This is a genomic window from Streptomyces sp. 71268 (genome assembly GCF_029392895.1).
Lineage (GTDB): Bacteria > Actinomycetota > Actinomycetes > Streptomycetales > Streptomycetaceae > Streptomyces.
This window is the reverse complement of record NZ_CP114200.1, coordinates 4,543,178-4,600,654: the sequence shown is the minus strand read 5'-3', so window position 1 is coordinate 4,600,654 and position 57,477 is coordinate 4,543,178. Positions and strand designations below refer to the sequence as shown.

The following is a 57,477-nucleotide window of genomic DNA, read 5'->3' as shown; positions in this document are numbered from 1 at the left end:
TGCCGAGGAACTCGGCGGGCGCGAAGTTGTCCAACTCGGCCACGGACCAGGGACGTTCGTCGTCGGTCGGCTCGGTGCGCCAGAGGTCGGCGGCCCGGGCCAGCTCCCGCGCCCCGATGGCGGGGCGGCTGACGGCGCCGACGCCGGTGATGGCGACCGGTGCCGAGGTGGACACGTTCACGCTGCTCCCTCCCGTGGGGACACGGGGCGCCCGGGCCTGGCGGCCCGCCCGTGGGTCTCGGTCGTGGTGGTCGCGGCGGGGTCCGTCGCGCCCGGTTCCAGGGCCGCGATGGCCACGGAGATGTTGTTGCCGCCGAACGCGTACGCGTTGACGAGGACCGCGCTGCCGGCGCTGGCCTGCGGCGCGTCCCGGACCACCCGCAGCTCGCAGGCCGGGTCCAGCTCGCGCAGGGTGCCGACCGGCGGCACCGCGCCGTCCCGCAGCACCAGGGCGGCGGTCAGGCAGGAGAAGGCGCCGGCGGCGCCGCCGCTGTGGCCGAGCGAGGCCTTGATGGCCGTCACCGGTACGTCGGGCGTGCGCGGCCCGAGCAGGGCGGCTGTGGTGCGGCTCTCCACCGCGTCGTTGGCGGGCGTTCCGGTGCCGTGGCAGAGCACTGCGCCGATGTCGCCCTGGCCGAGCCCGGAGCGGTGCAGCGCCTCGCGTACCGCGCGCAGCGCCTGGGTGCCCTCGGGGTCGGGCGCGGTCTCGTGGAAGGCGTCGCAGCTCCACCCGGAGTCGAGCACCCGGGCGTAGGGGCTGGCGCCCCGGCCGCGCGCGTGAGCGGCCGACTCCAGGACGAGGAAGGCGGCGCCCTCCCCGTACACGGTGCCGGCCCGGTCGGTGTCGAAGGGGCGGCAGGGGCCGGGCTCGGCGGCGCCCAGGCGTAGGAACGCGCCGACGGCGGGCCGCGAGACGGCCTCGGTGCCGCCGACGAGGACCACCTCGGCCTCGCCGGCGCGGATCATCTCGGCGCCCATGGCCACCGCGTAGGCGCCGGCCGCGCAGGCGGTGGAGACGGTCAGGCCCGGGCCGTGCAGCGCGAGCCGCTCGGCGAGCAGGCCCTGGGTGTCGTACGGGTACCACTGGAGGCCGGTCAGCTCGCGACGGCCGTCGCGCTCGGCCTCGCGCAGGTCGCTGTCGCCGTTGCCGGTGCCCACGACCATGCCGACGCCGTCGAGGACCGCGGGCCCGGCGTCCGCGAGGCCGGCGTCGCGCAGCGCGTCGCCGGCGGCGGCCAGCGCGAAGCCGCTGGCCCGGCCCGGCTCGTCGCCGGGGTGCGGGGCCGGGCGCGGGGCGTCGGTGACCGGGTAGGTGTGGGTGCCGTCGACGGCGGTGCCGGGCGCGACGAGCGGGCGCACCGGGACCTCTCCGCGCAGCAGCCGCTCCCAGTACTCCCCCGGGTCGTTGCCCAGCGGCGAGACGACCCCGAGTCCGGTGATGACGACGTCGGTGGTCATCAGGAGGCCCAGGTCAGTTCGTCGGAGGGGCGCATGACGGCGATGGCGTAGTCCACCTTGGAGACCAGCTCGTCGTCCACGTAGCTCTCGCCGCTCATGATCACGTTGTCGCCGACGAACTGGTCGATGCGCACCTCGTGGCGGAGCGTGTCCCCCGGGTAGACGGGGCGGCGGAACTCCATGCCCCGGGCGGCGGCCAGGATCAGCCCGCCGTTGCGCTCGCGCGCCTGGGACCTCACGTGCCGCATCCACAGGAGCGCGCCGCCCTGGCCCCAGGACTCCATGAGGAGCGCGGGCGGGTAGGCGAAGGCGCGGGTGGGTGCCCCGGGGGCGATGCCCGCGTAGCACGGCTCGCTGCCGGTCACGGTCTTCGCGGTGGTGATCCGGTCCGGGGGTGCGATGTCGAGCACCTTGTCCACGAGCAGGATCGGGTGGGCGTGCGGTATCAGTTCGCGCAGCTCGGCGTAGTCGATCATGAAGTCCCCGTACGTTGGGTGGCCTGGCGGCCGGTGGACCGGTGGTGGCCGGTCAGGCGGCGCCCGATCCGGTCGGTTCCTCGGTGGGAAGCACGCGGAACGCCATCTTGACGAGTGCCGCCTTGGCCTCCCCGTTGGTGCAGTGCGCGACGACGCGCACGGTGTCGTTACCGGCGTCGTCGTGGCCCGGCTGGCACACGCAGCGCACCTGGAGGGTGTCGCCGGGGCGCAGGGCGGTGGTGAACCGCACCGAGGAGATCTCGGCCGGCTCGACGAAGGTCCGCTCGCCCCGGTGGGCGCGCACCAGGCGCAGCACCGCGTCGAAGACGGACTCGATGATGAAGGCGCCCGGGTAGACGGTGAACTCGGGGTAGTGGCCCTCCAGGTACGGGTCGTCCTCGCGCACGGTCTTGCGGACGACGACCTCCGTCTCGGAGACCACCGCGATCTCGTCCACCGGGTCGATGGGCGTGGCCCGCAGCCTGCCGGTGACCGGCGTGAAGGCCGGCCCGGCGGGGGCGGCGGTGCCGCCCCCGGCCCGCTGGGTGACGGTCACAGCGACACTCCGCCGTCGACCTCGATGACCTCGCCGGTGATGTACCTCGCCCGGTCGGAGACCAGGAAGGACACCAGGTAGGCGACCTCGTCGGCGCCGCCGTAGCGCTTCATCGGGATGGTCTTGAGGGCCTCGGCGCGGATCTTCTCCGGCAGCGCCTCGGTCATGTCGGTCTCGATGAAGCCGGGCGCGACCACGTTGACCCGGATGCCGTACCCGGCGACCTCCTTGGCCAGCGAGGCGCTCATGCCCTGGATGCCGGCCTTGGAGGCGGAGTAGTTGGACTGGGTGGCGTGGCCGTAGACGCCGGAGATGGAGGACATGTTGACGATGACGCCCTCCTTGCGCTTCATGAAGTCGAAGACGACCGAGCGGCAGAAGTTGAACGTGCCGTTCAGGTTGGTGTCGATGACGGCCTGCCAGTCCTCGTGCGGCATGAGGACCATCGGGTTGTCCTTGACGATGCCGGCCGAGTTGACGAGAACGCTGACCGGGCCGAGCGCCGCCTTGGCGTCCTTGATGAACGCCTGCACCGCGGCGTAGTCGGCCACGTCGCAGGGCGCGTGGTAGACCTGCGCACCCTGTTCGCGGATGAGCTTCTCGGTCTCGGCGGCGGCGTCGTTCCCGCTGCGGTAGCAGAACGCGACGTCGTAGCCGTCGGTCGCCAACTGGACGGCGCAGGCGCGGCCGATGCCGCGCGAGCCGCCCGTGACGATCGCCATGGGGCGCTGGATGTCGGTCTCGGTCACTGTTCTCGTCCTCTCGTCCGTGCGATCGGGGCGAAGCGGCGTCAGCCGCAGCCGCCCGCGGTGTCGTGGTCCATGGAGCCGTACCGCTGGATCAGGTCGGCGGGGATGTCGGCCAGCGGGTCGGGGCCCCAGTCGGCGTCGACCAGCGGGTAGTTCTCGGTCTGGGTCTCAGTGGCTACTGCGGTCATCGTTCAGCTCTCCTTCACGCGGCCTTGCTCGCGGCGGTGGCCAGCGCCTCTTCCAGCGTGGTCACGAAGTCGTCCAGCCGGTCCAGGCCCCAGAAGCGGTGCCGGCCGACCTTGAAGTACGGGACGCCGAAGACGTCGTCCTCGTACACGCGCATCAGGGCCTGCACGCCGGCCTCGCGGATGTGCGCCTCCTCGGGCGCGTTCACCAGGGCCTCGGCGTCCAGCCCGGCCTCGACGCACACCCGGCGCAGCGTGTCGCGGTCGCAGATGTCCTCGCCCCGCTCCCAGCGGGCGGCCATCGCGGCGGTGTAGTACTCGCGGTGCACGCCCAGCTCCTTGGCCTTGATCCAGGCCAGGTGCGGCAGCTCCCACCACTCGTCGCCCTTGTCGATCGGCCACTTCATCGGGTAGCCGTACTTCTGCGACAGGCGCTTGGTGTCGTTGAGGATGTACAGGTGCTTGGCCTTGCTCATGGCCACGTAGTGGAACTCGCCGCCCTGCTCCTCAAGCGCCTTGCTGCTGATCGCGTCGGGCTCGAAGAACGGGATGTACTCGATGAGGTCCTGGGCGTTCGGGACGCGCTCCTCCAACTGGCGCACCGCCATCCAGCTGAACGGCGAGCGCAGCGAGAAGTACAGGCGCGGCGGCTTCCTCACGCGGCACCCCCGAGCAGCGTCGCCTGGGTGGCCTCGTCCAGCACGGCGACCGTGCCGGCCTGCTCGCCCCGGCTGATGGCGTACCCGTGCATGATCGTGCCGGTGGCGGCGCGCTCCAGGGTGTCGCCCCGGCGCACGTAGCAGTCCATGCGCGCGGTGTACATGGTGTCCTTGAGGATGTCCTCGACCTTGAAGACGGTGTGCACCGTCTCCTCCATGTAGATGTCCGAGAGCATCTGCACCCGGGCCCGGGAGACCACCGGAATCCAGCCGCGCTCGTCGAGCAGCTTGCCGACGGCCAGCCCGCGGTCGGCCAGGAAGCGGTCCACGACCTCCTCCATCGTGCGGATGTACGCGGAGTGCTGGAGCCGGTCGGAGAAGTGGCAGTAGTAGTACGGCGCGCGCCAGTCCCACAGGTAGGCGCCGGAGCCCTCGGGGGCCAGCACGTCGGCGACGGTGCTCCCGGCGGGGATCTCCAGCGTGGCCTTGGCCGAGTTGGTCAGCGCGGCCACGTCCGGCACCACGTACGGCTCCAGGATGGCCGGCACCGGCTCGGAGCCCGAGCCGTCCTTGACGGCGACCAGGGCGACCTGGACCTTGCCCTTGAGGACGGTGACGGTCTCGCCCTCGCGCTCGACCGTGAGCGACACGTTGAACGGCGCGCCCTGGCCCGGCTTCGGCTTGCCGGAGACGACGGTGGCGTACACCTGCTCCTCGGCCTCCAGGGCCACCGGAAGCTGCACGGAGGAGTCGACGATCTCCAGGCCGAGGCCGTAGCGGTGGTAGATGTCGCGGGCGCCCACGCCGCGGTCGCGGAAGTACTGCAGCACCCCCTCCTCGACCAGGTACATGAAGTGCTTGAACCCGATCCAGGTGCGGATGTTGGCGCCCTCGTAGCGGGGCTGGCCGACGTAGCTGGTCGGCTGCCCGTCGAGCAGTTCAGTCACGGTTGTTCCTCCTTCGGATGAGTCGGCGGCGGACCGGGGGTCGCGGAGGAAGTCGGCGACCTCCGCGGTCATCTCCTCGGCCCGGTCGATGTGGCAGAAGTGGCCGTAGCCGGGTCGGCTGCGCAGCGTCGCGGCGGGCACGGCGTCGGCCAGGGCCCGCGCGCGCATCGGCGTCAGCCCCTCGTCGCCGGGCCCGACGTAAATCAGCGTGGGCACCGTGACGCGGGACAGGTCGAGGTGGCCGGACTCCTCGAACGCCTCGTAGAAGACGGGGAACGCGCTGGGCACGGCCCGCTCCAGGAGCTTGCCCTCCATCAGGGCCAGCACCTCGCGGTCCATCCGGGCGGCGCGCGGGCCGAGCGAGACCCGTAGCCCCTCCACCAGCACCCGGCGCAGCGCGGCCACCGAGCGCGTCCGCAACTGGTCGCTGAGCGGGAAGCCGGCCGGCCGGTAGAACGGCGCGACCAGCACCACGGCGTCCAGCTCGGCCCGCGGGTCACCATCGCCGGCCTGTTGGGGCAGGTCGGCGAGGTGGGCCAGGATGGCGTTGGCGCCGAAGGAGTGGCCGAGCAGCGCGCGCGGGCGCTCGGGCAGCAGCGCCAGGGCGCGCCGCAGCCAGTCGGCCGGGCCGCCCTCGGCGGTCCACGCGTAGTCGGTACCGCCGCACCAGGGCAGGTGCAGCGAGTACGGGGTGTACCCGGGCAGCGCGCCGAGCACGGTGCGCCAGCTCTTCCAGCCGTCCTCCATGCCGTGCGCGGCGACGATCGGCGGACCGCTCCCGGGGCCCCGCCACACCTGCACGGGTCCCTCGGTCGCGACCAGCGTCCAGCCGTCCACCACGGTCATGCCGCGGCCCCCGCTTCCCGCCGGGCCCCGGCACGGGTCACGTCCACGGTCAGCCAGGCGTCGTCCGCGTCACCGCAGCGCACGGTGGTGGCGCCGGTGTCGGAGTCGCCGGCGAGCCTCGCGGCCGCCGCGGCCAGGTGGACCACGCCCGCCGCGCCGTACAGCTCGCCCACGACCGGCTGGCCGCCGGCCGGGCCCGGGTCGCTGGTGTGGCGGGTGACCGGGCCGACGGTGATCCCGGTGTCGGTGGGCCAGGCGCCGGGCCGGCCGAGCAGCACGCAGCCCGCGCCGGCGACCAGTTCGCCCGGGTCGCCGGGGCGCAGCGCGGCCAGCGCGCGGGCCACCGGGTCGGCGGGCTCGACGCCGACGACGACGGCGCGCTCGGCGCGCCCGGCGAGCAGCAGCAGCCGGGCCAGCCGCACGGCGTCCAGGCCGGCCGTCGCGCCGGAGCACACGGCCAGGTTGGGTCCGTTGAAGCCGTACCTGATGGCGATCGAGGACGCGATGACGTTGCTGGACGCGTTGGGGGCGTCCAGCGGGCTGACGACGGAGCCGCCGCGCGAGCGCATGTCGTCCAGGACCGTGCTCACCGTCTCGACGTTGCCGAGGTTGGAGGCGACGACGACGGCGGTGCCCGGCGCGTACGGCAGCGGTTCGGCCAGCTTGCCCGGGGGCAGCCCGAGCGCGCGGTGCGTGGCGCACAGCGCGAGCCGCGTGGACGGCTCCTTGCCGAGCAGGCCCTTGCGGCCCAGCACGTCCTTGGCGTCCTCGGGCGCGCAGGCCGGCTCGGCCGGCGAGCCGGGCAGTTCGGCCTCGGTCAGCCCTGGCACGTGCACGGCCCAGCCGGCGACGGACAGCGGCTGGTCGGCCGCGCGGGCCTGGCTACGCATCGTGTTCCGGGTCTCAGGCATCGACGGCCTCCACGATCGTTACGGCGTTGACGCCGCCGAAGCCGAACGCGTTGATCTGCGCGATCCGTGGCCGGGCGGCCAGCGGCTCCCCGATCACCAGGGCCAGCTTCTCGGCCTCCGGGATCGCGGTGCGCAGCCCGGTGACGGGCGGCACGGTGCCCTGCCGCATGGCCTGGCAGGCGACGAGCACGCTCATCAGGGCCGCGCCGCCCGAGGTGTGTCCGATGGCGCCCTTGATGGCGGTGACGGCGGGCGCGTCGGCCGGCGCGACGTCGGCGAAGAGTTCGGTGAGCGCGGTGGCCTCGGTCGGGTCGTTCAGCGCGGTCGAGGTGCCGTGCGCCACGACCAGGTCCACGTCGCCGGGTGAGATGCCGGCGCGGCTGTGGGCCTCGCGCATCGTGGCGAGGACGCCGCCCGGGTCGGGCGCCGTCTCGTGGAACGCGTCGCAGCCGATGCCCACGCCCCGCACGAGACCGAACGCCCGCTTGTCCGAGGGCAGTTCGAGGACGACGGCGGCGGCGCCCTCGCCGAGCAGCACGCCGTCCCGGTCGGTGTCGAAGGGGCGTACGGTCTCGGCCGTGGTGGTGCCCACCCGGCCGATCATGGTGAGCATCGACTCGGTGAGGGTGTCGCAGCCGGCGGCCACGACCGCGTCGGCCTCGCCGAGTTCGAGCAGGTCGGCGGCGAGCGCGAGGGCGTAGCCGGAGGCGGCGCACGCGTTGGCGAGCGTGTGCACCTCGGTCACGCCGGGGGCGACCGACCGCACGGCCTCGTTGAAGTGCGTCTGGGCCAGCCGCAGCGCGGCGTCGTCGCCGTGCCACTGCTCCACGGCGCGCAACTCGCGCAGCCCGGTACCGACGATGACCGCGACCCGACTGGTGTCCGGGTCCACGCCCGCCTCGGCGAGCGCCCCGGCGACGGCCTGGGCCAGCCAGCGCCCGGAGAGCCGCACGTCCTCACCGACGCCGTACGGGGCGCCCACGGTGACGGCGGCGCCCCCCGCGACGCCGCTCGCGCCGACGGCCTCGGCGACCGCGTCACGGTAGGCGCGCTCGGTGGCGTCGTCGATGCCGTACGCGTGGGTGACGTTCAGCTTGGCCGGGTCACCGGCGCGCAGCAGGGAGGCCCCGCTGCGGCCGGCGAGCAGCGCGTCGAACGTGGCGTCGAGATCGCCGTGGCAGCTCACCATGGAGCTACCCGTGATCGCCACCGGCACGACTCCACCCCCTGACGACGGCCGCCCCGGCCGCGCCCTCGGCGGACCGCGTGGTGATCAGCGACAGTTCGCCGTCCCGCGCGGGCTCCGCCCGGTGCCGGGCGAGCAGCGCGGCGAGCTGGAAGGCGCCGGAGGCGCTGAACGCCTCGCCGGTGGCCTCCTTGACCCGCAGCCGCTGGGCGCCCTCGCCGAGAATCGCGCCGATGGCGCGCTCCTCGGCGTCGTCGAGCAGCGTCATCCCGTTGGCGGCGGTGGCCACCGTGGTGATGTCGGCCGCGGTGACGCCGGCGCGCTCCAGGGCGCGGCTGATGCACAGGCCGAGGCCGCGGCTGAACTCGCCGTCGGGGCCCGGCGGGTCGAAGACCCCGACCTCGACGGAGAGCACCTCGGCGTCCGGGGTGCGCCCGGCGGCCCGTACGGACTCCGCGTTCTCGACCACGAAGACGGCCGCGCCCTCACCGGGTGCCGCGTCGCCGCCGTAGACGGACTGCGCGTAGTGCACGGCCCACGACTCCTGCGGGCTGAACTCCTCGACCGCGCCGGCCAACAGCGCGTCGGCGTAACCGCAGTTGATGAGGTTGCGGGTGTAGCGCAGCACGTTCAGCATGGCCATCGGGCCACCGGCGATGGTGGCGTTGGGGCCCTGCAGGCCGAACTTGATGCCCGACTGGCCGGCCGCGCAGTTCATCACCGCGTTCGGGAACAGCAGCGGGTTGACCAGGTAGGGCCGGTCCTGGACGAAGGTGTCCTTGCTGTAGTCGCTGGTCGACTTGGCGCTGCCGGCGGTGGTGCCGAGCGTGATGCCGATGCGGGCCCGGTTGTCGTCGTCGATCTCCAGGTCGCTGTCGGCCAGCGCCTCCTTGCAGGCGACCATGCCCAGCGAGGTGGAGCGGTCGAAGAACGAGGTGCCCTTGCGGCCGAGGTGGTCGCGGACCTTGAAGTCCACCAGCGCGTGCGCGTCGTTACGCGGCAGCTCCTCCTCGAACATCTCGCTGACGTCCACCGGGGCGGCCGGCGCGGCGAGCGCGGCGGCCAGCGCCTCGGGGCCGATGCCGGCGCCGGAGAGCACGCCGAAGCCGGTGATGGCCAGCGCGGTGGACCGGGTCCCGGGCTCGGCGGGCGCCGTGGTGGGTGCGGTCGCTGTGCTCACTCGGGCCTCCCCAGCATCACGATGGCGTTGTTTCCACCGAACGCGAAGCCGTTGACCTGCGCGATCCGCACGTCCGCGGCGCGTGCCTTGTTCGGCACGGGGTCGATCTTGGGCATGTCCGGGTCCGGGGTGTTGAAGTTGATGGTGGGCGGCAGGAACGAGCCCGCGATGCCGAGCACCGACGCGATCGCCCCGAGCCCGGAGGCCGCGCCCATGGTGTGGCCGAGCATCGACTTGGTGGAGCTGATCGGCGGCGGGTTCTCCCCGAAGACGTCCACGACGGCGCTGGCCTCGACGAAGTCGTTGGCCGGCGTGCCGGTGCCGTGGGCGCAGATGTAGTCGACCTCTTCGGCCTTGACGCCCGCGTTGGCGTGCGCGATGCGCATGCACTCGGCGATGCTGTCCCGGTTCGGGGCGACCATGTGGTTGGCGTCGCAGTTGAGCCCGTAGCCGAGCACCTCGGCGTGGATGTGCGCGCCGCGCGCCTGGGCCGACTCCAGCGACTCCAGGAACATCGCCGCGCCGCCCTCGCCGGTGATGATGCCGGAGCGGTTGGCGTCGAAGGGCGAGCACGCCTTCTCGGTGAGCGCGCCGAGCCGGTAGAACCCGGCGTGCGACCAGCGGCCGACCGAGTCCGCGCCACCGGCGATCATGTAGTCCGCCTCGCCGGTGCGGATCAGGTCGTACGCGTAACCGAGCGCGTAGTTGCTGGCCGAACAGGCGGTGGACAGGGTCACGGCGTCGCCGGTCAGGCGCAGTTCGCGGTTGACCGCCTGGGACAGCCGGGCGCTGGAGACCTGGCGGATCAGACCCGCGTCCAGGCCGCCCATGCCGGCGGTCAGCGAGTCCTCGGTGAGCTTCTCCAGCACCTGCGACTCCCCGCCGGTGGTGCCCATGCTCGATCCGGCGCGAGAGGCGGCCAGTTCGTCTTCGTCGATCCCGGCGTCCGCGACCGCGAGGCGGGCCGCGGACGCCGCGAAGAGGCTGGTACGGCCCCACTCGTCGACAGACAGCCGCCGGACCATGTCCTCTGGCCGGAAGGCGTGGACTTCGCCGGCCATGATGTAGGGGAAGCCGGTGGGGTCGAAGCAGGCGATCGGCGAGACGCCGTTGACGCCTTCGCGCAGCCCCTCGCTGTACGCGGACGCCCCGATCCCGATGCTCGACACGGGCCCCAGGCCGGTGATGACTACCCGTCGGAGTGACATGAGGCTCAGCCCTGCCAACCAGCGTGCTCGGCGAGCACGTTGTAGACCTCGGTGAGGTTGATCATCTTGGGCAGCTCCGACTGCGGGATCTCCACCTTGTACTTCTTCTCCAGGCGGGCGAGGATCTCGATCGCGCGCAGCGAGTCGGCCTCGTGCTCCTCGATGAAGTGGCTGGTCTCCGAGATCTCCTCGGGCTCAAGCTCCAGCACCTCCGCGACGATCTCGCGGATCTCGTCGAGCTGCTCCTGCTTGGTGGCGGTCGACATTTATGAACACCTTTCTCGGGCTTCTGAGGGGAATTCAGAACGTCGATCTCTCGCGTTCCGACACTTCGATATTAGGCAGCGTGAAGGCGCCTGAGCCACCATCGATGGGTGTTCACAGATAGCCCAACAGCGCTTTTTCCAAGACCCACTTGGGGCCCGTTGTGTGCCACGCCACAAAGGCCGATCGACAATGAATAAGTCGTTACTCGCGAATAACAGAACCGCGATATCTGTTGCGGTTCAGTGACATCTCCGGGGCCGCCGCCGCATTTCGTCGGCCCCGGCATTGCCTCGCTTTGTGGCGGATGAGGCGTACGGGCTCCCCGACGGGATCCCCCGCACGTACGGGAGCGCGCCCCGACCGGCTTCCCGAACACACCGGCGCCGGCCCGGCCGGTGCTCGCCGTCGTGACGGCGGCCTCCGGCCGGACCGGCGCTGGGGTTGGGATTGGGGTGGGAGTTGGGTGATCGGGGTAGTGCGGGAGTTGGTCCATCGGGGGCGGCTCCGGGCGGGGCCGCCTTCGGTCCGCGGGTTACGCGTCGGCCGTGGCGGCGACCGGCTGCTCCTGCGGCGGGGCCAGCACCGAGCTGGGGCGCATGGCGGTCATCACGGACTCCACGCGCAGCACCTCGCGCCCGTCGTCTGTGGTGGTCGCGCCCTCGAAGAACCAGGTACCGGCGAAGGCGCGGCTGATGCGCACCTCGTGCCGCAGCACGTCACCGGGCAGTACCCGCCCGACGACCTCGATGCCGCTCATCCCGCCGAACAGCGCGACCTGGCCGTCGGTCGCCTCGGGGTCCTGGTCCCAGGCGGCGAGCAGCGCCGCGCTCTGGCACCAGGACTCGATGAGCAGCGCCACCGGGTAGGCGTAGCCGGCGTCGGGCGTCTCGTCGGGCAGCTCCTGGTACCAGGGCTCGTTGACCGAGACGGCCTTGCGGGTCACGATCCGCTCGCCGGGGGTCACCTCGTCCACCCGGTCCACCAGCAGGATCGGGAAGCGGTGCGGGATCAGGGTCTTCAGTCGGTGCGGGCCGATGGGCCCGGACTCGGTGGCGGTCACTCGAACCACACTCCGTCGAATCTCGTCCCGGCGCGCGGCCAGGTGCGTGGGCGGTGCGGCGCTGCGCGCCGTCGATCAGGCGGTACGGGCGGGGCGTCGGCCCGCGCGTCAGGCGGTACGGGCCCGGCATCGGTCCGTACCTCAGGCGGTACGGGCCCGGCGTCGGTCCGTACGTCAGGCGGCGTCGCGGTAGCGCAGCCGCAGCGTGGACGCCTTGTCGCGGTCGGTGCGGCAGCGCACCCGCACGTCGCGCTCGCCGTCGTCGCCGCGCTTGACGGTGCACTCCACGGTCAGCACGTCACCGGGGAAGACGGGAGCCGCGAAGCGCACCGAGCGCACCTCAACCAGCTCCGTGCGCGCCCCGTCGGTGCGCTCGGCGTGCAGCCGCACCGCGTGGTCGACCGCGTCCAGCGTGAACACCCCCGGCAGCAGCGGGAAGTGCGGGTAGTGGCCGGCGAACACGGGCGCCGACGGGTCAACGGTGGTTCGGGTGTGGATGGTGCCGGCGTCGAGGCTGACCACCTCGGCGCCGGGCAACAGGTCTACCGCGCTCATTTCAGTTCGCCAGCTTCCGCACGATCAGGTCATGGACATCGGACGGCCGATCGACGTCGGCCCTTTCGCGTTCGCGTTCGCGTTTCGCTTCCGCGTCAACGTCGGCATTCGCCAGTCGCGTTCGCGTCGTCGTTCGCGTTCCGCGTTCGCGCTTGTTCGCGTTGTCGTTCGCGTCGTTTCGCGTTGTCGTTCGTGTTCTCGTTCGCGCCCCCGGCCACGGGGCGGCACATCGGTGCGGGCGACCGTCTTCCCGGCGCCCGAGGCCGTGTCCGCGCCACATTTCCCACCGGCCCCCACCGGCTTCCCCCGGGCCTGCCTCGGGCCCCGCGCCGCCTCCGGAGAACTCGCGCCGAGAGACCCGCCGTACGGTCAGCCCCCGCTTTTCCGTTCGGCGCCCCACCACAAACGCTACGCGACGCCGAACCGAGGTCCGTACCGCTCATGGGTGTTTGGAAAAGCCGAATTCCCCCACCGGGCACCGACGTACGGGTATACGCGGCGCGCCGGCGCACGAGGACGCGATGACAGGAGGACGGAAGGGCCTGGAAGGGCGGAAGGACGGGGAGGGCGGGGGGCCCGGAGGCGGCGGTGGGGGCTAGAGGGCGAGCGTGCCGCGCAGCACGGTGCCGTCGGGGCCCGCCGTCGCCTTGACGCGCAGCAGCCGCGTGGAGTCGTCGTAGACCATGCGCAGTTCCATCGCGCGGAACGCGTCGAGCCGGGCCCGGCCGTCGGCGGTGCGCAGCGGCGGCACGCGCCACTGGGGCGCCGCCACCGAGCGCAGCCAGGAGGTGAGCGGGCCGAGCACGCTCTGCTCGCGCAGGTAGACGTTGCGCGGGTGCTCGATCTGGTTGGCCGTCGCGTACTCGGCCGGGAAGCGGCAGCGGTAGTAGGGCTCCGCGTTGTTCCAGGTGCCCTGCATCAGCCGGTTGCAGCGCGCGCAGCGGACCATGCCGCGCAGCGCGTACTCGCGGGCCGCCGCGGCCGCCGCGTCCCGCTCGGGCCGGGCACGGCGGGCCTCGAAGCGCGCCCGCACCCGCTCGAAGACGTCGGTGGCCAGCACCGGCGTACACAGGGCCGTGCCCTTGCCGCCGCTGCCGGCGGCCGCGTGGCCGGCGTAGCGCGGGTTGACCAGGATCGCGCGGACCGCGCTCTTGGACCAGGCCGCGGCGCCCTCGCCGGTACGCGGGCCGTGCGAGCCGGGGCTCGGCACCTCGTCGGCGGTCAGGCCCTCGGCGATGATCTGCAGGCCACGGTCGTCCAGGTACTCGTCGAAGATGCGCCGGACGATCGGCGCGGTGCGCTCGTCGGGCACCAGGCGCAGCCCGGTCCCCTCCGGGCCGGCGACGGCGCGGTAGCCGTACGGCGGGCGCCCCCAGATGCGCGGCTTGCCGCCCCGTCCGGGCGCGTCGGTGGCGTGGGTCCCAGCGGAACCGGCGACGGCCCGCTGGGCCCGCTGGGACGATATTCGGTCATGGACCGGCGACGACAAATGCATGAAACTCCCCCGTAGTCATGTACGTCGTGTGATCGTGCGGAGCGCGGCGGACGCGCGCCGCTCGGACAGTGGCGTTCGAACGGTGACTCGTGGCGCGCGGTGCCCCTCCCGCTCCCGTGGGCCGCGTCGTTGCGGCACGGCGCCGGGTGGTGGGCGGTACGAGCGCGATGGGCCTGACCAGGGCCCGCGGCGGGATGGACCGGCCTTCCGGAGAGGCCAGATCGGCGTCTGTCCCGCGACGCCCTCACGCTAGGTCGGGCGCGCGGCGTGACACAACGCGGAGTCCACAAGATGCCAGCGGCGAAAGACGATTTCGGCAGGCCGCAATTCGCGGTGGCAAGTTGTTGTCTCCGGCCCGGAGATGCGGTACAAGCCGCCCCACAAAAACGGCGCAGGATGCTCCGGAATACCGGTACACGGTGCACCGTATAACCGGTACAGCATGCTCCACATCACTGGTACAGAATGCCCCGGAGGGCTGCCGCGCGGTGCGCGACAGCCCTCCGGTCCGCTCTTCGCGCGGCCCGCTACAACAGCCCCATCCGCAGGGTGTACACGCCTGCCTGAAAGCGCGAGGTGGCGCCGAGCGCGCGCATGATTTCGGCGACCCGGCGCCGGTAGGTGCGTACGGAAACCGACAATTCCCGGGCGGCGGCCTCGTCGGTGTATCCCTCGTAGAGAAAGCGCAGGATCTGGGCCCCGGAGCCGCCGCGCAGATACTCGCTTATCTGCTCGTATTCGGTGAGCGGGATAGCGCGCCGCCAGGTGCCCATAAACATGTCGTGCAGCGCCTTCACCACGACGGGAGCGCGCACCAGCGACGCCTGGTTGTCGCCCGCCTCGGGGTCGGAGCGCACCAGCGCGACCCGGTTGTCGATGATGACGAGCCCGCGCTGCGACTCCCCCGCGAGCCGCACCTGGACCGTCTCGGCCGCGTCGTCGACACGCTCGATCTCCCCGAGCCGGTGCGCGACGGCGACCTCCGGCGAGCAGATGAGCCGCACCCGCACCGCGCCGGCCCAGCGCCCCGCCAGCCTCTCCAGCACCCCGGTCAACACCTTGACGGCGGTGGAGTTGGACGGCACGAGGACGGACACGGTGTGCTCGGCGCCGGCCACCAGGCGATCGAGCGCCCGCACCGCGGTCTCGGTGTCCTCGGTGGTCACCAGGAGCGACTGGTCGAGCGTCCTGACCTGGTGCCGGGTCACCACCGTCTCGATGAGCGCGCGCACCTGGTCGAGCGCGTCGTCGACATCGTCGGCCACCTGCGACCGCGCCGGCGGCGTTTCCGGCGACGGCGGCCGGCCCGGTGGATCGGGAACCGCAGCGATCGACCTCGAAGTCGACATTTTCACCCCGTTGAACAACCGTGAATCCTCATTGTGTCGAGCGCGAACTCTCGACGTGAGGTAGACCTCGGGGTAAATTAATGGTCAATTCGCGATTTCACGGCAGCCGATACCGACCGGTAAGCCAACCACCGGACGCCGCCCGCACGTTGATGAAATCGTGCGACCGCCCCCGTGGTAACCGCACAATAGGTCACTAAACCTACACGGCTACAACTTGCGACGTCAACAAAAACCATCCATTACGAGATTCAACAATAGCCGTCTGAAATATCCATCCGGCTGCCAGCGACTCCCCAGTCGACCGGGGTACGCATGACCGTCCATCGCTGACCGGCCTCGAACAACGCCCCGTAACCGATTGCTCACGCGGATTCCGCATTACCCGCGCGCCTCTCGCCACCGCGCGCGAACTCCCGCCCCGCACCCGCCTTCCGGTTACCGAAGCGCCCGCGATTCGCCCACACCCACGCACCCGACGAGCCGGCCGGGCCCCGGCCCCCGGTCTCCGGCCTCTCGTTCGTCACCGCCGGCCCGTCCGCCCGGCTGCCCGCCGGCCCGCACCGTCCGCACGCCGCCGACCCGCACCGTCCGCCGGCTCCCGCGCCCGGTCGCGCGCCGCCCACCGACGACCCCGCGCGCACGCGCCCGGGCGCGCGTACGGGCCCACCTCGCTCCGGGTGTTTCGCCAACGCCCTGGCGCTGCCACGATATGGGCCATCACACGGCGCGTTCGCCGCGCGCCCCACGGTTCGGCGGAGGCGACTCCCGAAGCCGGCCCCAGCGGCCCTCTCCGGGGGGTGCGCAGGGCGGATGAGTGCCCCGGCCCGAGGGAGGGGCACGCGCCCGAGGGGCGGGGCGGCGGAACGCGGCGGGGCCTCAGAGGTACGACACGGGTGGGCAGGGCGGGGAGGAATGCGTGGCCGAGGTGTTCCTACGACGATTGACCAGATGGCAGGCCGAGCAGCAGCGGGAGGCCATCGCTGACCTGTACGTCACGGCGTACCGCGAGCCGCCGGGCGCGGCCCCACCGCCCGGGCCGGTCGCCGGCGCCGGCGCGGTCGCCCAGGCGACGCCGGCCGGGGCGCCAAGGGCCGGCGCGAGCCGCCCCGACGCCGGGGGTCCGGGCCCAGGACCCACCGGCGGCGGCCTGGCCGAAACCGGTCGGCCCGGCGGCGCGTGGAGCCGCGAGGCGGCCGAGCGGGCGCGGGCCGGCGTGGAGCGGCACGGTCGGCGGGCCTTCCTCGACCGCTTCTCCGAGCACGTGGGCCAGCCCGAGTTCGAGATGATCATCGCCAGCACACCCACACTGGTCGGCTTCGCCTACGGCTTCCAGGCCGACCGCACCCGCGTGTGGCACCCCGGGTTCCAGGCGGGCATCCCGCCCGAGATCGACGAACTCACCTACTCGCGCCCGGTGTTCAGCCTCGCCGAGCTGTGCGTGCTGCCGGCGCACCGCCGCCAGGGGATCGCCACCCGCCTCCTCGATCAGCTCCTGGCCCGTGCGACGGGCCCGCTGGCGACGGCGACGTTGGACGCGACCAACCCGCCCGCACAGCACGCGTTCGCCTCCTGGGGCTGGACGCGCACGGGCGCCCTGCTGCCGGCCGCCCCGCTCCCGGACGCGGCGCGGGAGCCCGAGCGCGAGGCGTGGAGCCGCCGGCTGGGCCGCTGACGCGGGCCACGCCACACCACACGGCGGCCCGGTCCTCGCGACGGGGCCGCCCCGCGCGCCGGTGCCCGACGGGCGCCCGCCCCCGAGGCACCGCACCCGCACCGGTCGCGCGGTCACCCGGTCACGCGGTCACCCGTTCGCGCGCCCGCGCCCGCGACCTACTTCCCGCTCCGCCCCGGCTCCGGCAGCTTCAGCACCTCCGTCAGGGCGGAGATGCTGTGGTCGCCGTGGCCGGCCTCGACCGCCCGCCTGAGCAGGTCGTGGAAGGGCTCGTGCCAGGTCACGTCGAGGTTGGCCTCAGCGCCGAGTTCCGCGTCGTGCGCCGCCCCGGCCAGGAACAGGTTCACCGAGGACGCGGGCTCGCCGTACTCGCCACGGTCGATCTCGTCGGCGAAGACCGGGAGGATCGAGTTGATCATCTCGAACCACTTGGTGCTGAACCGCACCATCGAGGCGACCGGCAGGCCACGGGCCTGGAGCGCCGCCGCGCCCTGGAAGAAGCCGACGAGCGCGGGCAGCAGGGTGCCGCCCACCGCCATCTCGTACAGCGCCGCCAGGTCCGGGTCGGCGCCGAGGTAGACGGTGTCGCCGCCCAGCACCCGCAGCGTCGGCGCGAACTCCTCGAAGACGTCGCCGTCTCCGCCGTAGTACAGCAGCGTGTCCGGGGCGCCCACGGCGGACGGCACGTTCTTGACCGCGCCCCCCAGGTAGCGCGCCCCGTGCCCGCGCGCCCACTCCGCCATCTGCCGCGCACCCGCCGGCGAACCGCTGTTGAGCGTGGTCAGGGCCCGCCCCCGGAGCGCCCCGGCGGCCGGTTCCAGGGCCTCGATGGTGCTCTCGTACGTGGTCAGGCAGGTGATGACCAGCGGGCTCGCGGCGATCGCGGCGCCCACCGTGGGGGCGTGCTCGGCGCCCTTGGCCACGAGGGGCGTGGCCCTGTCCGGGGTGCGGTTCCAGACGGTGGTCGGGTGCCCGGCCGCGAGGAACGCCTCCGCGAGCGCACTACCCATCGAGCCGAGGCCGACGACGGTCACGGGGGTACGGTCCTGCTCGGGCGTACGGTCCTGCTCGGGCGTACGGTCCTGCTCGGGCGTACGGTCCTGCTCGGTCATTGCGTTGCTCCTGCCAGACGCCGAATTACCGGGAGCCGACATAGGGGCTCAACACCGGTGCCCACACGGAGAATTAGCGCGCCAGTACGTGAGATTCGCGAGGGCGCGGCGTGAGGGCTGTTCCATGCTGCGCGGCCCACCACCACTTCGGCAAGTACCTACAATTCTGTCTGGTACCCACATTTGTGTGAGGGGAAGGGCCGATGAAGAAGCGCGGTTACACCTGCGGTCTCGACGCCGCGATCGACGTCATGGGCGGCAAATGGAAGGGCCTGATCCTGTTCTGGCTCGGCGAAGGGCCGCTACGGTTCGGGGAGTTGCGCCGCACGGTGGAGGGGATCAGCGAGCGCATGCTCATCCTGCACCTGCGCGAACTGGAGGCCAGCGGCCTGGTGCACCGCGAGGTCCACCAGCAGGTCCCGCCCAAGGTGGAGTACTCGCTGACCGACTTCGGCCACACCCTCCTCACGGCCCTCACCCCACTCGGCCAGTGGGGCGAGGACCACATGGAGCGCCTGCAAGCCCTCCCGTAAGCCCGGGCATTTCCCGACCCCCGGGCCGGGCATTTCCCACCCGCCGGGCCCGGCAATTCCCTCCCCGTGGGCCGGGCTTTCCCTCCCTCGGATCGGACGCGTTCGCCTCGTCCGGGGGGGCCGGAATTCCGTCGCGCGGGCCAGCCCATAACCGTCGCCCCGGCCGGGCCTCACGCCTCCCCGAGCCCGGTCGTACGCCCCCGAAAGACCGGACCGCGATGCGCTCCACGGACGGACCACATTCGCCCTGCGAACCGATCCGCATTCGCCACGCGGGCCAGGCGTACGAGCCCCAGATCGGGTGTACGCACCGTCCGGGACCGACCGTACGGGCCCGAGGGCGCGACCACGGGAAGCCGCGAGCCGGCCGGCGCTGGGCGTAGGCGTCGGTGGCTGGCGGGCGGGCCGACGGCGGGCCCGACCGCCCGGTGGTGGCGACTCGTCGCGAGGTCTAACCGCCCGCGAACACGCCCCCCAACTCGTCCAGCGCCTCCCGCACCACCCGCGCCGGATCGACCTCCGCGGGTCCCGAGAGCCACAGTTCGAAGCCGACCCTGAAGGCGGCGATCCCCGCCTCGGCGGCCAGGGTCGCGGTCGGGTCGGCGACGCCGCGCCGGCGCAGGGCGTCGGCCAGCCCTGTCGCCATCGCCGCCAGCTTGATCAACTCGCGTTCGCGGAGGCTGGCGTTGGCCGCGATGACGGCCTGCCGCTGCCGGGCGTGCTCGTGCCGCTCGGCACACAACCCGGCCAGCGCCACGAGCCCGGCCGTCAGCGCCCGCAGCGGCGTCGCCGCCGGCGGCGCCGCGCCGACCGCGCTCGACAGCACCTCGTACATCTCGTCCGACGCGCCGAACAGCACCTCGCGCTTGTCCGCGTAGTGCCGGAAGAAGGTCCGCTCGGTGACGCCGGCCCGCTGCGCGATCTCCGCGACCGTGGTCTGTTCGTAGCCTCGCTCGGCGTACAGCTCCAACGCCGCCCGCGCCAGGCGGCCACCCGCGTCCGGCTCCCATCGTCCCATGCGCCGATCCTACGTGACGACAGTCTCTGACATCAGGTGTACGTTGATGACACTGACTGACATCAGTCGCCACTCAACGTCTGGGGTTCTTCGCATGCGCATCTTCGTGACCGGCGCGTCCGGTTGGATCGGCTCCGCCCTCGTCCCCGAACTCCTCGCCGTGGGGCACCAGGTCGTCGGGCTCGCCCGCTCCGACGCCTCGGCCGCCGCGCTCGGCGCGGCCGGTGTCGACGTCGTCCGCGGCACCCTGGACGACCTCGACGTGTTGCGGGAGACGGCGGACGCGGCGGACGGCGTGATCCACCTCGCGTTCAAGCACGACACCGCCTTCGCCGGTGACTACCAGGCCGCCGTCGACGCCGACCGCCGCGCCGTCGACGCCTTCGGCGACGCGCTCGCCCACTCCGACCGGCCCTTCGTCCTCGCCAGCGGCCTGGCCGGCCTCACGCCCGGGCTGGTACTGACCGAGAACACCCCGCTCGCCAGCGGCGACTCACCGCTCGCCCACCGGTCGGCCACCGCCCGCGCCGCGCTCGAACTCGCCGACCGAGGCGTGCGGGCGAGCGTGCTCCGGCTCGCCACCACCTGCCACGGCGACGGCGACCCCGGCCTGCTGGCCGCCCTGATCGCCACCGCCCGCGCCACGGGCGTCTCCGGCTACCTCGGCGACGGCTCCCAGCGCTGGCCCGCCGCGCACCGCGTCGACGTGGCGCGCCTGTTCCACCTCGCGGTCGAGCGGGCCCCGGCCGGTGCGGTGCTGCACGGCGTCGCCGAGGAGGGCGTCCCGATCCGCGCTATCGCCGAGACGATCGGCCGCCACCTCGACCTGCCGGTGGCCTCGGTGGCCCCGGTGGCCTCCGCCGCCGCGGCCGAGCACTTCTCCTGGATGAGCCCCTTCCTCGGCCTGGACACCCCCGCCTCCAGCGCCCTGACCCGCGACCTCCTCGGCTGGCAGCCGACCCACCCCGGCCTGCTCGAACAGCTCGACCAGGGCCATTACTTCCGCGCCCCCGCCGACGCCGCCTGACCGGCTCCCCGGCCGGTCACCTGCCCCGCCGCGCCCGCCTGACCTGGCCGTCGATGGCCCAGACGTCCGCGAGCGGCCCCAGGTGGCCGAGCTTGTCCGGGTTGATGACCGAGCGGATGGCCTGCACCTGCCCGTCGCGTACGTCGAGCGCGAGGGTGTTGAGGACCCTGCCGTCCCGGTCGCGGAAGATGGCGCCGGGCTGGCCGTTGAGTTCGCGCGGCTCGAACGTCACCTCGACCCGGGCCAGCAGCGGCATGACCGAGCCCAACAGCCGGGCCACGTTGTCGGCGCCGGCCACCGCCCGGGCGAGCTGCGGGGCCTTGCCGCCGCCGTCGCCGACCATCTGCACGTCGGCGGCGAGCAGGTCCCGCAGCCCGGCGACGTCACCCCCGCGCAGGGCGTCGAAGAACCGGGTGGCCAACTCCTGCCGCTCCCGCCGGTCCGCGGCGAACCGTGGCCGCCCGGCCGCCATGTGCCGCCGCGCCCGTACGAGCAGTTGCCGGCACGCCGACTCCGAGCGCCCCACCGCCGCGGCGATGTCGGCGAACCCGAAGGCGAACACCTCCCGCAACACGAACACCGACCGCTCCAACGGACTCAGCCGCTCCAGCAACAGCAACGCCGCCATCGACACCGAGTCCGACAACTCGGCCGAGCGCTCCGGGTCCTGGTACGGGTCGTTCAGCAGCGGCTCGGGGAACCACGGCCCCACGTACTCCTCCCGTCGCACCCGCGCCGAGCGCAGCACGTCGATCGCGATCCGGGTCACCGTGGTGGAGAGGAAAGCCTTGGCCGACGTGGGCACGGTCGGCGAGCCGTCGAAGCGCAGCCACGCCTCCTGCACGACGTCCTCGGCCTCGCTCACGCTGCCCAGGATCCGGTAGGCGATCGAGAAGAGCAGCGGTCGCAGCTCCTCGAACTCCTCGACCTTGTCCACCGCGTCTTCCCCTTCACCTGTTCCGGCCCGCCCGTGGCGCGCGACACGGGCGGGTATGTCCTGGCGACCGTACGGCGCACGGGCCTCGGCGGCCTCCCGTACGGGCTGGTCGAGTCGTACGGGCCTACGGCGCGCTGGGCGTCTCGCCCCGGGCGAGGTCGGCCTTGATGCGGTCGGCGAGGCCGACCTCGTAGGCGCCGGCCGGCTGCTGGGCGATGATGTTCAGCCGGTTCGTGGTGTTCATGAAGGCCACCAGCATCACGAGGGCGGTGAGCTGGTCGTCGTCGTAGTGCTTGGCGGCCCGCGCCCACACCTCGTCGCTGACGCCGGTGCCCGCGTCCGCCACCCGGGTCCCCTGCTCCGCCAACTCCAGCGCCGCGCGCTCGGCCTCGGTGAAGACCGTGGCCTCCCGCCACGCCGCCACCAGGTGCAGCCGCACCTGCGTCTCACCGGCCGCGGCGGCCTCCTTGACGTGCATGTCGATGCAGGCCGCACAGCCGTTGATCTGGCTCACCCGCAACGCCACCAGCTCCTGCGTCACCGCCGGCAGGGACGACTCCTTGAGCGCCTTCCCCGCCGCCATGAAGTGCTTGATCGCCTTGCCGGCGCTCGGGGCGGCCAGGTAGTTCAGTCGCGCGTCCATGGTGTGCTCCTCCGTACTCGTCGGTGGCTTACACACCCTGGGACGAGACAGCCCCGCGCCCTGTGACATGGCGGCGGGTACGGGCCGGACTCGGGCCGCTCGGCGAAGGCGGGGCCGCCCGGCTAAGGCAGGGCCGCCCGGCGGGTACGGGGCGCCGCCTGGGGCGGCCGGACGCCGATCGCTGGCGCGGACGCGCCGGGCGCCCCGGCGGGCGCGCGGGCCTACTGGCCGACCCGCCCGTCGACGCACTCGCGCAACAGGTCCGCGTGCCCGCAGTGCCGGGCGTACTCCTCGATCCGGTGCACCAACAGCTCCCGTACGGCGATCCCGTCCTTGCCCAGCCGCTCGCCGAGATCCGGGTGGCGGGCCAGCGCCGCGTCGGTCGCGGCCTGCTCGCGCTCCAGGTCCGCGAACGCGGCGTCGACCTGGGCCTGGTCGGCGACCGCCTCGTCGAAGTCCGCGTCCCGCCTGCCGTACAGCTTCGGCAGCGGCTCGCCCTCGCTGATCCAGTTCCGCCAGTCCCGCTCGTCCTCGGCGAGGTGCCGCACCAGGCCGAGCAACGACATCGTGGACGGCGGAACCGACCGCCGGGCCAGCTGCTCCGCGTCCAGGCCCTCGCACTTCATCCGCAGGGTCAGCCGGTAACCCGACAGGAAGTCCGCCAGCGTCGCCAGCTCCCCGTCCGGGCTGACGCCGTCGTTGTTGCGCGGATCGTCATCCGGGTCCGCCCACATGTCGGGATAGACGGACGCCTGACTCCACCGCTCGGGTCGCTCACTCATGCCCGCCATGTTCGACCGCGTGTGCACGCCCCCGCCAGCGAGTTTCGCCCGTCGCGCCCAGGATCAGCGCCTAGCCCACCCGTACGACGCGCCTACCGCTCCCCTCACTCCTCCTGACGCCCCGCACGCGCCGCGCGTCCGTGGCCCGATCGACGCCCGCATCGCGGCCGACGATCGCGGCTCTCAGGCGACCCGATCTTCCCAACGCAACGGATCGACCGCGCCGCCCAGCGGCTCCACCGGGCTGCCACCGATCCCGCCGCCTATCCAGTACGTGTGCGAGCGGTCGGTGATGTGGAGCCGGACGCAGTCCACGTCCGGACTGCCGACGGCGCGCCACGCGATCAAGGTGGACTCGACACGGTCCCACAACGCCACCGGGCCGCCCTGTCTGACCACCCACCCGGTGGGCCCTTCCCTGAACGAGGCGAAGGACTCCCGCTCGCTGTCGAACAGGTACAACACCGGCGCGCCCGTGCCGTCGGCCCCGTGGACGAACTGGCTGCCGGGGGCGGTGAGCTGAGCGAGGAACGCCGGCATCCACTCCTCCAGCAGGTTGGGTGACACCCTCGTGGCGCGTTCGGTGTCGGCGTACGCGGCACGCGCCTCCAAGTCCCCCAGGTCAGTCGGAGTGGCCTGGGAGCGGGCTTGCATGAACGAGGAGCGGCCCACTATCCGGCCCTGTGCGGTGCCGTCGCCGTGCACGGTGACCTCGGCCAGGCCGGTGCCGTACGCCCAGGAGCCGATCGTGGCCAGGATGCGACCACCCACCCTGGTTTGGCGCACCCACGTGTACGGGACACGGCGTACCGCGCAGGTGGCGACGACACGGTCGTACGGCGCTCGACGAGGGTGACCGACCAGCCCGTCTCCGATGACGGTCCAGGTGGAGTAGCCGGCCGCTTCGAGCGCGTCGTCCGCACGGGTCGCCACCCGCGGGTCGACCTCGATGGTGGTGACGTTGTCCTCCCCCAGGCGGTGACACATCAGAGCCGTTGAGTAGCCGGTGCCGGTGCCGATCTCCAGCACCGTGTGCCCCTCCGCGAGCCCCATGCGTTCGATCATGCTCACGACGGTCGCGGGCACGGTGGAGGACGAGGTGGGGGTCCCTCTCACCCATCCACCCACCTGGTCGGCGGTCAGGTGACCGTCGAGTTGGGTGGCCAGCGACCGGTCGCTGTACGCGATGGCGGCCCACTCCTCGGGCGCCGTCCTCGCGGCGAGCACGGGACGCCAGCGGCCGCCGTCCTCGGGCAGGAACACCCCCGGACGCAGGAACACCTCGCGCGGCACGGCCTCCACCGCCGCGCGGAGCTCCGGGCTCGACAGGACACCGGCTCGTGCCAACCGCGCGGCCAGCGCCCGACGTTCACCCGCCGTGTCAAACCGGGACATCGCGCCCTCCTTGGGCCAGGAGGTCCGCGAAGGCGCCAGCCATGTCCAAGCCGGTGGCCTCCTCCAGGAACCCCCATTGACCATTGGGGTTCAGTTCCAGCCAGTGGAACGCGCCGTCACGCCCGAGAGCCATGTCGAAGCTCCCCGAGGGGAGACCGAAGTACTCAAGGTAGGCCAGCAGGCATTTCGACAGGGCTGCGGGGAGATCGATGACCCGATAGGACAACGCGGAGTAGTCCTTGCGCCAATCCAGCAGGTCGGAGTCGATCCGTACGGCGAAGACCCTCCGGCCGACCACGAGCACCCGCACATCCGCCTCTTTGTCCACACGGGCTTGGAAGAGGTGTGGCGTCACGCGGATCGACTCATCCACCTCGTCGGCGCTGACCAGCTCGGCCCAGCTCGTCATGGCCGTGCCGCCGCGCTCGTAGGGGGTCCATCGCAACGTCTTGTAGACCACCTGGCCATGCGCCGTGATGAACTGTCGTGCCGTGTCCGGATCGTTGGTCACCACAGTGGGCGCGATGGTCAGACCCATCCGTCGGGCCACGGCGAGTTGATGTGGCTTGTAGTCCGCGGCGAGGTTCCGCAGCGGGTGGTTCAGCCACAGACACCCTTCCAGCGCATGCAGGACGCCACCAAGCCCAAAGCGTGTCTGCGCCGCCGCGAACTGAGCGTCAGCCTCGTCCAGATGCTCATAGGCGGGCCAGACGGGACGGCGCCAGTACACCGACCGGGCGTCCTCCAGGGGCACCCGACGCGAAGGCGTACGAAGCCACCCTGCCATCGGAGCGTCGGAGGAGCCGAAGAGGGCCGTGATGGTCAGCTCTCCGCCGGCCATGTCGGCGGGATCGAACCTGACCACGGGCACGCCACGCTGGTTGAGCCGATCGATCACCATGTCCGCCGTGACATCGGCCGCCTCGGTGGCCACCAGGACGGGCCCGGGCCCCGCCGTAACCATCAGTCCTGCGCGCTGTCTTGGTCATGCCCCTGGTCAGGCTGTGAGTCGAGGTTCGTGGCCGTGGGTGTCTCGGTGCCCTTGCTCGTCCCGTGCTTTCCCATCTCGACGATCTGCCCGCGCTCGTCGCGGAACACGCCGAGTTGTGTCCGCGCGTCGATCCGCACCGAGGCGAACGGCATCACCACCGTCGACGGGTAGGGACTCATCCGCCGCACCCCCCAGGGACGGCAGCCGGCGGGCTCGACAGGACCAGGTGTTGGCACGGGAACCTCCTAGCCAGGGGCAACGCTCAGTAGTTCCCAATGTAACGCTCTGCTACGAAAGCCGTCACCCCTTGTGGAAAAAGGCATCGACCCGCCCGCTCAGGGCGCATCGCTCGGTGACTCGCCCCCAGACGGCGTCAGTTCAGCGGAAGGCGTCACATCACCGGACGGCGTCGCGTCGGCAGACGGTGTGGCGTCGATGGACGGCGTCGCGTCGGTGGACGGTGTGGCGTGGTCGTGTTCGTCCCAGGGGTAGGTCGGGTTCTCGTTGATCGACGGGCTCCAGGGCGTCTGCTTGGGTGGCTCGAAAGGGCCCTTTCGGGCCTGTATCAGGTACATGAAGACGACGAACACGACGCAACTGATGATGATCAGCGCGAGGCCGATGGGGTTGTTGGCGTTGTAGACGTACCGGTTTGTGCCCCAAGGGCTCTTCTTGAAGACCGGCTCGTACGCGTCATCGTCACGCTGCGGCATGGACTCCCCCGAAGAATCGCTGTCGGTGACCGTGAGCGGAGATCGTCGCATACGCGCCAACGCGGAACCGGAGGCCAGCCCTCCCCGGCCGACTGCCCCGCGCCCCATACCCGACGGCCCCGGGCCCTCCGCTCCTTGCCGCCCCGTAAGGGACGTTCGCAGCGAACGTCGTCGAGTCCAGGAATCTCCCCGTGGTTAATCCGAAAGGCGGCGGACCCGACCGCGACCCCGGCGAAGAACTACCGCTGGGTAGCGAACAGCGCTCTTTCGATACGCGAGTTGTGGCGACTCGTGGACGTGCTCAGCGCGTAAGTGCGCGCGGCTCGCGTGCCGGGAACGGTGTTGACCGCGTTCCGTGCCTGGCGGCGCCAGGGGGCGTTGTGGCGGATGGCGTGGTGGTACGTGTCCGGCCCCCGCCTCGCGGCCGATGCGGCTGGTCAGCGGGCGCGGCGGGCGGCCGTACGCGGAATCGGTCGAATGCGGCGGGGCCGCACAAGAAGCGTTTCTGCGGCCGCGTTTTCACCTGGCAATTCAGCGGGCGTTCGAGAGGCGTTGTTCCGAACGGGGAATAGAGCACCCGTGCCGATCCCGATACGCGAACCCACCCGAACCTCCTTACGACCACGACGCGAATGCGAAAGGGGACGCATGGCCATCAGAATGACCGACTCCGGATACCACGGTCCGCAGCCGGGTGAGCGCGCCTACGATCCGTTCACCGATCGGATCGGGGTGCTGCAATCCATTCACAGCCTGGAAGATCTCCTGTTCGACCCGCAAGTCGACGGAAAACGTGTCGCCTTTCTCCGCCCCGAGGGTGGCGGTATCGAGTGGACGGCCAACGCCGACGGGCTCTGTTTCCCAGAGCCGGAACGCGGCCAGCAGGCCGGTTAGGCAATCGTCGTAGCGACAACTGACCCGGTGCACCGTCGATGCGCGCACCCCGCCCGCCCGAAGCGCGGACCGCGTCGCCCCGTCGGGCGCGTGGCGCCCTGTCCCGTTGGAGTCGGAGAGGCGCGCCCCGTCAGTCGATGCCGTAGAGCGGGCGCAGTGATCCGTACGGCCGGCGCGTGATCCGCCCCGGCCCGCGTGCCCGCCTACGTGACGTCCGGGGCGCCCGTGGTCTCATCGAGGTCGATGGTGTCAGCAGGGTCAGTGAGGTCAGCGCGGTCGGTGGCGTCAGCGGGGTCAACGGCTTCAGCGGTGTCCATGGTGTCCATGGTGTCCGTGCCGTGTGTGATGTTCGTGGCGTCCGCGGCCTCCGGGGCGGACGTGGCGTCCGCGACTCCCGTGACGGGCGTGGTTGTCGTGTCGGTTGCCGGCTCGGCCGGCATCACCGGTTCGGTGGCGGCTCGGCGAGCGCGGCGGGCCAGGAGCAGGGTGCCGCCGAGCGCCGCCGCGATGGCGACGCCGCCGCTGACGTAGCGCGGCAGTTGGTCGGGTCGCGTGTGACCGGACTTGGTCAGCAGCGGGGTGGCGTCGCCGGGGCGGCCGGTCTCCAGGACGCGGTTGTAGGTGATCTCGTCGTCCGGGCCGAACAGGTCGTTGTGCGCCCGGAAGTCGTCCATGCCCCCCTCGTACGCCCGGCCGTCGGTGTCGATGAGGGTCGGGGGGCCGTCGGGCGTGAACGTGCCGTACAGGGGGACCAGTTCCAGCTTGCCGTTCGCCCGACCGACGAAGAGCATGGTGACGAACATCCGGGCGCCCCGGTCGGCGTGCTCCTCGGCTGCCGCGAGTTGTCGAGCCGAGGCGCGGGGGAGGCCGCGCGGGGAGCCCGCCACCCGTGGTTCCGACACGTCCAGCGCCAGGCCGTCGGGCCGGGCCGCGAGCGGGCGGGCCGGCGACCCCTGACGCGTTCCCGCACTCACCGCCAGGCCCAACACGACGAAGGCCGCCAGCGACGCCGCGCCGAGGGTCAGCGTCGTGCGCCGACTCATCGGGGCCGCGTCGCCCGTGCACCACCGCGACCAGCGGCCCGTTCTCCGCACGATTCCGTCCACAGGCACGTCCTCCGCTGTGCGTACTCCGCGATCCGGTCACCCATGCGGCGCGACCCGCCCGAGACGGTGTGGCGCCCTCCTGGCACTGTGCGGCCAGGTCGTCGGGAGGGGTCACGTCGCGCCCGTGGCCGTGCCCGGCCGCTGACGCTCGCTGGTGATCGCTGGTGATCGCTGGCACGACGGCGGGCGGGGAGTGTGCGGCGGCTGGGCCGGAGGACTGCGGGGCCCGCCTGGCGCAGGCGGGTGCGAGCCGCGCGCCTGGCGGAGGCGGATACGGAGGTCTGCCGCGCGGAGGCCGTGTGTTGAGGGTCCCGGCTGGCGACGCCAGGACCCCCAACACGTCCCGCCGGAACGGAGGCGACGTGGGCCTCTCCGGTCGGGAATCCAACGGGCCCGGTGCGTGGCGGGCGCGCCTGACCCGTTGCCCGCCCTGAAAGCATGCGGGGACACCACGGTACGGGCCGACCTGTGCGGACCGCATCGGTCATCCGGCTGATCTCGTGCGTACCGCACCGGGTGTAGCTCGCAGCCACGCTCGCCCCCGTCGGTACGAGCGCGGTTCAGCCGATGTTCGCCGTGCCCCCTCCCCTCATCTACGGAGGTCGCTCTACGTACCAGCCAACTCGCGGTGCGTCCATCGCACTTGGCCTGCCGCGTTCGGGCCGGGCCCGGCGTCGGTGTGGCTGACCGGACGCATCTGGCGGCAAACCTGGTCCGGAGCGTGGGCTTGGGAAGCGCTGCCGGGGTGGTACGGGCGTGGCCGCCGATGCTCGTGCGCACATGACCGAAAAGGGAGGGGTACGGCCGACCGTGGCCTACCGGGCCAGCCCCACGAGGGTCACGTGCCCCACGTGCCTCGCGTGGACGTTGAGCCCCACGTGCCCGTCGAGCCCCGTCGAGCCCGCCGCGCCGAGCACGCCGAGCGGGCCGGGTCAGGCCGGCGGGCAGGGCTGCCACTCGGTGGCCGGCGCGGGGGCCGGGTACCGGGGGCGGGGCGGGCTCGTGGGGGTGGCGGCGCCGGGTTGCGCGGCGCGGCGGGCGGCGGGCTGTGCGGCGGGCTCGGCCAGGATCAGGGTCAGGTCGTCGGCGGAGGCCGGGCCGGCGTGCGCGGACAGCAGGTCGAGCAGCCGGCCGAGCGACGCGTCCGGGGTCGGCCCGCGCAGCGCGGCGTGCACCTGGTGGTCGAGCGGGAACAGGTCACCCTTGGCGTCGCGGGCCTCGGCAAGCCCGTCGGTGTACAGCAGCAGCCGCTGTCCGGGCGCGAGGGTGACCCGTTGCAGCTCCGGCGTGGGCGCGAGGCCCAAGGGCGTTGAAGAGTTGGCGGGTTCGAGCGTCTCCAGGCGTCGGCCGGCGCGTAGCGGTGGTGGGTGGCCGCAGTTGACGAGGCGTACCTCGTCGGGCGCGAAGTCGGCCAGCAGCAGCGTGACGAAGTCCTCGGGGCCGAGTTCGGCCGCGATGCGGGCGTCGAGGGTGTGGGCGAGCTGGATCAGGTCGGGCTCGGCGGCCGCCGTCTGCCGGAAGGCGGCCAGCACCGCCGCGCTGAGCCGGACCGCGTCCAGGCCGTGCCCCTTGGCGTCGCCGACGATCAGGCGCGGTCCGGTCGGGGTGAGGATCGCGTCGTGCAGGTCGCCGCCGATCAGGGCGTGTTCGGTGGCCGAGCGGGTACGTACGGCCAGCGTCAGGTCGCCGATGGTCGACGGCAGCGGGCGCACGATGGCCTGCTGGCTGACCTGGGCGATGCGGGTCATCCTGGTCAGCGCCCGGTGCGCCTCGCGGTGCGCGCGCTGGGCCGCCTCGCACGCGGTCTTGGTGCGCGCGTGGACGCGCTGGACGTGGGCGAGCACGCGGCGGGTGCGCAGCAGCGCGTGCCGGGTCGAGGCGTACGCCTCGCGCGTGCGCGCGTAGGCGCGCCGGGTGCGGGCGTGCGTGCGGCGCATCCGTGCGTAGCCGCGCCGGGTGCGGTCCTCGGCGCGCTGGGAGCGCGTGCGGGCGCGGGCCACCAGCGTCGCGCTGAGCCCGCCGACGGCCGCCGCGAGCACGTCGTTGACGTACTCGGCGCGCCCCGGCTGCGTGGCCTCGGCGCCGCTGAACGGCAGGGCCGCGGCGAGCAGCACCGCGAGGCCGCCGACCGCTCCGGTGGTGCCCGCGCTCAGCCGGTACGCCGCCAGCAACGGACCGACGACGAACAGCGCGCCGACGGCACCGCCCCCGAGCAGGACGTGGGCCACGGCGACGAGCGCCTCGGCGAGCACCGCGGCCAGCAGCCAGCCCCAGTGTGAGCGCACCACACACCTCCGCGAGGGCGCCATCGGCCCCACTCAGGGGCCGGACCGTAGTCACCCTGGCAGACGCCGACGACACAGGTAGTCACTTTCTTACTTTCTGTGACGCGGTACGGGCAGATGTGGCCGACTTCGCGCCCGTTCGTCACCCTCTTTCGTCAGACCGTCGCTAGTCCGTCAGCCCGTCAGTCCGTCAGGCGGTGCGACCCCGTGTCGTATCGGGTCGTGGGAGGCGTGCGGATCGCGGCCGGCGAACGGGTCGTGGGAGGAGTTCAACAAGAGTTCTCTCGCTGGCCGCGTGTGCCGGCGGCTCGACACGGAGCGCTTCGACCGGCGGAAAGCCGAGGACGGCGGCGAGAGGTTCGCGGCCTCGGCCGGACACCCGTTCACTCGGGATGACAGCCCCTGGCGGCGACTTCCCTGGTAGCGAGGGTGGCGGGGCCGAGCGCACAGCCGCCACCGGCCGCCGGGGGCCCGTGTTGGGCGGTGCGCGTGGCCGGTCGTGCCGGCGCGGGCGCCGGCACACCCTCCTGTCCGGGCGGCCCGCCCATGCCGCATCCTTCTGTTGGCGTTGACGGCGTCACTGGCGCACCGCGGAACCCCGGGGGAAATCGTGAGACGAGTGATCGACGACCGCTTCGAGTTGGTGGAACGGCTCGGCGGCGGCGGCATGGGCATGGTGTGGCGCGCCCGCGACCTGGCTCTCCACCGTGACGTGGCGCTGAAGGAGGTGCGCCCGCCGGACCCGGCGCTCGCCGAGTACGACCCGCAGGCCGCCCGCACGCTGCGCGCCCGCGTGCTGCGCGAGGCACGCGCCCTCGCCCGCGTCGACCACCCCAATGTGGTGACCATTCACCACATCGTGGACGGCGGTGAGGACGCGTACCCGTGGATCGTCATGGAGTTGGTCTCCGGCGGCTCGCTCCAGGGCCGTCTGGACGCGGGGCCGATGACGCCCGCCGAGGCGGCCCGGCTCGGCGGCGGCATCCTGGCGGCGCTGCGCGCCACGCACGCCGTCGGCATCGAGCACCGCGACGTCAAGCCCGCCAACGTGCTGCTGCGCAAGGACGGCCGGCCGGTGCTCACCGACTTCGGCATCGCCGCGATCCGCGAGTCCACCAGCCTCACCGCCACCGGCTCCATCATCGGTTCGCCCGACTACATGGCCCCCGAGCGCGTCCGTGGCCAGGCCGGCGGCCCCGCCGCCGACTTCTGGTCGCTCGGCATGCTGCTGTACGTCGCCGTGGAGGGCCACCACCCGCTGCGCCGCGCGAACACCCTCGCCACCCTCGCGGCCGTGCTCAACGACGAGGTGCCGCCGCCCCGCAAGGCCGGCCCGCTCACCGAGGTCCTGACGTTGCTGCTGGTCCGCGACCCGGGCGCGCGCCCGGACGCCGGCACCCTCGACCGCATGCTCGCCGCCGCTATCGCCCAGGGTGAGGCGGGGGGCGCGGGAAACGCGAGCGGCGCGGCCGGTACGGGAACCGGCACCGGCACCGGAGCGGGGCTCGCCGGCGCGGGGGCGGCGCCGGAGACCACGGCGCCGATGAACACCGCGGACCTGGGCGACACGGCCCCGGCGCCCGGCCCCGCCGACACGACCTCGGGCGCCCACCCGGGCCCGCACCCGTCGGCGTCCGGCTCTGACCCGACGCGCGACTCCTCGGTCACCTCGTTCCCACTGGCCCCACCGAGCGGCGAGAGACCCGGCGCGGGGCAGGGCACGGCCGCGCGCGGGGGGACGGGCACGACCGGGAGCGCGGGCACGGGAGCGCGGGCCGGCGCGAGTACGGGCGCGGGCGCGCGGGCCGGCGCGGGCACGGGGTCGGCTGGCGCAAGCGCGACGAGCGCGGGCGCGCGTGCGACCGGCGCGGGCGCGACGGGCACCGGCGCGCGTGCGACCGGCGTGGGGACGGCGGGTACGGGCGCGCGTACGGCGGGCTCGGGAACAGCGGGCGCGGGAGCGGCCGGGCGGGGTGGGCTCGGGGGCGGCGCCTCGTACCGCATCAGTCCGCCGCCCGCCCCGGACCCGGACGCCGCGCGGCGCCGGGTGCGTACCCGGAGGCTGGCGACGGTCGGCATGGTCGTCCTCGCCGCCGTCCTGACCGGTGTCCTGCTCTACGTACTGCTGCCCAGCCCGGACGACAAGGACGGCACCCCCACCGCCCGCCAGACGCCGGGCCCCGGCACCTCGGCGACGGCCACCGGGCCCGCCGCGCCCAAGCGCGACACCTCGGGCACGCAGCCCTCCTCGCCCTCGTTCGGCGACGCGGGCGGCACCGAAGACGAGCAGCCGCAGACCGACCTGCTCACGCCCGACGGAATCCGCCGGGCCCTCACCGAGCTGCGGCCGTTGATGGACACCGGCAAGGTCATCAGCCTCGTGGTCTACCCCGAGCACGTGTCGGCCGAGGCGCTCGTGCAGGGCAGCAGCAAGCGGTACGACCGGTTCAGCTACCGCGCGGACAGCGGGGCGTCCCGGGACGGCGCGGGCGGTACGAAGGCGACCGGCACCCAGCCGCTGGACCTGGACGCCTTCGACTGGGACGCCCTGCCCGCGTTGATGCGCAAGGCGGACCAGGTGCTCGGCGTCGACCAGCCCACCAGCCGCTACCTCGTCGTCCGCGCCCCGTCCAGCGTCTTCGACGAGGGCCAGAGCATGAGCGTCTACCTCTCCGACGCCTACGGCTCCGGCTACCTCAAGGCCGACCCCAGGGGCAAGGTCATCGCCACCTACCCGCAGGACAAGTGACCCCCGCGACGGAGCGGAGGGGCCGGCGCCAGGCGGTGTTGGGCCGGCACCGGGCGTGTAGGGCCCGTGCCGCGCGGGGCCGGCGTCAGGGCGCGGTCGAACCGCCGCGCGCGTCGGGGCGGACCAGGAGGCCGCGGTCGATGGCGACCACCACCGCGTGGGTGCGGTCGCTCACGTCCAGCTTGGCGAAGACCCGCAACAGGTGGGTCTTGACGGTGGCCTCGCCGATGACCAGGCGGCGGCCGATCTCCGCGTTCGACAGGCCGTCGGCCACCGCGGTCAGCACCTCCAGCTCGCGCCCGGTCAGCGCGACCGGCGCCGGCCGGCGCATCCGGGCCACCAACCGCTCGGCGACCTTGGGGGCCAGCACCGTCTCGCCACGGGCCGCGGCGGCGATGGCGGCCACCAACTGCTCCCGCGAGGTGTCCTTGAGGAGGTAGCCCACCGCCCCGGCCTCCACCGCCCGTTCGATCTCCGCGTCGGTGTCGTACGTCGTGAGGATGAGCACCCGGGTCGACGCCCCGCTGGCGACGATCCGCTCGGTCGCGCCCACCCCGTCAAGCACCGGCATCCGCAGGTCGAGCAGGGCCACGTCGGGGGCGAGCGCGCGGACCGCCGCGACGGCCTCGGCCCCGTTCGCGGCCTCGCCCACGATCTCCACGCCGGGCTCCGGACCCAGCAGGGCGACCACCCCCGCGCGCATCACCGTGTGGTCGTCCGCCACCAGCACCCGAATCCTGGGCCCGGCGGCGGCCGCGATCCCGTGCGGGCCAGCCCCGTCAGCCGTGTCCGTCATGTGCGCCGCGCCTCCTCGTGTTCGGTGGTGGGGACCGTGGCGAGCACCCGGGTGCCGTCCCCGAGCGAGCTGGTCACCTGGAGTTCGCCGCCCAGCTCGGCCAGCCGCTTGCGCATCCCGTCGAGGCCGAAGCCTTCCGCGTCGGCCACCACGAACCCCCGTCCGTCGTCGGTGAGTTCCAGCTCCACCCCGTACGGCCGCGCCGCGAGCACCACGCCGACCGTGGTCGCCCCCGCGTGCTTGCGCACGTTGGCCAGCGACTCCTGGGCGCAGCGCAGCAGCGCGATCCGGGTCCGCTGGTCACAGGGCACGTCGGGCAGTTCGGCGGTGACGGTGAGCCCGGTGTCCTGGGCGAACCGGTCGAGCGTGCGGCGCAGCGCCTGGGCCAGCGTGCCGGGCGCGGCGCCGGTGCGCGGGGCGGCGCCGACCAGCGCGCGGGCCTCGGCGAGGTTCTCGCGCGCCGTCCGCTCGATCGAGTCCAACTGCTGTGCGCTGCGGTCGGGATCGGTGCGCACACCCGAGCGCGCCGCCTCGGCCAGCACGATGATCGAGGCGAAACCCTGGGCGAGGGTGTCGTGGATGTCGCGGGCCAGCCGTTCGCGCTCGTCGGCCGCGCCCTGGCGCTGGTTCGCCTCGGCCAACCGGGCCTGCGCCTCGGCCAGTTCGGCGGCGAGCGCGTCCGCCCTGGCCTGGGTCAGGCCGACGAAGCGGTAGAGCCACCGGCCGACGGCCACGCCCGCCGCGTAGGCGAGGAGGGTGGCGACGAGGTTGCCGGTGAGCAGGTGCGGGCTCCACCCCTGGGGCAGCACCCCGCCGAGCGCCGTGCTGGCCGCCGCGAGACCGCTGAGCTTGATCGCGGCCCGTGGCCCGGCCGCGAAGACCCAGAACTGCGGGAGGGCCACCACGAACAGCGCGGCCGCGCCCTCCAACACGTACGACACCGCCGCGATGTGCAGTCCGAGCAGGGCCAGCAGGACGGACGGTACGAGCCCGGCCCGGGGCCCGGGCACCTGGCGGCGGGCCGCGAGCAGCAGGGCCCCGTAGTCGGCGGCCAGCAGCGGCAGCAGCACCGCCGCCGCGTACTGGTCGGCGCGCGAGGCGTCCCGCACGGCCAGCGCCGTCGGCCCGAGCCCCACCGTCAGCCAGGCGACGCCGTACCAGAGGTGGAACCTGGTGGTGAGGAACCAGTCGGCGGGCTGGGGCAGCGGGACCATGCGGCTCAGCCTACGGTTCCCGGCGCGGTCGGCTCGGGCTCGGGCCGGGCGCCGACGGCCGGGGTGACCTGCCGCTGGGCCCGGCGCATGCCGCGCGACGGCCACCAGTTGGCCTGACCGAGCAGCAGCATCAGGGCCGGCAGGACCAGCATCCGGATGACGAACGCGTCGAGCAGTACGGCGACCGCGAGCACGTAGCCGATCTGCTTCATCTCGATCAGGTGCAGCCCGACGAAGCTGGCGAAGACGGTGACCATCACCACCGCCGCGCTGGTGACCACGCCCGCCGAGCGGCCGATGCCCTCGATCACGGCCCGCCGGGTCGGCACCCCCGCCAGCGCCGCCTCCCTGATCCGGCTGACGACGAAGACCTGGTAGTCCATCGACAGGCCGAAGAGGATCACGAACAGGAACAGCGGCACCCGGGACCCGATGGAACCGGTGGAGTCGAAGTCGAGCAGCCCCTCGGCCCACGAGGGTTGGAAGGTCAGCACGAGCACGCCCAGCGAGGCGCCGGCCGACAGCAGGTTCAGCACCACGCCCACCAGGCCGAGCACCACGGAGCGGAACGCCCACACCGTCATCGCGAACGTCACGACCAGCAGCGCCCCCACGATCAGCGGCAGCTTGTCCTTCTGGTGCTCGGGATAGTCCGCGTAACGGGCCACGTCGCCGGTGACCGCCGTCTCGACGCCGGCGACCTTCCCTATGGTGGCGGGCACGTGCTCGGCGCGGATCGACCTGAGCGACTCCTGCGCGGCGTCGGTGCTGACGTGGTGCGGCACCTGGAGCTGGAGCATGCTGATCCGCTTGTCCCGCGAGGTGCTCAGCGCGGCGTCGCCGGACAGGCGCGGGTCGTCCTTCACGTCGCGGGCCAGCTCGCGCAGGGCCTCGGTGACCTCGGCCGAGCGCTCCGCGTCGGCGCGGACCACGATCTGGTGCATGGCCTTGAGTTCGGGGAAGGCGGCGTTCTGCCGGTCGTAGACCCGCATGGCGCCAATCGCCCGGGAGTGCGTCTCGCGGCCCATGTCGGTCAGGTTCAGGCCGAGCGCCGGGGCGGCGACGGCGAGCATGCCGAGAACGGAGGCGGCCAGCGCCACGGCGGGCCGCCTGCTGACGCCGCGTAGCACCGCCGCGGTGACCCGGCCGGGCCCGCCCCGGCGCGGGGCGCGCTGACGCAGGGGCTTGCCGCCCGCCGCCGCGCGGGCCGCCCTGCGCTCGGCCCGCCGCTCGGCGCGCGCCCCGAGCACCGCGAGCAGGGCCGGCAGCACGGTCAGCGAGCTGAGGACGGCGACCAGGGTGACGACGATGGCGCCGACCGCGATCGAGGAGAAGATGACGTCGTCCACCAGGAAGAGCGTCGCGGACGAGACGGCGACGGCCAGGCCCGAGAAGACGACGGCCCGCCCGGAGGTCGCGGCGGCCAACTCCACCACGGCCGGCGAGGAGAGGCGGCCACCGGCGCGGGCCCGTTCCTCGCGCTCGCGCTTGAGGTAGAAGAGCGTGTAGTCCACGCCGACGGCCAGGCCGATGAGCAGGATGACGTTGGTGCCGATGCCGGCGTCCGGGAAGGCGTGCGAGGCCAGCATCGACAGGCCGATGGACGCGGCGATGGAGGTCAGCGCGAGCAGCACCGGCACCAACGCCATCGCGACCGAGCTGAACACCAACAGCAGCGTGATCAGGGTGACCGGCAGCGCGATGATCTCGGTACGGGCCAGGTCGTCGCCGCGTTGCTGGTCCGTGCCCTTGCCGATCGAAGGCGAGCCGGTCTCCTCGACGCGGAGTTCGGGGTGGGCCTTCTGTACGGCGGCGGTCTGCGCGAGCAGCGGGTCGACGTGCTCCTTGCCCTCCCGCTCGTCGCCGAACATCGTCACGTCCACGCGCACCGCCGAGCCGTCCGCCGAGCGCACCGGCGCGGCCACCGCGCGCACCTCGGGCAACTCGCGCATCCGCTCGGCGACCTCGCGGGCCGCCGCGTCGGCCGAGGCCCGGTCGAGCCGCCCGGTGCCGGGGGCCGCGGTGATCAGTACGCGCTCCACGGGCCGCTGTTGCAGCCCCCCGTCCTCGGCTATCGCCTCGGCCCGGCCGGCCTCGCCGATGCGGTAGTCCGCGGCGGTGGCCGGGTTGCCGCCGACGGCGATGCCCGTCCCCAGGCACAGCACGACGAACACGAACCAGCCGACCATCGCGCGCCAGGGGTGCCCGGCGCTCCACCGAGCCATCCGAACTGGAAGATTCTTCATGGTGTTCATGCTGGTCGGCGGGGTGTTGGCGGCGACAGCGGCGACCGGTTGAACCTGGGGTCCACCAGTCGGTGGACCCCCGCCGCCCCGAGCCCGATCCCCGCGCGCGTTTGCCCTGCCCCGCGCGGCCGGCGCCGCTGCCCGCGCGGTCGGTGCCGCTGCCCCGGACGGCCGGTGCCGCTGCCCGCGCGGTCGGTGCCACTGCCCCGGACGGCCGGCGCCACTGCCCGCACGGCCGGCGCCACTGCCCGCGCGGCCGGCGCCACTGCCCCGATCTCCGGCCACGCGTACGCGCCCGGCCCCCGTCGGGGGACGGGGTTGGGGCGTACGCGTCCCGTGGCCGGCCCGACCCGCGTCCGCGCGGACGCGGCACCGCCAGACGGCTCTCCACGGGTTGCGCACGCCCATGCCCACGGGGCCCCTCGCGCCCCACCCCGTGGGCGGCTCCTGCCAGCCACCAGCGCGCCGGTGGCACTCCGGGGCATGCTCGGTGGATGGCCCACCGCGCCCCGCAGGCACCTCGGGACGTCAACCCCCTCGCTGACCTCCCATTTCCCGGCAAACCCCGGCACACCCGTTCCTTGACATCCCGGATTGGTACAGGCCAATATCCGGCTGGTCTGCTCCAAGTCGCCCGGCCGTCCGATCCGTCGGCCCACACCCGCACCTCGGAGGTCCCCTCATGGCACGTGGCAGCCACCCGGAACTCATCAGGTTGGCCAACTCCGTCCTTCAACCGGGCTTCGTCGGCACCACCGCTCCTGACTGGGTGCGCCGCCGCATCGCCGACGGGCTCGGCTCCGTCGTGCTGTTCGGGCGCAACATCGAGACCCCCGAGCAGGTCGCCGCGCTGACCTCGGCGCTGCGCGAGGAGAACCCCGAACTCATCGTCGCCATCGACGAGGAGGCCGGCGACGTCACCCGGCTCGACGTGCGCACCGGCGCCTCCTGGCCCGGCAACCTCGCGCTCGGCGCCATCGACGACCCCGACCTCACCGAGCAGGTGGCCCGCGACATCGGCCGCGCGCTGCGCGCCATCGGCGTCTCCCTCGACTACGCGCCGAGCGCCGACGTCAACTCCAACCCGATGAACCCCGTCATCGGCGTGCGCTCCTTCGGCGCCGAGACCGACCTCGTCGCCCGGCACACCGCCGCCTGGGTGCGCGGCCTGCAGAGCGCGGGCGTGGCCGCCTGCGCCAAGCACTTCCCCGGCCACGGCGACACCAACGTCGACTCGCACCACGGCCTGCCGATCTTCACCGCCGACGCGGAGACCATCACGCGCGTCGCGCTGCCGCCGTTCACCGCGGCCATGGAGGCCGGCGTGCGCACCATGATGACCGCGCACATGCTCATCCCGGCCTACGACCCCGAGCTGCCCGCGACGCTGAGCCCGACCATCATCAACGGCGTGCTGCGCGACCAACTCGGCTTCACCGGCCTGGTGGTGACCGACGGCATCGAGATGGGCGCGGTCTCCGCCAAGTACGGCATCGCGGGCGCCACCGTCAAGGCGGTCGCCGCCGGCGCGGACGCCGTGTGCGTGGGTGGCGAGAGCGCCGAGGAGTCCACCACCGTGGACCTCGCCCAGGCGCTGGTGGACGCCGTGGTGGACGGCACGCTGTCCGAGGAGCGGCTGGCCGACGCCGCCGACCGGGTGCAGAAGTTCGCCGCCTGGTCGGCCGACCTCGCCCGGCAGGCCGACACCGCGACCGACGAGTCCGACATCGGCCTGGTCGCCGCCCGGCGCGCGGTGCGCGTCAGCCGCCGCCCCGGCACCGGCGCCGAACTCCCGCTGGCCGGCGCCCCGCACGTGGTCGAGCTGTCGCCGACCATGAACCTGGCCATAGACGGCCGCACCCCCTGGGGCGTGGCCGACCCGCTGCGCGCCCTGCGCCCGGAGACCACGTCGGTACGGCTCACCGAGGCCGAACTGTCCGACGCCGGCGACCTCCTGGACCGCGCCGTACTGGCCCCGGCCAACGGCCGCGAGCTGGTCATCGTCGTCCGCGACGCCGCCCGTCACCGCTGGATGTCGCAGGCCCTGGCCGGCCTGGTCAGCCGGCGCCCGGACGCCCTGGTGGTCGAGATGGGCGTGCCCGTGGACGCCCCGCTCGGCGCCGTCCACCTCACCACCTTCGGCGCCACCCGGGTCTCCGGGATCGCGGTGGCCGAGGTGCTCACCGGCGCCGCCTGAGCCGCGCGGGGCGACCTCCCCGAGAGGCCGCCCCGCACCTCCACACCCCCGCGCCCGGCCGCGCGCGGCGATGCCTCGTACAACTCGTGCGTCTCGTACGCCTCGTACGCCTGGTGCGCCTCCAGCACCCCGTACGCCTCGCTGCCTCGCGTCTCCCGCCGGCGCCCACCCGGGGGCCGCTTCCCCTACACCGCCCACGCGCGCCCGCGACCTGCCCGCGTGTCGCTCGGCCCTGCCCACGCGTCGCCCGGTGCCCGCGTGTGGCCCGATCCTGCCCGCTCAGCTCCGCCCCTGAGGCGACCCGTTCGGCATGCCGCGTACCCGGCCGCGTGACGGTTGTGACGACCGTGACGGCGGACCTGTCGTGTCGTCAGATGGGGTGCGTGAGATGGGGGTTGACACCCAAAGTTGGTCTAGTCCATCTTGGGGGAAAGCGCGTTCGGCACGGTGGGCGAGCCGATCTGGCCCCACGCCCCCTCCCTGAGCCGGCCGACCGGAACCACCACGTCCACCCCGGGCCACGCCACGGCCCAGGTTCGGACGCCGTACGACGAGGTAAGGAGACCCGGCTCTGGCGCCACGGCGAACCACCACCTCCACGACCGGTGCACGCGGCCCGCACCCGGCGCCCTGACCACTGCCGAATCCCCACCTCCCGCGAGTTCACCGCGGCCCCCGCGACGCCGGATGGCGGCCCATGACCCACCCGCCGCACTCCGCCGCCACGAGCCGCGCGCGATGGCCCTCTTCCCTCTCGTTCCGCCACCGCTCCCGATGAACCCGCGCGCGACACGGCAGCCGCCGAGGACGGTCCCGCACCGCGCCCCGTCGTGCTGATCGCCCCCGCGCACCCCGCGACCACCCGCCCCACCCCGCGCCCACCGGGCGAGAGGGGACGGGGCACACACCCGGGAGGACCGGCCCCGCCGACCGCGCCGCGACACGGCGGGCGACGCGTCGACGCGGGCGCCAGTGCGGTGAACAACGACGTTCCCGCCCGACCCGCGCCGCCACCGGGCCCCGAACCCGAGGGCACGGCAGGCCCTCCCCGCACCACCACGCCCAGGAGACCCGCATGCCCACGCCCGACGGATACCTGTACCGCGCCGCATCGGACCGGCCCTACTTCAGCGCGGACGGCGACACCTACCTCGCGCAGACCCCGCTCAAGGACATCGACAAGACGCTGCCACTGCGCGTGCTGTCCAAGGAGGACCTCGCCTTCTGGCAGACGTACGGCTACGTCGTGGTCAAGGAGGCCATCCCGGCCGCCGCCGCGAACAAGCTGCTCGACTTCGCCTGGGAGTTCCAGGGGCTCGACCCCGGCCGCCCCGACACCTGGTACACCGAGCGCACCTTCCGTACCGACCTCGAACGCGACCTGTACATCTACGGCTTCGTCGAGGCGTACCACCACCAGCTCATCTGGGACAGCCGGCAGAGCCAGCGGGTCTACGACGCGTTCGTGGACGTGTGGGACTGCGAGGAGCTGTGGGTCACCCTCGACCGGCTCAACCTCAACCCGCCCAACCGGGGCAACCGCTCCCGCTCCCTGATCGAGCCCACCGACGAGGGCTTCGACATCGAGCTGCACTGGGACGTCGACTCCACCCGCAGCGTGCTGCCGCAGCGCGTGCAGGGCATCATCGCGCTCCACGACACCAGGGCCGAACTCGGCGGCTTCCAGTGCTCGCCCGAACTCTTCCGGCGCTTCGACCGCTGGAAGCTCGACCAGCCCGCCGACCGCGACCCGGTCCGCCCGGGCGTCGACCGGTCAGAATTCCCCGTGGTACGGCCCGAGTTGGGCGCCGGCGACCTGCTGATCTGGAACGGGATGCTGGCGCACGGCGTGGCCCCCAACACCTCCGAGCGCGGCGTGCGGTCGGTGCAGTACCTGTCGATGATGCCCGCCCTCGAGGAACACCAGGAGCTGCGCACCTCGCGCGTCGACTCCTGGCGCGACCTGTCCACGCCCACCTGGAACAAGACCCTGGTCGGCGACGCCACCCGGCACGAGTCGCTGCGTTACCCGACGGCCGACCTCACCGACCTCGGCGAACGGCTGCTCGGCCTCACGTCCTGGAACGGCACAGCGACCGAGCGGTGAACCGGAGAGACGGAATGCGCGCCATCTGCCTGACCCTCCCGACCAACCGGCCCTCCGCGCCCATGGTCACGGCCATCTGCGCCGAGGCCGCCTACGCGGCGCGGCACTTCCCCGTCGAGGTGCACGTCCTGATCCTGGACTCCGCCGCGCCGGGCGCCCGCGCGGAGCACGCCGCGGCGCTGGCCGCCGTGCCCCGCACGCCCGGGGTGGTGGTGCACCACCTGGACGAGGACGCCCAACGGGCCTTCCTGCGCGCGGCAATCGAACGCGCCGGGCTGCCCAAGCCCGAGCTGGTGCTCGACCTCATGCTGCCCGCCGACGTCTCCTACGGCGCCTGCACCAACCGGGCCTTCCTCATCGCCGCATCGCTCGGCTGCTCGTCCGTCCACCGCCGGGACTCCGACAGCTCGTACCAGGAGCTGAACGGCGAACCCGTCTACCCCGTCCACCACGAGCTGACCTCGATCGGCGAACGGGCCCGCGACGCCGCGCCCCGGGTGGACGCGACCGACCTCGACCCGGCGCACCTGGACAAGCCCGTGGTGCTGGTCGGCGCGTCGTTCGTGGGTGAACTGTCCGTGGACATCAGCGAGATCCGGCAGCTCGACGCGGACGTCTACCGCGACGTCGTCGGCCTGTGGGCGCCCGCCGACTGGAGCGCGGAGCAGAAGCGGGAGCTGGCCGACGAGTCGTTCACCGGCGCCGGCACCGCGCCCTTCACCGGCGACCACGCGCTGCTGACCCTCGTGGACCCGATGCGCCTGGACATGTGCAACATCAGCTTCCAGCAGGTGCACGAGCGGGTGCCGCTGCCACCGGCGACCAACACCATCGGCAGCGACTACTTCCTGATGCACCTGGTGCACGACGCGGCCCTGCCCGGCGTCCTGCACAACCGGCACATCGTGAACTTCTACACCACGGAGCGGCGCACCGACGCCGGCTTCATGGCCTACCAGCTGCGCTTCACCAAGTTCTTCCTGTCCATGCTCTACCTCAACGCCGTCTACGCGGCCATGGCCGAGGCCGGGCCCACCCTGCTGGACGACGCACACCAGGTGCGCGCGGAGCGCGTCAGCGAACTGGTCTGGGACAGCACCCGCCTGCCGGTGACCGAGAACGAGGAGCGGCTCGACGTCCTGGAGCGCTCGTACCACAGGCTCGGCGGCCGGTACGCCACCTTCGCGCGGTCCATCGCGCCGCGCCGCCAGCAGTTGCTGGACGAGGCCCGCCACGACATGGAGGACTTCGCACGGCTCATCGACGCGTGGCGACCCCTGGTGCGGGCGAGCCAGGCCACGCGCATCCACCCGCTCGACCGGTAGACCCCCGGGGCCATCCACATGTACGTCAACGTCACCGCACCCCTGCGCGCCGCCCTCGCGGCGGCCACCGAGGACCAGCTCATCTACGACCTGGCCGGCATAGCGCGCCGCCACGCGACCCTGCTGCGCGAACTGCCCGGCGTCCACGTCCGCTTCGCCATGAAGGCGTGCCCCGTGGACGAGGTGCTCAGCCGCCTCGTCGAGCAGGGCGCCGGCTTCGACGCGGCCAGCCCCGCCGAGGTCGCGCAGGCCGTCGGCGCCGGCGCGCCGCTGGACGCCATCCACTTCGGCAACACCGTCAAGTCCGACCGGCACATCGCCGAAGCCCACCGGATGGGCGTACGCGACTTCGCCACCGACAGCGTCGAGGACGTGCGGGCCATCGCCCGGCACGCGCCCGGCGCCCGGGTCTTCTGCCGGCTGGCCACCGACGGCGCGGGCGCCCTGTGGGGCCTGAGCCGCAAGTTCGGCTGCACGCCGTCGGACGCCGTGCGCGTCATGGAGGTCGCCCGGTCCGCCGGCCTCACCCCGGCCGGCCTCTCCTTCCACGTCGGCTCCCAGCAGATGACCGCCGGGGCCTGGCGGGACGCCATCGACCGGGTGGCCGGCGTCGTGACCGTACTGGCCCGGCGCGGCATCCACCTCGACCACGTCAACCTCGGCGGCGGACTGCCCGCGCCACACGGCACCGACCGCGCCGGCGACCCGCTCGACCCGCCCCTGGACAAGATCTTCGCCGTCATCCGCGAGGGCATGCGCCGGTTGCGCGCCGTCGCCGGCGGCCCGCTGGACTTCCGCATCGAACCCGGCCGCCACCTGGTCGCCGACAACGGTGCCATCCGCGCCCACGTCGCCCGCCTGACCACCCGCGAGCAACTGGGCGGCGACCGCGCGCACTGGCTCTACCTCAGTTGCGGCAAGTTCAACGGCCTGTACGAGATGGACGGGCTCCAGTACCCGCTGCTCTTCCCCAGCCACCCCGAGGACGCCCCGCGCGTGCCCGCCGTCATCGCGGGACCCACCTGCGACAGCGACGACGCGTACGACCCGGCCGGCGCCCCCGTCCGCGTCCCGGCCGGCCTCGCCTCCGGCGACCCGGTGTGGATCGGGTCCTGCGGCGCGTACGCCACCAGCTACACCACCCAGGGCTTCAACGGTTTCAGCCCGCTGCCCTACACCTGGATCGACGGCGACCGCGCCGGACGCGGCGGCCCACACCCGGCGGCCCCACCGCTGGCGGCCCCGGTGGCCCTGGGCGAGGTGGCGTAGTGAACGACGTACGCATCCGCCCCATCGCCGACGCCGACTGGCCCGCCCTGGCCGCGCTCGAGGAGCGCGCCTACGCCGGGCTCGGACTCTCCGAGGGCGAGGCCGCGCTCCGCTCGCGGGCCCGGGTCTCGCCCGCCACCTGCACCGTCCTGGACCGCGCCGGGGACCTCGTCGGCTACCTGCTCGCGCTGCCCTACCCGCCCTTCCACAGCCCCGACCTGGCCCACGCGGAGACGGCCACCGCCGCCGTCCCCACCCGCAACCTCCACCTGCACGACCTGGTCGTCGCCCCGGAGCACCGCGGGGCGGGCCTGGCCCGGCGGCTGCTGCGGCACCTGACCACGGCGGCGCGGGGCGCCGGGCACGAACAGATCTCCCTGGTCGCCGTCGCGGGCAGCGCGCCGTTCTGGGCGGGGCACGGGTACCGCCCGCACCCCGAGGTGTCGCTCCCCGACAGCTACGGCACGGACGCCGTCTACATGTCCGCGCCGGTACCCGGGCGCACCCCGACCCCCGGACGCGCCGGTGAGCCGCGCCCCGGGACACCCGTGACCGACGAAGTGGGCTGATGCACATGTTGGGTGTTCGCGACGACTTCCGCCGGCGGCTGCTGGCGATCGCGGCGCTGTTCTGCGTCCTGGGCTTCCAGTACGCGACCTGGGCGGCGCGGCTGCCGGCGCTCAAGTCCGACCTGGACCTGAGCAAGGCCGAGGTCGGCCTGCTGCTGATGGCCGCGGGCGTCGGCGCCGCGATCTCCTTCCCGCTGGTGGCCGTCCTGACCCGGCGCCTGGGTTCGCGGCGGCTGGCCGTCGTCTCGGGCCTGTTCCTCGGCGCGGTCCTGCTCGGCCTCGCCGCGGCGCCCAACTACCCGCTGGCGCTGGCCGTGATGTGCCTCGACGGCCTCGCCGTCGGCTGCCTCAACGTCGCCATGAACGCGCAGGGGGCGGCCCTCGAAGCCCGCCACGACCGTACGGCCATGGCCAAGCTGCACGCCGTCTTCAGCGCCGGCTCGCTCTTCGCCGCGCTCCTCGCGTCCGGCATGAACGCGCTGACCCACTCCGTCGCCGCGCACTTCGGCGCCGCCGCCGCGATCATCGCCCTGCTCGTCGTCGCCACCCGGCCCCACCTGCTCCCCGACGAGGCCCCGGCCGAACAGACCACCGACGACCCCGCGGGGACCCAGACCACCGGGCACCCGGCCCCCGCCGACCAAGCCGCCGACCAGGCCACCGACCAGGCCGCGGCGGACCAGGCGAACCAGGCGGGTCAGGCGGACCAGCCACGCCGCCGGCTGAGCCTGCCCGCCACGGCCACCCTGTGGATGGGCGGCGCCATGGTCTTCGGCACCGTCACCGAGGGCGCCATGAACGACTGGTCGGCCCTGTACCTGGAGGAGGCCGGCGCCTCGGCCAAGGTCGCCCCGCTGGGCATCGCCGTCGTCTCGGTGATGATGGTGGCGGCCCGGCTCTTCGCCGACGGCTGGCGCGCCCGCTGGGGCGACGGCCGCGTCGTCCGCGTCGGCAGCGTCCTGGCCGGCACCGGCCTCGCCCTGGCCCTGTTGGCCGGCGGCGTCGTCCCCGCGCTGCTCGGCTTCGCCTGCATGGGCCTCGGCATCGCCGCGGTCACCCCCTGCGTGTACGTCGCCGCCGCCCGCCAGGGCTCCGACGCGCTGGCCCTGGTCGCGGCCATGGGCACCACGGGCCTGCTGGCCGGCCCGCCGGTCATCGGCTTCATCGCCCAGGGCAGCAGCATGACCTGGGGCATGGGCGCGGTGGCGGCCTCGGCCGTCCTGGTCGCCGCCTGCGCCACCCGCATCCGCTGGACCGCCGCCGCCCAGGAGAACCCCAAGCCCCCCCACCCCCGCCGAAACCGTGGAACCGGCCGAACCGGCCGAACCCGCCGCCTCCTAGCTCCGGGCACCGCCGACCCGCCCGCCCCCGCGACCCGCCCCGGGGGCGGGCGGGCCCGTCTCGTCGCCGCTCCGTTCGCCTTGGTCAGGGTGATCCACCAGGTGAGAACACCAGGCAGCTGAGCGGCCGACGGGAGGTAACACGTGGAGTCACCCGACGCCTCGGCCCTACGCGTCCCGGTCGGAGCCGACGCCGACCGCTGGACCACCCGCTCGGCCCGCCGCCGGGTCCCCCTGGTGGCCCACAACGTGACCTCGGCCGGCCGGCTGCTCGACGTACTGCCCCTGTTCCACAACGACTTCCGCGTCCAACTCCTCGTCACCTCCACCGGCTCCTCCCCGTTCCAGGGCGGCCTCACCGACCTCTTCGCCGACCTCGCCCTCCCCGTCCTCCCCTGGCACCAGGCCCTGACCACCCCCGTGGACCTCGCCATCTCCGCCAGCTTCGGCGACCAACTCCCGCTGTTGCACGGCAAGTTGACGACCCTGCCGCACGGCGACGGGTACACGAAGAAACTCGCCGTAGCCGGCCACACCGGCACCGAGCCCACGTTCGGCCTCTCCCCCGCATGGCTGCTGGCCGACGGCGAGCCGTACGTCGACGGCCTCGTACTGTCCCACCCGGAACAGCGGGAGCGGCTGCGCCGGGCCCATCGAGATCGGCCCCGCCACCTGGACCACGGAGGTACTGGCCCGCCACCCCCACACCACGCTCGCCGGCTACGCCACCGGCCCCCACCACTGCGTGGCGCGCACCCGCAGCCACGGCCTGCTCGACCTCACGGCGACCCCGGACGCCGACGCCGACCCGACCGCGTACGCCTCGGCCCTCCACGCCTGGCTGACCACCGGCGGCACACCACCCCCGGCCGTCATCACCCTCCGCATACACACGGCCGGCGGCGTCCACCCGGTACGGGTACGCCCGGTGGAAGAACCCCCGCTCACGCCACCGCCTGGCAGCGCCGACGCAACTGGTCGAGGTAGCGGAGGTGGGGGGTAGCGCGCTGGGGTGTCAGGAGGCGCTCGGCCTCGTCGACCGCCGCCAGCGCGGCGCCCGTCTCACCCCCGTCGAGCAACGCCTCGGCGAGATCGGTCAGAACCCGGGCCTCGTTGTACGGCTCACGCTCGACACCGCCCCCACCCGCGAAGAAGTCCCGCGCCCGCTCCAACTTCGCGCGCGATTCCTCGTAGGCGGCCTCGTACGACCACCGGTATAGCCGCAGCAGCCCCCCGCAGCCGCCATCGCGTAGTCCGAGGAGAGGTCACGAGGGGCCGTGTTGGCCGAAGAGGCCCCCTTGTCCGGCTTCTACGTACGTCTCCACACTCCCGACATGGTGTACCGGTGCCGTGCGCAGACAGGCGATGGGACGTTGTGTAAGAACCGGGTGAGCGGCCCAGACATGCGCTGTCACCACCACCGAGGTCGGCCAGCGGGACGCGTTTCGACGCCCCGTAAGAAGCCCGCGAGGCGTACCCAGGTCACACGCTCGACCCCGCGCCGAGCGCCGTCGCGATCGACGGGCCCTCAGCCCCCGCGAATGGCTGCGGCTCGGCCCCCACGACGCACTCAGCCCGCGACACAAGCCGCCCAGGAGACGCAGAGGGTTGAGGAGGCCGCACGTATATGCCTGGACGTCATAGAACGCGGTGGCACCGCTGTCATCGCTGAGCGTGCGTCTACTTACGTATCGGACGAGACATGGCAGACCCTCGTGAAGCGTCATCGCCGGCGGGGTTGCGATCCTCTGGCCCGGTTGGCCCGCGACATCCTCAACGGCAAAGACCTGCTCCATGAGGCCGTTGGTCGCGCCGTCGGCGGTTTCTTCGGCCTGATAGGTCGCCCCAGAATCGAGAGGGTATTCGCACAGGAGGTGGCCCGAAGGGTCCCGCTACCGTTTGACGCGAAGCTCTCGGCAGCCGCACGGGGCTTGCAGATCGCCGGCATCTACACCTGCGTCGTGGGAAACAGGGACCTGACCGACTGCGCCTGCCTGCGGGACGTGATCAGTGCCGAGGGCCAGGAGCGCCTGCAGCGTCTGATCCACGGAGCGATGGGGGACTGGCAATCGCTTCCCCGGCAAATGCGCGATGGCGTGACTGGGCTTTGAACGGACAGCACGCGTCAACCCAGGCCCACGACTGAGACGAGATCTGAGACGCGAACCGCCGCGCGGAGCGCGCTCGGTGCCGCCGCCGCATCCGCTGAACGACAAAACCCCAGGTCGGAAGCATTCCTACCTGGGGTTTTAACTGAGCCGCCTTCGGGATTCGAACCCGAGACCTACGCATTACGAGTGCGTTGCTCTGGCCAACTGAGCTAAGGCGGCATGCCGTGCGAGCCTGATCGGCGGTGACGGCGGAGCCAAGTCTACACAGTTTCGCGGGGTGCTCCGTACGAGGTGGTGTTCGGGGGCTCCGTGCAGGTCAGGCGGGTCGTGCGGGGCTGGGCGAATCAAGTGCAGGTGGTGCCGGGGGCGGGGAGTCGGCCCGTGAGGAGGTAGGTGTTGATCGTGCGGTCCGCGCACTCGCTGCCCCGGCCGTACGCCGTGTGGCCGTCGCCGTCGTACGTGAGCAGGCGGGCCGAGGAGAGCTGGGCGGCCAGGGAGCGGGCCCAGCGGTAGGGGGTGGCGGGGTCGCGGGTGGTGCCGACGACCAGGATCGGGGCGGCGCCCCTGGCCTCGATGCGGTGGGGGCGGCCGGTCGCCTTGACGGGCCAGTAGGCGCAGCTCAGGGCCGCCCATGCCAGGGTCTCGCCGAAGAGCGGGGACGCCTTCCGGAAGGTGGGCAGGGACTGGATGGCCTCGGCCGGGCGGTGGAAGGCCGGGGGCAGGTCGAGGCAGTTCACTGCCTGGTTGGCGACCATGAGGTTGCTGTACGTGCCGTTGTCCGACCGTTCGTAGAACGCGTCTGACAACTTGAGCAGCTCTGTACCGTCCCCGCGGATCGCCTCCGCGAGCCCCGTACGCAGCGCCGGCCACGCCCTCTCGTCGTACATCGCCGACATCACCGCCGTCGTGGCCAGCGACTCCGTCAGCGTCCGCCCCTCCTCGGCGCGCAGCGGTCGGGCGTCGGCGCGGTGCAACAGGTCGCCGAGGAGGCCGACGGCCTTGGAGCGGTCGTCCGTGCCCAGTGGGCAGTCCGCGCGCCGGACGCAGTCCGTCACGAAGGCCGTGAGGGCCGTCTCGAAGCCGGCGGTCTGCTCCAGGTTCATCCGCTCGGCGCCCAGCGACGGGTCCATGGCCGCGTCCAGCACGAGCCGGCCCACGCGACCGGGGAACAGCCCCGCGTACGTGGCCCCCAGGAACGTGCCGTACGACGCGCCCACGTAGGTCAGCTTCCGGTCGCCGAGGGCGGCGCGCAGCACGTCCATGTCGCGGGCCGCCTCGGTGGTCGACAGATGGCCGAGCAGCCGGCCGGAGCCGCGCTGGCAACCGCGGGCCACCTTCTCGTACGCGCGCACCAGGCCCCGCTGTTCGGCCGCGTCGTCCGGGGTCTGGTCCGTCCGCAGGTGGGCGTCCATCTCGCGGCCCGACAGGCACCGGACCGGCTCGCTGCGCCCCACCCCGCGTGGGTCGAAGGCGACCATGTCGTACCGCGCCCGTACCGCGCCCGGGTAGCCGATCCCCGCGTACGCCTGGAGGTAGCCGATCGCCGAGCCGCCCGGCCCGCCCGGGTTGACCAGCAGCGAACCCAGCCGGCGCGGCCCGTCGGTGGCCCGCTTGCGGGAGACGCCGAGCCGTACGTCGCGGTGGGCGCCCGGCCGCGCGTAGTCCAACGGGACCCGCAGCGTGGTGCACTCGAACCCGTTGGACCCGCACGGCCGCCAGCGCAGCCGCTGCTCGTAGTAGCCCCTGAGCGGGGACGGGATCGCGGGCGGCAGCGGGCGCAGGACGGTGGTGGCGCGGCTCGCTCCGGACCACTCGTCGGGCGCGCCCCTCGCGCCTGCCCGGGGGTCCACGCGGCCCGCGCCGTCGTCGGTCCCGCCGCGCCCGCCGACCTCGCCTTGCCGCCCGTGCTCGCTGCCGGGCGAGGGTGACAGCGGCCCCGACGAGGAGGCTGTGACCGCCGAGCCAGGGGACGGGTGGCCGCTCGACGAACAGCCGGAGACCAGCAGCGCCGCAGCCGCGACCAGGGTCCCGGACGTACGGAACAAGCGACTCGTATCCATCGTCGACCCCTCAGTCGTCCGCGGCATGGGCGCGCGTCAGCCGCACGTCGGCGGTCGCGCACCGGAAGTCGGAGGGTATCGACACGCGTACACACAGTCGCCATTCATGGCCTCCGTACGAGTGAACGTCACGCTGAACCAGCCCCCGAGCGGCCCCGTCCCGCCCGCCCGGCCAGGCGGGTGGCGGCGCGGGCCCGGCGGCGGCGGGGTCGTGCCGTACGCCCCACGTCGGGGCCGTACGGGCGGCCGGGCGCGCGGGCGAGGGTGGGTGGGTCAGCCCGCACGCAGGGACAGGGTCATGGCCTCGACCGCGAGGAGCGGGGCCACGTTCCGGTCGAGCGCCTCGCGGCAGGCGCGGATCGCCTCTATCCGGCGCAGCGTCCGCTCGGGTTTGGAGTTCGCCGCGATGCGCTCCAGAGCGTCGCGCTGCTCGGCGTTGGCTATGGCCACCTGCGAGCCGAACTGCAGGGCGAGCACGTCGCGGTAGAACGCCGTGAGGTCGGTGAGGGCGAGGTCGAGGCTGTCGCGCTGGGTGCGCGTCGAGCGGCGCTTCTGCCGGTCCTGCAGGTCCTTCATCACGCCGGCCGTGCCGCGCGGCAGCCGGCCGCCGGTGCCCGCCGCGGCCCCGAGCGCGGCGCGCAGTTCCTCCGTCTCCTTCGTGTCGACCTCCTCGGCGAGCTGCTTGGCCTCCTCGGTCGCTGCGTCCACCAGCTCCTGCGCGGCCTTGAGGCAGCCGCCTACGTCGTCCACCCGCAGCGGCACCGACAGCACGGCGGCGCGGTGGGCCCGGGCGCGCTCGTCCGTGGCCAGCCGGCGGGCCCGGCCGATGTGCCCCTGGGTGGCCCGCGCGGCGACCGCGGCCCGCTCCGGGTCGATGCCGTCCCGCCGTACGAGCACGTCGGCGACGGCCTCCACCGGCGGGGTGCGCAGGATGAGGTGGCGGCACCGGGAACGGATCGTCGGCAGCACGTCTTCCAGGGAGGGGGCGCACAGCAGCCACACGGTGCGTGGTGCGGGCTCCTCGATCGCCTTGAGCAGCACGTTGCCCGCGCCCTCGGTGAGCCGGTCGGCGTCCTCCAGGACGATGACCTGCCAGCGCCCGCTGGCCGGGGAGAGCTGGGCCCGGCGCACCAGGTCGCGGGTCTCCTTGACGCCGATGCTCAGCATGTCCGTACGGACCACCTCGACATCCGCGTGCGTACCGATGAGGGCGGTGTGGCAGCCGTCGCAGAAGCCGCAGCCCGGCGCTCCGCCCAGGGCGCGGTCGGGGCTGACGCATTGCAGGGCCGCCGCGAAGGCGCGGGCAGCCGTCGAGCGGCCGGAGCCGGGCGGGCCCGTGAACAGCCAGGCGTGCGTCATCTTCGCGCCCGACGGGCGCCGCGTCGCACCGCTCGCCTCGGCGGCCGAGGCGCCCGGAGGCGTCGCGTCCGCGGTCGAGGCGTCCGTGACCAGCGCGTCCGCGTCCCGCGCGGCAGCGGCGAGCTGCTCAGCGACCCGGTCCTGTCCCACCAGGTCGTCCCACACCGCCATGACGCTTCTCCCTGCCTGCCGTACCTGCTGCCGTGCCCCGCCTGTCCCCGTACCCTCGTCGTCCCGCGCCCCCGCCGTAACGCGCCGCCGTCACGAGACGCGCCACTTCGCGCTCCACGGCGGGCGACCGCCTCCCCCGCCTGCCGCTCCGTCGAGCGGCACCCAGGCGTACCCGCGCCCGCACCGCCGCATTGGCGTTCCGACGCGCCAACACGTCAGCGCACCGACGCGTGTGTCGCAGGTGCTCCGACCGTGCGGTGGGCGGTTCGTCCATCCGCCAACCATTGTGGAGTACGGCACTGACAATGCCGGCCGCACCCGTGCTGACCTGCGGTATCGCCCGCCGGTGGCGAGCGGGGCGGGTCGGGCCCTGTCCTCGGGGCCCGACCCGCTTCCGACTCAGCCCTTGCGGCCCCAGCCCCTGCGGCCGCTGCCCGGGCGGCCGTTGCCCGTGCTGCCCCGGCCGCCGGGGTCCCGCTGCCCGGGCTGCCCGCCCGGGGACTGGTCTTGGCCGTCGTGACCGGCCTGGGGTCCGTAGTGACCGCCCTGGTGGCGCTCCTCGGGCCGGGCGTAGTGGCCGCCACCTGCCGCGTCGTGCGGGCCAAGGAGTTCGTCGGCCAGCGTCGGCAGGTCATCCAGCGGGGTCTCCTCGGCCCACTCGGGGCGACGCCGCTTGCGGCCGTGCGGGTCCGCTCCAGGGTCGCCCGCCTGCTCCGCGTCGCCCTGACCCAACGGGGCCTGGCCGGTGCCGGCCTGCGTCGGGTCGAACTGCGGCAGCTCCCGCGTGCGCTCGTTGCCGGAGTCCGGGGCGGCCTGACGCCCGCCGTCGGCGGCGTCGGACTCGGGCCGGAACACCCACGGCGGCACCCGGTCCGCGGGGTCCGACGGGCGCTCGGCCTCTGGACGCGCGCCTTCGGCGCCGACCGCGGGCAGCACGGCCGTCTCGTCCATCGCGCCCGTGGGCGTGTCCGGCTGGGGCGGCGTCGGCAGTTGCGTGGTCTCCTCCGTGTCCCACGCCTCCCGCGTCTCCTGCGTCTCGCGGGTACCAGCGGCCTCGCGCGGGCCTGCGGCCTCACGGGGGTCCCGCGCGCCATCGGCCTCACGCGGGTCCCGCGCGCCGTCGGCCCCGCGCGCCTCGCGTGCCGCACCCGTCTCGCGTGCCCCCGGCGCGCTGGGCGCGCCCTGCGCCGGGGAGTCCGCCTCGGGGCGTACGCGCGGCAGCACCCACGTCGCGTCGTCGGCCGCATCGCTCCGCGCGCCACCGCCCGCGCCACCGCCCGCGCCGCCGCCCGCGGCAGCGTCCGGTCGCGGCGCCCGCGGGTCTATCCGCGGCGTCTCCACCGTCTCCGTCGCGTCGGGGCCGGCGGTGGCCCGGGGCTTGGCGGCGGAAGGTCCAGCGGCCGGGGTCGCCGGGGCCTCGCCGGCACCCGCCGCGGCCGTACCCGCCGGGCCGCCCGCGCCCTTGTCGGACGGCTTGACCAGCGGCGTCGGCACCGTGGGCGCCTCGTCCCGCGCGCTCGGCCGGCCGGGCTTCGGCGGCGTCGTGTCGGTCGCGCCCGGCGCGCCGCCGAGCCCCGGCTCCGGCAGCGCGGCAGCCGCCTCGGCCGCCAGGCGTGCCTGCTCGGCGCGGAGCAGCGCCTCCTCCGCCTTACGCTGCTTCTCCAGCCGCCGCGCCTCGGCCTCGGCCCGCAGCCGCGCCTCCTCCTCGGCCTGCCGGCGCTGCCGCTCCTCCTCCGCGGCGCGGGCGCGCTCCTCGGCCTCGCGCCGCTGCCGCTCCTGCTCGGCGAGTCGGCGCTCCTCCTCGGCCCGCTGCCGGGCCTCCTCCGCTTGCCGCTCGGCCTCCAGGCGCTTGGCCTCCTCGGCCTCGCGGCGCTTGCGCTCCTCTTCCTCGGCCCGCAGCCGGGCGAGCTGCTCCTGCCGCTCGCGCTCAAGCCGCTCCTCCTCGGCCTTGCGCGCCGCCTCCTCCTCGGCCTTGCGGCGGGCCTCTTCCTCCGCCTTCCTGCGCGCCTCCTCGCGGGCCTCGATCTCGGCCTGCGACAGCGGCAGCACCTGGTCGAGGCGGTGCCGTACGACCGTGCTGACGGCCTCGGGCTCCTGGCTCGCGTCGACCACCAGGTAGCGCGCCGGGGCCGCCGCGGCCAGGGTCAGGAACCCGGCCCGCACCCGATGGTGGAACTCGGCGGGCTCGGACTCCAACCGGTCGGGCGCCTCCGTGAACCGCTCGCGGGCGGCCTCGGGGGAAACGTCGAGCAGCACCGTCAGATGCGGAACGAGGCCGTCCGTCGCCCAGCGCGAGATACGGGCGATCTCGGTCGGCGACAGGTCGCGCCCGGCGCCCTGGTAGGCCACCGACGAGTCGATGTAGCGGTCCGAGATCACCACGGCGCCGCGCTCCAGCGCGGGCCGTACCACCGAGTCCACGTGTTCGGCCCGGTCCGCCGCGTACAGCAGCGCCTCGGCGCGGTGCGAGAGCCCCGCGCTGGCGACGTCGAGCAGGATCGAGCGCAGCCGCTTGCCGATCGCGGTGGCGCCCGGCTCGCGGGTGACCACGACCTCGTGGCCCTTGCTGCGGATCCACTCCGCGACCGCCGTGACCTGCGTCGACTTGCCCGCCCCGTCGCCGCCCTCGAAGGCGATGAAGAAGCCGTTCGCGGCCGGCGCCTCCGCCGGCTCGCCGCCACGCACCGCGTCCCGCAGGTCGCGCCGCAACGGCACGCCCTGCCGGTCGTCGGTCTTGCCGAGCACCAGCGCGGCCACCGGCAGCAGCAGCGCGCCGACCAGCATCAGCGTGAACGCCGCGCCGCCGTGCGCGAAGACGAAGTCGCCGTTCTCCAGCCGGTGCGGGCCGATCACGGCGGCCAGCAGCGGGGCGGCGAGCACGCCGAGCGCGAGCGCGACCCGGACGACCGCGTGCAGGTGCTCCGTCGTGCGCGGCCGCCGCGACTCCTCGGTCTCCTGGTCGAGCAGCGTGTGCCCGATGTTCGCCGCGATCCCCGCCGCGACGCCCGCGAGCAGCGCCAGCAGCAGCACCGTCGCCGGGTCGGGGACCAGGCCGGTGGCGAGCAGCGCGAGCCCGGTGGCCGTGATCGCGAGCGCGAACAGGCGACGGCGCGAGAGCGCGGGCAGCACCCGTGGCGCGCACCGTACGCCGATCACCGGGCCGCCGGCGATCGCCAGCGCGAGCAGCGAGAACCCGACCGGCCCGCCGCCGAGGTCAGCGGCCTGGAGCGGGGCGACGCCGAAGGCCGCGGCCATCGCACCGGCCACCGCCGCGCACGCCGGTACGAGCACCGGGATCGCTCCCGTGCGCCCCTTGTCGGGTGCGGTGTCCCGGGCGCCGCCCGCCCCGCGCACCGGGACCTTGGGCCGGCGCAGGCCCTCCAGCGGGGAGCGCGCGCGAGTGGCCTGCGCGCCGGGCAGTTCCAGGAAGAAGAGGACGGAGACCGAGGCCGCGAAGAGGCCGGCGGCGACGTACGAGGCCAGCGCCGGCTGGTGCTGGTGGAACCAGTCGATGCCGGAGCCGAGCACGTTGCTCAGCAGGGTGACGACGAGCATGCCGGCCGCGGCGATCGGCAGCGAGACGGCGGTGGTACGGAGCGAGAGCCTCCGCAACGCGTCGAGGTGGTCGGGCAGCGGTCGTACCGCCGCGCCCTCCAGCGGGGGCGGCGGCAGCAGCGCCGGGGCCGCGCCGTCCCTGGCCACCGTCCACAGCCGCTCGGCCACGCCCACCACGAAGGCCGTGACCAGGAGCGATGCCACGGCGTCGGCCGGCATCCAGTCGATCCACAGCGGGGCGATCACCAGGAGTACGAGCCGCACCCCGTCGGCGCCGATCATGGTCCAGCGCCGGTCGAGCGGCCCGGAGGTGCCGATCAACGAGGCCAGCGGCCCGAGCAACACCGCGCCGAACAACAGCGTGGCCAGCAACCGGGCGCCGAACACCGCGGCGATCGCGAGCGCCGCACCGCGGTACCCACCACCGAACGCGCCCGCCGCCACCGCCGCCTGGAAGGACAGCGCCAGCAGGGCCAGCACGGCGAGCGCGTCGCCGATGCCGCTGACGAACTGCGCACTCCACAGCCGTCGCAGCGGTGGGTAGTGAAGCAACGCTCGTACGGCGCGCTCGCGGGAGTCCGCGGCGAGAGCGCCGGCTGAGGAGCTGACGGCCGTTGGCTGCTCGGTTCGCGTCATCCCGCCAGCCTATCCGGGTCACACGAATTGCCGTGGCCGAGCCCGAACATGTGGACGGGCGCATCGCGACATGTGCCCGGACGAGTCGGTCACAGCGGGGCGAACCAGCCCCTGAGGGGGTCGCACAGGGGGCGCGTGAGCTCGTCGCGCGCCACGCGATCCGCCGTGACCGCCCGTCCGAACTCGGCTACGCACCACGCGATCCGGCCACCACGCCTCCGCGCTCCCATGCCCCCCGAGTCGCTTTCCCACCGGCGAGCGCGCCCCCACCGAACGCGCGGGGCGCACGCGGCGGGCGCGTACACGGCGGGTGCGCGGCCCCCACGGCCTTGCGACTTCGCAGCCCCGCATCCCCGAGGCACGAGAAACACACAGTCCCAGGGCGCGAAAACGGGCCGCGCCGGCGGAGCGGCGCGGCCCGTCGGCCGCCGTGTGTGTGCGCGTGCGCTACTCCGACGCGTCTCCCGCCGACCTGGTCGCCGTCGCGGCCTTCTTCGCCGGCGCCGCGGCGGCCTTCGCCGCCGACGTCGTCGTCTTCTTGGCCGCCGTCTTCTTCGCGGTGGTCTTCTTGGCCGCCGTCGTCTTCTTGGCCGCGGTCTTCTTCGCCGGTGCCTTCTTCGCGGTGGACTTCTTCGCCGGCGCCTTCTTGGCCGTCTTCTTCTTCACCGGCCCCTTGGCGCGCTTCTCGGCGAGCAGCTCGTAGCCGCGCTCGGGCGTGATCGTCTCGACGTCGTCGTCACGGCGCAGCGTGGCGTTGGTCTCGCCGTCGGTGACGTACGGGCCGAACCGGCCGTCCTTCACTACCACCGGGCGCTCGCTCACCGGGTCGGTGCCCAGCTCCTTGAGCGGCGGCTTCGCCGCGGCGCGGCCGCGCTGCTTGGGCTGGGCATAGATGGCCAGCGCCTCGTCAAGCGTGATCGTGAAGAGCTGGTCCTCGGTCTCGATCGATCGCGAGTCGGTGCCCTTCTTCAGATACGGCCCGTAGCGGCCGTTCTGCGCGGTGATCTCCTCGCCGCTCTGCGGGTCGACGCCCACCACACGGGGCAGCGACATCAGCTTGAGCGCGTCCGCCAGCGTCACCGTGTCCAGCGACATCGACTTGAACAGCGACGCCGTGCGCGGCTTGACCGCGTTCTTGCCGGTCTTCGGCGTGCCCTCGGGCAGCACCTCGGTCACATACGGTCCGTACCGACCGTCCTTGGCAACAATCTGTCGCCCGGTGTCCGGGTCGGTGCCGAGTTCGAAGTCGCCGCTCGGCTTGGCCAGCAACTCCTCCGCGTACTCGACCGTCAGCTCGTCCGGCGGAAGCTCGTCGGGCACGTCTGCGCGCTGGCCGGGCTCGCCCTCGGTCGGCGAGGGCTTCTCGACGTACGGGCCGTAGCGGCCGACCCGCAGCACGATGCCGTTGCCGACCGGGAACGAGGACACCTCGCGGGCGTCGATCGCGCCGAGGTCGGTGACCAGTTCCTTCAGGCCGCCGAGGTGGTCGCCGGCCACGTCGGCGCCGGGCGCGGCCGCGATGTCGCCGGCCGCCGGGTCACTCTGGTCAATGCCGAAGTAAAAGCGCCGCAACCA

At 73.6% G+C, this 57,477-nt stretch carries 49 protein-coding genes and 1 tRNA gene (2 of these 50 only partly in view); 13 read left to right on the top strand and 37 right to left on the bottom strand.

Going from position 1 to position 57,477, the window contains the following annotated elements; genetic code table 11:
* From OYE22_RS17910 to OYE22_RS17830, 17 genes are all read right to left on the bottom strand, one after another.
* Positions 1–181, bottom strand: partial view of a beta-ketoacyl synthase N-terminal-like domain-containing protein gene (locus OYE22_RS17910; RefSeq protein WP_277321351.1) — the 5' portion only. It extends 863 nt beyond the left edge of the window; only the first 181 of its 1,044 coding nucleotides appear in the window; it begins with the start codon at positions 179–181; the stop codon falls past the left edge of the window.
* Positions 178–1,458: a beta-ketoacyl-[acyl-carrier-protein] synthase family protein gene (locus OYE22_RS17905; RefSeq protein ID WP_277321350.1), complete on the bottom strand. Its 1,281-nt coding sequence runs from the start codon at positions 1,456–1,458 to the stop codon at positions 178–180. Before OYE22_RS17905 ends, OYE22_RS17910 begins: the two co-directional genes overlap by 4 nt.
* Positions 1,458–1,934, bottom strand: a complete 477-nt coding sequence (locus OYE22_RS17900) for a hypothetical protein (RefSeq protein WP_277321349.1) — start codon at positions 1,932–1,934, stop codon at positions 1,458–1,460. The genes OYE22_RS17905 and OYE22_RS17900 overlap by 1 nt, the downstream gene beginning before the upstream one ends.
* Before the next feature lie 52 nt (positions 1,935–1,986).
* The gene (locus OYE22_RS17895) at positions 1,987–2,490 is read right to left on the bottom strand and encodes a polyketide synthase dehydratase domain-containing protein (protein WP_277321348.1); all 504 of its coding nucleotides are present in this window, start codon (positions 2,488–2,490) and stop codon (positions 1,987–1,989) included.
* Positions 2,487–3,239, bottom strand: coding sequence for a 3-oxoacyl-[acyl-carrier-protein] reductase (gene fabG, locus OYE22_RS17890; RefSeq protein WP_348652219.1), 753 nt, complete (start codon positions 3,237–3,239; stop codon positions 2,487–2,489). Before fabG ends, OYE22_RS17895 begins: the two co-directional genes overlap by 4 nt.
* Before the next feature lie 41 nt (positions 3,240–3,280).
* Positions 3,281–3,427, bottom strand: coding sequence for a hypothetical protein (locus tag OYE22_RS17885; protein ID WP_277321347.1), 147 nt, complete (start codon positions 3,425–3,427; stop codon positions 3,281–3,283).
* 14 nt (positions 3,428–3,441) lie between these two features.
* Complete coding sequence (locus OYE22_RS17880) at positions 3,442–4,083, bottom strand: DsbA family protein (protein ID WP_277321346.1); 642 nt, start codon at positions 4,081–4,083, stop codon at positions 3,442–3,444.
* A complete protein-coding gene (locus tag OYE22_RS17875; protein WP_277321345.1) occupies positions 4,080–5,876 on the bottom strand; it encodes an alpha/beta fold hydrolase in 1,797 nt (598 codons plus the stop codon). The genes OYE22_RS17880 and OYE22_RS17875 overlap by 4 nt, the downstream gene beginning before the upstream one ends.
* Positions 5,873–6,787, bottom strand: a complete 915-nt coding sequence (locus OYE22_RS17870) for a beta-ketoacyl synthase N-terminal-like domain-containing protein (protein ID WP_277321344.1) — start codon at positions 6,785–6,787, stop codon at positions 5,873–5,875. Before OYE22_RS17870 ends, OYE22_RS17875 begins: the two co-directional genes overlap by 4 nt.
* Positions 6,780–7,997 carry a beta-ketoacyl synthase N-terminal-like domain-containing protein gene (locus OYE22_RS17865; protein WP_277321343.1) on the bottom strand — a complete coding sequence of 406 codons (1,218 nt, stop codon included), beginning with the start codon at positions 7,995–7,997 and terminating at the stop codon, positions 6,780–6,782. The genes OYE22_RS17870 and OYE22_RS17865 overlap by 8 nt, the downstream gene beginning before the upstream one ends.
* Positions 7,981–9,153 (bottom strand): beta-ketoacyl synthase N-terminal-like domain-containing protein, encoded by a 1,173-nt coding sequence (locus OYE22_RS17860; protein WP_277321342.1) that lies wholly within the window; start codon positions 9,151–9,153, stop codon positions 7,981–7,983. The genes OYE22_RS17865 and OYE22_RS17860 overlap by 17 nt, the downstream gene beginning before the upstream one ends.
* A complete protein-coding gene (locus OYE22_RS17855) occupies positions 9,150–10,361 on the bottom strand; it encodes a beta-ketoacyl-[acyl-carrier-protein] synthase family protein (RefSeq protein WP_176162549.1) in 1,212 nt (403 codons plus the stop codon). The genes OYE22_RS17860 and OYE22_RS17855 overlap by 4 nt, the downstream gene beginning before the upstream one ends.
* Positions 10,362–10,366: 5 nt before the next feature.
* Positions 10,367–10,627, bottom strand: coding sequence for an acyl carrier protein (locus OYE22_RS17850; protein ID WP_176162550.1), 261 nt, complete (start codon positions 10,625–10,627; stop codon positions 10,367–10,369).
* A gap of 533 nt (positions 10,628–11,160) precedes the next feature.
* Positions 11,161–11,688: a beta-hydroxyacyl-ACP dehydratase gene (locus OYE22_RS17845; RefSeq protein WP_277321341.1), complete on the bottom strand. Its 528-nt coding sequence runs from the start codon at positions 11,686–11,688 to the stop codon at positions 11,161–11,163.
* A gap of 174 nt (positions 11,689–11,862) precedes the next feature.
* The gene (locus OYE22_RS17840) at positions 11,863–12,243 is read right to left on the bottom strand and encodes a MaoC/PaaZ C-terminal domain-containing protein (RefSeq protein ID WP_277321340.1); all 381 of its coding nucleotides are present in this window, start codon (positions 12,241–12,243) and stop codon (positions 11,863–11,865) included.
* A gap of 595 nt (positions 12,244–12,838) precedes the next feature.
* Complete coding sequence (locus tag OYE22_RS17835) at positions 12,839–13,738, bottom strand: recombinase family protein (RefSeq protein WP_277321339.1); 900 nt, start codon at positions 13,736–13,738, stop codon at positions 12,839–12,841.
* Positions 13,739–14,265: 527 nt separating this feature from the next.
* The gene (locus OYE22_RS17830; protein WP_277321338.1) at positions 14,266–15,105 is read right to left on the bottom strand and encodes a helix-turn-helix transcriptional regulator; all 840 of its coding nucleotides are present in this window, start codon (positions 15,103–15,105) and stop codon (positions 14,266–14,268) included.
* A gap of 925 nt (positions 15,106–16,030) precedes the next feature.
* Here OYE22_RS17830 and OYE22_RS17825 point away from each other — a divergent pair.
* Entirely contained in the window at positions 16,031–16,762 is a 732-nt protein-coding gene (locus OYE22_RS17825; RefSeq protein WP_277321337.1) for a GNAT family N-acetyltransferase, read from the top strand.
* Positions 16,763–16,920: 158 nt separating this feature from the next.
* On the opposite strand, the gene OYE22_RS17820 is transcribed toward OYE22_RS17825, so the two are convergent.
* Positions 16,921–17,874 carry an NAD(P)-binding domain-containing protein gene (locus OYE22_RS17820; protein WP_277321336.1) on the bottom strand — a complete coding sequence of 318 codons (954 nt, stop codon included), beginning with the start codon at positions 17,872–17,874 and terminating at the stop codon, positions 16,921–16,923.
* Positions 17,875–18,077: 203 nt separating this feature from the next.
* Here OYE22_RS17820 and OYE22_RS17815 point away from each other — a divergent pair, with 203 nt between their 5' ends.
* Positions 18,078–18,407, top strand: a complete 330-nt coding sequence (locus OYE22_RS17815) for a helix-turn-helix domain-containing protein (RefSeq protein ID WP_277321335.1) — start codon at positions 18,078–18,080, stop codon at positions 18,405–18,407.
* A 451-nt stretch (positions 18,408–18,858) separates the two neighbouring features.
* Here OYE22_RS17815 and OYE22_RS17810 read toward each other — a convergent pair whose 3' ends face one another.
* On the bottom strand, positions 18,859–19,425 hold the full coding sequence (locus OYE22_RS17810; RefSeq protein WP_277321334.1) for a TetR/AcrR family transcriptional regulator: 567 nt from the start codon (positions 19,423–19,425) through the stop codon (positions 18,859–18,861).
* 94 nt (positions 19,426–19,519) lie between these two features.
* Between OYE22_RS17810 and OYE22_RS17805 the strand changes: the two genes are divergently transcribed.
* Positions 19,520–20,452, top strand: a complete 933-nt coding sequence (locus tag OYE22_RS17805; protein ID WP_277321333.1) for an SDR family oxidoreductase — start codon at positions 19,520–19,522, stop codon at positions 20,450–20,452.
* Between the two features lie 16 nt (positions 20,453–20,468).
* On the opposite strand, the gene OYE22_RS17800 is transcribed toward OYE22_RS17805, so the two are convergent.
* The 7 genes from OYE22_RS17800 to OYE22_RS17770 form a co-directional block, all read right to left on the bottom strand.
* Positions 20,469–21,389, bottom strand: coding sequence for an RNA polymerase sigma-70 factor (locus OYE22_RS17800; RefSeq protein WP_277321332.1), 921 nt, complete (start codon positions 21,387–21,389; stop codon positions 20,469–20,471).
* 124 nt (positions 21,390–21,513) lie between these two features.
* Entirely contained in the window at positions 21,514–22,032 is a 519-nt protein-coding gene (locus tag OYE22_RS17795) for a carboxymuconolactone decarboxylase family protein (RefSeq protein ID WP_277321331.1), read from the bottom strand.
* Between the two features lie 221 nt (positions 22,033–22,253).
* Positions 22,254–22,823, bottom strand: coding sequence for a DinB family protein (locus OYE22_RS17790; RefSeq protein ID WP_277321330.1), 570 nt, complete (start codon positions 22,821–22,823; stop codon positions 22,254–22,256).
* A 174-nt stretch (positions 22,824–22,997) separates the two neighbouring features.
* Entirely contained in the window at positions 22,998–24,209 is a 1,212-nt protein-coding gene (tgmC, locus tag OYE22_RS17785) for an ATP-grasp peptide maturase system methyltransferase (protein WP_277321329.1), read from the bottom strand.
* Positions 24,196–25,173, bottom strand: a complete 978-nt coding sequence (tgmB, locus tag OYE22_RS17780; protein ID WP_277321328.1) for an ATP-grasp ribosomal peptide maturase — start codon at positions 25,171–25,173, stop codon at positions 24,196–24,198. Before tgmB ends, tgmC begins: the two co-directional genes overlap by 14 nt.
* Complete coding sequence (gene tgmA, locus OYE22_RS17775) at positions 25,173–25,436, bottom strand: putative ATP-grasp-modified RiPP (protein WP_277321327.1); 264 nt, start codon at positions 25,434–25,436, stop codon at positions 25,173–25,175. Before tgmA ends, tgmB begins: the two co-directional genes overlap by 1 nt.
* A gap of 99 nt (positions 25,437–25,535) precedes the next feature.
* Entirely contained in the window at positions 25,536–25,913 is a 378-nt protein-coding gene (locus OYE22_RS17770) for a hypothetical protein (protein ID WP_277321326.1), read from the bottom strand.
* 648 nt (positions 25,914–26,561) lie between these two features.
* Here OYE22_RS17770 and OYE22_RS17765 point away from each other — a divergent pair.
* Positions 26,562–26,807, top strand: a complete 246-nt coding sequence (locus tag OYE22_RS17765; RefSeq protein ID WP_277321325.1) for a hypothetical protein — start codon at positions 26,562–26,564, stop codon at positions 26,805–26,807.
* 203 nt (positions 26,808–27,010) lie between these two features.
* Here the strand turns inward: OYE22_RS17765 and OYE22_RS17760 are convergent, their stop codons facing one another.
* Positions 27,011–27,850, bottom strand: coding sequence for a hypothetical protein (locus OYE22_RS17760; protein WP_277321324.1), 840 nt, complete (start codon positions 27,848–27,850; stop codon positions 27,011–27,013).
* 995 nt (positions 27,851–28,845) lie between these two features.
* Positions 28,846–30,198: a PP2C family protein-serine/threonine phosphatase gene (locus OYE22_RS17755; protein ID WP_277321323.1), complete on the bottom strand. Its 1,353-nt coding sequence runs from the start codon at positions 30,196–30,198 to the stop codon at positions 28,846–28,848.
* A gap of 619 nt (positions 30,199–30,817) precedes the next feature.
* Between OYE22_RS17755 and OYE22_RS17750 the strand changes: the two genes are divergently transcribed.
* A complete protein-coding gene (locus tag OYE22_RS17750; RefSeq protein ID WP_277321322.1) occupies positions 30,818–32,947 on the top strand; it encodes a serine/threonine-protein kinase in 2,130 nt (709 codons plus the stop codon).
* An 85-nt stretch (positions 32,948–33,032) separates the two neighbouring features.
* Here OYE22_RS17750 and OYE22_RS17745 read toward each other — a convergent pair whose 3' ends face one another.
* Genes OYE22_RS17745 through OYE22_RS17735 form a run of 3 tightly spaced genes read right to left on the bottom strand, consistent with a single transcriptional unit; the run spans position 33,033 to position 37,203 of the window.
* The gene (locus OYE22_RS17745; RefSeq protein ID WP_277321321.1) at positions 33,033–33,743 is read right to left on the bottom strand and encodes a response regulator transcription factor; all 711 of its coding nucleotides are present in this window, start codon (positions 33,741–33,743) and stop codon (positions 33,033–33,035) included.
* Entirely contained in the window at positions 33,740–34,957 is a 1,218-nt protein-coding gene (locus OYE22_RS17740; protein WP_277321320.1) for a sensor histidine kinase, read from the bottom strand. The genes OYE22_RS17745 and OYE22_RS17740 overlap by 4 nt, the downstream gene beginning before the upstream one ends.
* Positions 34,958–34,962: 5 nt before the next feature.
* Positions 34,963–37,203 (bottom strand): MMPL family transporter, encoded by a 2,241-nt coding sequence (locus OYE22_RS17735; RefSeq protein ID WP_277321319.1) that lies wholly within the window; start codon positions 37,201–37,203, stop codon positions 34,963–34,965.
* A gap of 682 nt (positions 37,204–37,885) precedes the next feature.
* Here OYE22_RS17735 and OYE22_RS17730 point away from each other — a divergent pair.
* The 7 genes from OYE22_RS17730 (at position 37,886) to OYE22_RS17700 (ending at position 46,997) form a co-directional block, all read left to right on the top strand.
* Positions 37,886–39,400 (top strand): glycoside hydrolase family 3 protein, encoded by a 1,515-nt coding sequence (locus tag OYE22_RS17730; RefSeq protein ID WP_277321318.1) that lies wholly within the window; start codon positions 37,886–37,888, stop codon positions 39,398–39,400.
* 1,075 nt (positions 39,401–40,475) lie between these two features.
* Positions 40,476–41,507, top strand: a complete 1,032-nt coding sequence (locus OYE22_RS17725; RefSeq protein ID WP_277321317.1) for a phytanoyl-CoA dioxygenase family protein — start codon at positions 40,476–40,478, stop codon at positions 41,505–41,507.
* 14 nt (positions 41,508–41,521) lie between these two features.
* Complete coding sequence (locus tag OYE22_RS17720; protein WP_277321316.1) at positions 41,522–42,832, top strand: DUF6271 family protein; 1,311 nt, start codon at positions 41,522–41,524, stop codon at positions 42,830–42,832.
* Between the two features lie 18 nt (positions 42,833–42,850).
* Positions 42,851–44,101 carry a type III PLP-dependent enzyme gene (locus tag OYE22_RS17715; protein ID WP_277321315.1) on the top strand — a complete coding sequence of 417 codons (1,251 nt, stop codon included), beginning with the start codon at positions 42,851–42,853 and terminating at the stop codon, positions 44,099–44,101.
* Entirely contained in the window at positions 44,101–44,670 is a 570-nt protein-coding gene (locus tag OYE22_RS17710) for a GNAT family N-acetyltransferase (RefSeq protein WP_277321314.1), read from the top strand. The genes OYE22_RS17715 and OYE22_RS17710 overlap by 1 nt, the downstream gene beginning before the upstream one ends.
* A 5-nt stretch (positions 44,671–44,675) precedes the next feature.
* Positions 44,676–46,133 carry an MFS transporter gene (locus OYE22_RS17705; protein WP_277321313.1) on the top strand — a complete coding sequence of 486 codons (1,458 nt, stop codon included), beginning with the start codon at positions 44,676–44,678 and terminating at the stop codon, positions 46,131–46,133.
* A gap of 21 nt (positions 46,134–46,154) precedes the next feature.
* Positions 46,155–46,997 carry a hypothetical protein gene (locus OYE22_RS17700; protein WP_277321312.1) on the top strand — a complete coding sequence of 281 codons (843 nt, stop codon included), beginning with the start codon at positions 46,155–46,157 and terminating at the stop codon, positions 46,995–46,997.
* Here OYE22_RS17700 and OYE22_RS17695 read toward each other — a convergent pair.
* Entirely contained in the window at positions 46,955–47,182 is a 228-nt protein-coding gene (locus tag OYE22_RS17695; protein WP_277321311.1) for a hypothetical protein, read from the bottom strand. The two genes, OYE22_RS17700 and OYE22_RS17695, sit on opposite strands and share 43 nt — an antisense overlap.
* Before the next feature lie 585 nt (positions 47,183–47,767).
* On the opposite strand from OYE22_RS17695, the gene OYE22_RS17690 reads away from it, so the two are divergent.
* On the top strand, positions 47,768–48,121 hold the full coding sequence (locus OYE22_RS17690) for a hypothetical protein (protein WP_277321310.1): 354 nt from the start codon (positions 47,768–47,770) through the stop codon (positions 48,119–48,121).
* 145 nt (positions 48,122–48,266) lie between these two features.
* Here OYE22_RS17690 and OYE22_RS17685 read toward each other — a convergent pair.
* From OYE22_RS17685 to topA, 5 genes are all read right to left on the bottom strand, one after another.
* Positions 48,267–48,340, bottom strand: a tRNA-Thr gene (locus OYE22_RS17685).
* 125 nt (positions 48,341–48,465) lie between these two features.
* Complete coding sequence (locus OYE22_RS17680) at positions 48,466–50,181, bottom strand: alpha/beta hydrolase (RefSeq protein ID WP_277321309.1); 1,716 nt, start codon at positions 50,179–50,181, stop codon at positions 48,466–48,468.
* 273 nt (positions 50,182–50,454) lie between these two features.
* Positions 50,455–51,711, bottom strand: a complete 1,257-nt coding sequence (locus OYE22_RS17675) for a DNA polymerase III subunit delta' (protein ID WP_277321308.1) — start codon at positions 51,709–51,711, stop codon at positions 50,455–50,457.
* Between the two features lie 399 nt (positions 51,712–52,110).
* Complete coding sequence (gene tmk / locus OYE22_RS17670) at positions 52,111–55,902, bottom strand: dTMP kinase (RefSeq protein ID WP_277321307.1); 3,792 nt, start codon at positions 55,900–55,902, stop codon at positions 52,111–52,113.
* A gap of 447 nt (positions 55,903–56,349) precedes the next feature.
* Positions 56,350–57,477: the final stretch of a type I DNA topoisomerase gene (topA, locus tag OYE22_RS17665; RefSeq protein ID WP_277321306.1), read on the bottom strand. It continues 1,773 nt past the right edge of the window; 1,128 of the gene's 2,901 nt are visible here — the last part of the coding sequence; the start codon falls outside the window, past its right edge — the gene reads right to left on this strand; the stop codon is at positions 56,350–56,352.

What these genes read in the sequence shown, in the direction of transcription:
- OYE22_RS17805 (WP_277321333.1), top strand. Translation starts at nt 19,520, where the DNA reads ATGCGCATCTTCGTGACCGGCGCGTCCGGTTGGATCGGCTCCGCCCTC.
- OYE22_RS17680 (WP_277321309.1), bottom strand. Translation starts at nt 50,181, where the DNA reads ATGGATACGAGTCGCTTGTTCCGTACGTCCGGGACCCTGGTCGCGGCT.
- OYE22_RS17730 (WP_277321318.1), top strand. Translation starts at nt 37,886, where the DNA reads ATGGCACGTGGCAGCCACCCGGAACTCATCAGGTTGGCCAACTCCGTC.
- OYE22_RS17815 (WP_277321335.1), top strand. Translation starts at nt 18,078, where the DNA reads ATGAAGAAGCGCGGTTACACCTGCGGTCTCGACGCCGCGATCGACGTC.
- OYE22_RS17905 (WP_277321350.1), bottom strand. Translation starts at nt 1,458, where the DNA reads ATGACCACCGACGTCGTCATCACCGGACTCGGGGTCGTCTCGCCGCTG.
- OYE22_RS17720 (WP_277321316.1), top strand. Translation starts at nt 41,522, where the DNA reads ATGCGCGCCATCTGCCTGACCCTCCCGACCAACCGGCCCTCCGCGCCC.
- OYE22_RS17875 (WP_277321345.1), bottom strand. Translation starts at nt 5,876, where the DNA reads ATGACCGTGGTGGACGGCTGGACGCTGGTCGCGACCGAGGGACCCGTG.
- OYE22_RS17740 (WP_277321320.1), bottom strand. Translation starts at nt 34,957, where the DNA reads ATGGTCCCGCTGCCCCAGCCCGCCGACTGGTTCCTCACCACCAGGTTC.
- OYE22_RS17850 (WP_176162550.1), bottom strand. Translation starts at nt 10,627, where the DNA reads ATGTCGACCGCCACCAAGCAGGAGCAGCTCGACGAGATCCGCGAGATC.
- tgmC (WP_277321329.1), bottom strand. Translation starts at nt 24,209, where the DNA reads ATGTCCCGGTTTGACACGGCGGGTGAACGTCGGGCGCTGGCCGCGCGG.
- OYE22_RS17840 (WP_277321340.1), bottom strand. Translation starts at nt 12,243, where the DNA reads ATGAGCGCGGTAGACCTGTTGCCCGGCGCCGAGGTGGTCAGCCTCGAC.
- OYE22_RS17760 (WP_277321324.1), bottom strand. Translation starts at nt 27,850, where the DNA reads ATGAGTCGGCGCACGACGCTGACCCTCGGCGCGGCGTCGCTGGCGGCC.
- OYE22_RS17725 (WP_277321317.1), top strand. Translation starts at nt 40,476, where the DNA reads ATGCCCACGCCCGACGGATACCTGTACCGCGCCGCATCGGACCGGCCC.
- OYE22_RS17870 (WP_277321344.1), bottom strand. Translation starts at nt 6,787, where the DNA reads ATGCCTGAGACCCGGAACACGATGCGTAGCCAGGCCCGCGCGGCCGAC.
- tgmB (WP_277321328.1), bottom strand. Translation starts at nt 25,173, where the DNA reads ATGGTTACGGCGGGGCCCGGGCCCGTCCTGGTGGCCACCGAGGCGGCC.
- OYE22_RS17675 (WP_277321308.1), bottom strand. Translation starts at nt 51,711, where the DNA reads ATGGCGGTGTGGGACGACCTGGTGGGACAGGACCGGGTCGCTGAGCAG.
- OYE22_RS17835 (WP_277321339.1), bottom strand. Translation starts at nt 13,738, where the DNA reads ATGCATTTGTCGTCGCCGGTCCATGACCGAATATCGTCCCAGCGGGCC.
- OYE22_RS17765 (WP_277321325.1), top strand. Translation starts at nt 26,562, where the DNA reads ATGGCCATCAGAATGACCGACTCCGGATACCACGGTCCGCAGCCGGGT.
- OYE22_RS17705 (WP_277321313.1), top strand. Translation starts at nt 44,676, where the DNA reads ATGTTGGGTGTTCGCGACGACTTCCGCCGGCGGCTGCTGGCGATCGCG.
- OYE22_RS17885 (WP_277321347.1), bottom strand. Translation starts at nt 3,427, where the DNA reads ATGACCGCAGTAGCCACTGAGACCCAGACCGAGAACTACCCGCTGGTC.
- OYE22_RS17795 (WP_277321331.1), bottom strand. Translation starts at nt 22,032, where the DNA reads ATGGACGCGCGACTGAACTACCTGGCCGCCCCGAGCGCCGGCAAGGCG.
- OYE22_RS17790 (WP_277321330.1), bottom strand. Translation starts at nt 22,823, where the DNA reads ATGGCGGGCATGAGTGAGCGACCCGAGCGGTGGAGTCAGGCGTCCGTC.
- OYE22_RS17820 (WP_277321336.1), bottom strand. Translation starts at nt 17,874, where the DNA reads ATGACCGAGCAGGACCGTACGCCCGAGCAGGACCGTACGCCCGAGCAG.
- OYE22_RS17810 (WP_277321334.1), bottom strand. Translation starts at nt 19,425, where the DNA reads ATGGGACGATGGGAGCCGGACGCGGGTGGCCGCCTGGCGCGGGCGGCG.
- OYE22_RS17745 (WP_277321321.1), bottom strand. Translation starts at nt 33,743, where the DNA reads ATGACGGACACGGCTGACGGGGCTGGCCCGCACGGGATCGCGGCCGCC.
- OYE22_RS17900 (WP_277321349.1), bottom strand. Translation starts at nt 1,934, where the DNA reads ATGATCGACTACGCCGAGCTGCGCGAACTGATACCGCACGCCCACCCG.
- tmk (WP_277321307.1), bottom strand. Translation starts at nt 55,902, where the DNA reads ATGACGCGAACCGAGCAGCCAACGGCCGTCAGCTCCTCAGCCGGCGCT.
- OYE22_RS17735 (WP_277321319.1), bottom strand. Translation starts at nt 37,203, where the DNA reads ATGAAGAATCTTCCAGTTCGGATGGCTCGGTGGAGCGCCGGGCACCCC.
- OYE22_RS17715 (WP_277321315.1), top strand. Translation starts at nt 42,851, where the DNA reads ATGTACGTCAACGTCACCGCACCCCTGCGCGCCGCCCTCGCGGCGGCC.
- OYE22_RS17770 (WP_277321326.1), bottom strand. Translation starts at nt 25,913, where the DNA reads ATGCCGCAGCGTGACGATGACGCGTACGAGCCGGTCTTCAAGAAGAGC.
- OYE22_RS17855 (WP_176162549.1), bottom strand. Translation starts at nt 10,361, where the DNA reads ATGTCACTCCGACGGGTAGTCATCACCGGCCTGGGGCCCGTGTCGAGC.